Consider the following 57,671-nt stretch of genomic DNA (forward strand, 5'->3'; position numbering starts at 1 on the left):
TAATTGCAACATTTCTTTCGCCTCAGCCTCATTAGATGGCTTTCCAAGAATACGCGACTCATATGTAACAATTGTGTCTGCACCTAACACAATATAATCACTGTTATTTTCTGCTACCGCAGATGCTTTTTGCAGGGCAAGGGACATAACAATATCAGAAGGCGATGAATACGCACCAATCGTTTCTTCTACTTCACTTACAACAATTTCAAATGGTACACCCGCTAACTCAAGCAATTCCTTCCTGCGAGGTGATCCTGAAGCTAAAATAAGTTTTTTCATATTTTCTCCTTCCTTTCTCACATGAAGCAGAATCATTTATATCAATCGTATCAAAGGAATAGTTTGTCCACAAATAAAAGAAATATTATTTTCTCTAAACAAAATAATACTTCCTTACCAAAACACGATTATATTCCTGTCATAGAGAAAGCACTTTACTCTAAATTCAAAAGAAAAGAAAGAAGCCTCTACACTTCTTCCTTCGTCATTTCATTATCCTATTATTTCACCTTTTGTGAAACAATTTTTTCGTATGAAAGTATACCATCAATGATAACTTGATTTAATTTCGCTAATGATTCCTTATCATCTTTTCCGTCCTTCACTGTTTGCACAGCTACCGACGTATACATATACAATTTCTTCGCTTCTTCCTGCTTCATACTTTTCCCTTCTTTTTCAATCGCTTTCCACTCTTTTTCGATTGCACTTATATCTTTTGCATTACTTTTTTCACTAGCTTGTACGCTAGAAGCATATTTTGCTAAATGAGTATATAATGGCTGTACTTTTGTTAAAAACGCCCCAACTTCTTTATCATCTTTAAGTAACGCTTTATCTGTTATATCCCAGTCCTTTTTCAATACGGAGACATTATCTTTTTTATACTGCGTCATTAATTGGTTTATGCCTTGTTCATCGCTAGCAATACCAACAACTAATGCATACTTATCACCGCTCGGTTTTAAGGCTGCTACACCTCCATTACCTTTCCACTCTTCAAGAGCGGCCTGTCCCTTTTCTTCAGAAGAATAGATTCCTCCTTGAACAAAAAATAATTTCATTGGATCTAATGACGTTCCTGTCTGTGCTTTTGTTTTTTCCTCTTTTGGTGCTGGTGTTTGTTCTGCCGTTCCACCCACCTTTGATTCTTCCTTTCGCATCTGCTTCGAAGCTGTTACTTCGCTTCCTCCTGTCGCACCTTGTCCTTTCAGTAACTGTAGCATCCCCATCCCAAACGCCGTACCAATAATAATTGCAGTTGCAACGATTGCAATTAACGTATTGCTCCACTTCTTTCGATTTTTTTCCGTAGACGCTACTTTCGATTTTTGAAACGGAACAACGTTTTTTGGCCTTTCACTTTCTACTACCATCCAGTCAAATTCATCTTTCTTCTTCTCCTCATACTTCGCTTCTGTTCCATTCACTTTCACTGAGATCGTTCGTGATTGCTTGTCCATACACTCACACCTCACCTCTTATCGTTGTCCGCATCATATCATATTCCTTTCACAAAAAAACGAGATATTTGTCAGAGGAATTCGCCAAATAACCCTATATATTTATCTTATATGTATGCATTTGACTTCATTTGTAGAACAAAAAAACTAGATAGCAAAGACTATCTAGTTTTTTTCGCGAATATATTTTCGAACTTCCGAAATGAAATAAAGAGAACCTGTTATGATAAAAACATCATTTTCTCCAAGCATTTCAACCTTCGTATCAATTGCCTCTTTCCAATTTTCAAAAACTAATTTTGACTCTTTCTTTGCATACGACGCAAGCTCGCCTGCTGAAATAGCACGATCAAAGGCGAATGTTGTAAAAATAATTTCATCGGCGATGCTTTCTAATTGACCTACCATATTGTGCAATTGTTTATCACCAAGGGCAGTAAATAAAACTATTACATTTTTATCTTTGTAATGTGATTCTACCGTTTTCACAAGACTTTCAATACCTTCTGGGTTATGAGCACCATCTATAATAATATCCGGATTACTTTGCAGTTTTTCAAAGCGCCCCACCCAATACGCTTCCTGTAATCCCGTTCTTATTTCTTCTTCCTCAATTAAAAATGATAAGTATGTTTTTACATACATGACTGCCATAAGTGCAAGTGCTGCGTTTCCTACTTGATGGCTGCCTTTCATTGAAATTCGCACATCTTCAAAAGAGGCGAAAGGGCAAGTGAAATCGAAATGTTCTCCATCTTCGCTAGACTGTTTATGTAACGATGTAAAATGGTTGCCCATCTCGTATACATTTGCATGATTTTCCTTTGCAACTTTTTGAATGACTTGCAACGCTTCCTCATCTTGCACACCAGTAATAACCGGAACACCAGACTTAATAATTCCCGCCTTTTCATATGCAATTTCTCCTAATGTATTACCTAAAATATGCATATGATCGTGACCGATATTCGTAATAATCGTGAGAACTGGATGAATCACATTCGTAGAATCAAAGCGCCCTCCAAGCCCTGTTTCAAATAAAACAACATCACAGAAATTAACTTTACCGAAGTAACAAATTGCCATAACAGTAATAATTTCAAACTCAGTCGCTTCCCCTAAATCCGTTTCATCTAGTTTTTCAACGACTGGCTTTACCATCTTTACAAGTTCAGTAATCTCTTCATCTGCAATTGGTGTTCCATTCACACTAATACGCTCGTTAAATGTTTCAATATAAGGGGAGGTAAATGTTCCTACCTTATATTTTGCATTTTCTAACATGTAGCGCATATATGTTAACGTTGAACCTTTTCCATTTGTACCAGCAAGATGAACACATTTTATGTGACGTTCTGGATTTCCGAGTTCTTCTAGCATCCATCTCATTCTTTCTAATCCCGGTTTAATACCAAATTTCAATCGGCTATGAATCCACCCTATCGCTTCTTCGTATGTATGTATCACGTATGCTTTCCCCTTTCAAAAGACAACCTTTACCTTTCTATTATACGCAAAGAAAAGAGACTCACCAATATAGTGAGTCTCTAAAAAACATTTTTATTTCTCAAGATCTGCTAGACGTTGGCGAACTGCTTCGCGTTTTTCTAGGTAATCTTGCTCTTTCGCACGCTCTCCTTCAATAACTGCTGCAGGAGCTTTCGCTACGAAACCTTGGTTTGAAAGTTTCTTCTGTACACGTTCTACTTCTTTGTCGAACTTCTCAAGCTCTTTCTCAAGACGTGCTCTCTCTTCATCAAGATTGATAAGATCAGCTAACGGTAAGAATAACTCTGCACCTGTTACGATTGCAGTCATCGCTTTTTCTGGCGCTTGTAAATCCGTTTGAATTGTTAATTCGCTTGGGTTACAGAAACGCTCAATGTAAGAACTATTTTTCGTAAGTTGAGCAAGTACAGCCTCGTCTTTTGCTTTAATTTGCATTTGAACTTTTTTGCTCATTGGCGTATTAACTTCTGCACGGATATTACGAACAGAACGAATGATATCAACTAGAAGGTGCATTTCTGCTGCAGCTTCTGCATCTTGTAAATCTTCGCGTACTGTTGGCCACGCTGCTACTGTAATAGATTCGCCTTCGTGCGGTAAATGTTGCCAAATCTTCTCTGTTACGAATGGCATGAATGGGTGTAACAGACGCATTGTTTGATCTAATACGTAAGCTAAAATAGAACGAGTTGTTTTCTTAGCTGCTTCATCTTCACCGTATAGAGGAAGTTTCGCCATTTCAATGTACCAGTCACAGAAATCGTCCCAAATAAAGTTGTATAATGAACGACCAGCTTCACCGAATTCGTATTTATCCATGTTTCGCGTTACGCTTTCGATTGTTTCATTTAAGCGAGTTAAAATCCACTTATCTGCAACTGATTTTTCACCAGTTAAATCGATTTCTTCATACTTCATGTCATCCATATTCATTAATACGAAACGTGATGCATTCCAAATTTTATTAATGAAGTTCCAAGTAGATTCTACTTTTTCCATGCTGAAACGTAAGTCTTGACCTGGTGCACTTCCCGTTGATAAGAAGAAACGCATTGCATCTGCACCGTACTTCTCGATAACTTCCATTGGGTCAATACCGTTACCAAGAGATTTACTCATTTTACGTCCTTGCTCATCACGAACTAAACCGTGAATTAATACATCTTTAAATGGACGCTCGCCTGTAAACTCTAAACCTTGGAAAATCATACGAGATACCCAGAAGAAGATGATGTCATAACCCGTTACTAGTGCATCAGTTGAATAGTAACGTTTGAAGTCCGCTGCATCTTCATTTGGCCAACCAAGTGTTGAAAATGGCCATAACGCTGAACTGAACCATGTATCAAGTACGTCGTTATCTTGATTCCAATTTTCAATATCTGCTGGCGCTTCTGTACCTACGTATACTTCACCAGTTTCTTTATGATACCAAGCTGGAATGCGGTGTCCCCACCATAATTGACGAGAAATACACCAGTCGTGAATGTTTTCCATCCAACGTAAATATGTGTTTTCGAAACGATCTGGTACGAACGTTACTTTCTCTTCTTCTTTTTGCTGAAGCGCTACTGCCTTCTCAGCAAGTGGAGCCATTTTTACGAACCATTGTGTTGATAAGTAAGGCTCAACAACTGCACCACTACGCTCACTATGACCTACTGAATGCATATGAGGCTCGATTTCTACTAATACGCCCGCTTCTTGTAAATCTTTTACTAACGCTTTACGGCACTCGAAACGATCCATACCGTTATACTTACCAGCTTTTTCGTTCATCGTTCCATCTTCGTTCATTACTAAGATACGTGGTAAGTCATGACGGTTACCTACTTCAAAGTCATTCGGGTCATGAGCTGGCGTAATTTTTACAACACCTGTTCCGAAATCTTTTTCTACATACTCATCAGCAATAATCGGAATCTCACGGCCTACGATTGGAAGTGTAACTGTTTTTCCGATTAAATGCTTGTAACGATCGTCTTCTGGATGAACCGCTACCGCTGTATCACCAAGCATCGTTTCTGGACGAGTTGTTGCAAGACGAATGTGACCAGATCCATCTGTTAACGGATAGTTCATATGGTAGAATGCACCTTGAACTTCTTTATGAATTACTTCAATATCAGAAAGAGCTGTGCGTGTTGCCGGGTCCCAGTTGATAATATATTCACCGCGGTAAATTAAGCCTTTTTCGTATAATTGAACGAATACTTTATTAACCGCATCAGATAAACCTTCGTCTAATGTGAAACGTTCGCGAGAATAGTCTAGTCCTAAACCAACTTTCCCCCATTGTTGACGAATGTGAGAAGCGTATTCTTCTTTCCATTCCCAAGCCTTTTCAAGGAATTTCTCACGGCCAAGATCGTAACGTGAAATACCTTCTTCACGAAGTTTCCCTTCTACTTTCGCTTGTGTTGCGATACCCGCATGGTCCATTCCTGGAAGCCACAATACATCGTAACCTTGCATACGCTTCGTACGAGTTAAAATATCTTGAAGAGTTGTATCCCAAGCATGACCTAAGTGTAACTTACCAGTTACGTTCGGAGGTGGAATTACAATTGTATACGGTTGTTTCTTCTCGTCTCCTGTTGCTTCAAAATATTTGCCTTCTAACCACCACTGATAAAGGCCTTCTTCAACGGACATATGATCATATTTAGTTGGTAAATTCTTTTCCGTGTTTGACATTATTTTCCCTCCTTAAAATAAAAAATGCCCCTCATCCAAAAAAGGACGAGGGACATCGCGGTACCACCTTTATTTACAAACAAATTCAGGAATTTGCTTATACTCTTAATTTGATAACGGACAAATCCGTCTTTTCCTAATGAGAACTATTCCGTTCAGAAAAGATGCTCCAGGGCTACCTTCTAACATAACTATCTAGAGAATCTCCCAGCTAATGATTCTCCTCTCTGAAGACGTTTCTTGTTATACTCTTCCCCTTCAAGGCATTTATATGATTGTTAATTATTATATACAATAGTGTAAAAAACGAAACCTTATTCGTCAAGATAAATTTAATACTACAGCTTTTTGAGTAAAAAAAAGAAGATAAGTAACATCCTCTACTTACCTTCTTTATCCGTTCCCTTGCTGGGCAGCTTGTAATTGCGAAAGAAAATATTCTATATTACTAACGAGCCAATGCGCTTGTTGCAAACTCTTTACTCCGAGAAGTTCATTTTCCTCATTACGCCGCTCTCTTCTTTTCTTATAAGACTGGATTTGCCGAATAAATTGCGATGGATACGTCATATACGCAAACATGAGTAGTTGCTCTTCTTTCGTAAAAGGGAAATTTTTTTGATACATTTGATACCATTCAAACCGATCACTTCGCGCAATTGGATATGTGTTTAAAGACCGAGAATAAAAGCCTACAATATCTTGCACAGGTGTTGCAAACTTCGATTTTTCTAAACTAATAAAATAGCCATTCCGTTCATAATCAAATAAAAAATGATTAAGCGATACGTTACCATGTACAAAAGTAATGCGCGTTGTTTCTTTTTCTTTCATTGCATCGTTCCACTCATTTAATTGCTTCGTCGCAAACTCACGCGCCCTCATTACATGATGATAGTACGTACAATACTGCAATTCAAACGGAGACATATACCACTTCGCTTCCGATTCTACAAGAAACTCTTCTAACATCTCTCCATCATTTTCCCAACGATTGGATATATTTGTATAATGTTTTTCTAAATCCTCTTCTGTATACGTTTCTTCTTTTACCGTTTTTTGGTGCAACGTTCCGAGAGTCTGAAACATTTTATGGTATTGATCATTATCCTCGCCGTTCCCTTCCGCACGCTCTAACCAAGGCATTAAATAATAATTATACGTACCATCACTTAAAATATAATTTCCGTCCGTCGCATGATATATAGGTACATAATTTGAAAAACCTTTCTCCTTCAAATATTGAATATGATGCAAAAAGTTATTCCGCTCTAACTTCTTGCCTTCTATTTTCTTGAGCGCATATGGACCTTGATTCGTATAAATTTTCGTCACACTTCCGTGCTCTTCCATATGCTGCGTATCCAATCTATATTGCCTTACAATGGGTTCATAACGATTTCGTAATTCCATATCCATACGAATAACCCTTTCTATTCAAAACATAGCCTTTAGAAAAATAAGTGAGTGAAAACACTCACTTATTTCGCTTTTGCTCTTGAAACAGGAATATAAATAATTTGTCCTGTAGTTAAATATATATCTTCTGTTTGATTGACACGGTATAAGTTTTGTACAGATGTTTCATAACGTTCTGCAACAGATTCGATCGTATCTCCTTCTTGCACAAAATACATTCTTAACTTTGTAAATTCTTCTTCCGGTTCTTTCGTAAATAATTTCGTTAAATAAAGCGCATTTTCATCCCGCTGTGAATACGTTTCCTCTTCTTGTACTTCTTGTTTTTTCGCTTGTTCTTTCTTAAAATCTTTTCTTCCGAACAATTCAAATTGCGGCGTTGTTTCTTTCTCCTCTTCACGCTCTACAAATTCATGTTCTTCTATTTCCTCTTCTTCTACTTCCTGCTCTTTTCTTTCTTCTAGTTGGAACGGTTCAAATGCGTAATCTTCCCACTCATCTGATTCCTTATAGGCTGGCTCTTCGACTTGTGGCGTTGGTCTAGTTTCATGCTCTTGCGCAGAATCATCCTCTAACTCAGCATACGCCGTTTCTTCCTCTTCATCCTCAATTCTTTCTTCATCACATAAACCTGTAATAGATATATCCGCTAATAATTGTAAGCAACCATTTTCCTTTAGTTCATAATCAAATTCCTCGATAGATACATATAGTTCTTCAATTACTTTCACACGGTTTCTTGGGATTGATATTTCAAGCGGGAAGGAATGAACAAGTTCATTAACCCCATCTTCTCTCGTTTCTACATAATCAATGGACTTCGCTGGCGATAGATCTCTTAATGAATAAGCTGAATCATCTTGCCTTGCAACATACTCTCCCGTTAAATCTAATTGCCCTCTCACAATTACCTCATGATCAAGCTCTTCTATCTCAACGTCTGGATCTAACGAAATTGACAAAAGTTCTTCGACTTCCTGTCCTTTTTGGAACCAAACAGATTCTTTTAATGAAAAACGTAATGAATGATCTGTTGCCACTTCTTTTCCCCCTCCCAAACTATATGTCATTACAGATTTATGTACGGAAAGCTGACTTTATGAATAAAAAAAATCGCTCCCCTTACGGAGAGCGATTTTTTTATTCAATTAAGCTTTTAATTTTGACATTGCAATTTCAGCCGCTGCAATCGTCGCTTCAATATCTGCATCACTATGTGCTGTCGATAAGAATAAACCTTCAAATTGGGATGGCGGTAAAAATACACCTTGTTCTACCATTTCACGATAGTAAGCCGCAAAGAACTCTAAGTTTGAAGATTTTGCTGCATCGTAATTAATAACTGGTTCATCTGTAAAGAAGATACCAATCATAGAACCCGCACGATTGATATGATGCGGAATGCCATGTTTTTCAGCCGCTTTACGTAAGCCAGCTTCTAACATTTCAGCTTTACGCTCAAATTCTACATACGATTCTGGCGTTAACTGTACTAACGTTTCATAACCTGCTGCCATTGCTAGTGGGTTACCTGATAAAGTACCTGCTTGATAAATCGGTCCACTCGGTGCAACTTGGCGCATAATTTCTGCTTTACCACCGTATGCTCCTACCGGTAATCCACCACCGATTACTTTACCTAAACAAGTTAAATCAGGTGTTACACCGTAATAACCTTGTCCACAATTATAAGCAACACGGAATCCTGTCATTACTTCATCAAAAATAAGCAATGCGCCATTTTGCTCTGTTACTTCACGAAGACCTTCTAAAAATCCTGGTTGCGGAGGAACAACCCCCATATTCCCTGCTACTGGTTCTACAATGACACAAGCAATATCATCACCGAATTGTTCGAAAGCGTATTTCACACTTTCTAAATCGTTATACGCTACTGTAATCGTATTTTTCGCTACACCTTCTGGTACACCAGGGCTATCTGGTAAACCTAGCGTTGCTACACCAGAACCCGCTTTAATTAATAACGAGTCACCATGACCGTGATAACAACCGATAAATTTCAAAATTTTGTTACGCCCTGTATAACCACGAGCTAAACGTAGCGCACTCATTGTCGCTTCTGTTCCAGAGTTAACCATACGCACAATCTCAATTGATGGAACACGCTCAATAACAAGTTTCGCTAATTTATTTTCAATTTCCGTTGGAGCACCGAAGCTCGTACCTTTTTCAGCAACAGCTTTTAAAGCCTCAACAACACGATCATTTGCATGACCATGAATTAATGGACCCCATGATAATACGTAATCGATGTATTCATTTCCATCGATATCATATACTTTAGAGCCTTTTCCACGCTCCATAAACAACGGGTTCATACCGACAGACTTAAAAGCACGAACTGGGCTATTTACGCCACCAGGCATTAAATCTTGAGCCTCTTCAAACGCTGCAATCGACTTATCAAACTTTTTCATTATTTAGCGCCTCCTTCTTGTAACCATCTTGCTGCATCTTTCGCATGATACGTAATAATTAAATCTGCTCCTGCGCGTTTCATACTAATTAATTTTTCAAGTACAACTTCTTTTTCATTAATCCAGCCATTTTGCGCTGCCGCTTTAATCATTGAATATTCACCGCTTACGTTATAAGCAACGACTGGTAAATTAAAGTTATTTTTCACATCACGAACGATATCTAAGTAAGAAAGAGCTGGCTTTACAATTAAGAAATCTGCCCCTTCCATTACATCTGATTCTGCTTCACGGAATGCTTCCATGCGGTTCGCTGGGTCCATTTGATATGTTTTACGATCACCAAATTGTGGTGCACCATGCGCCGCATCACGGAATGGTCCGTAAAATGCTGATGAATATTTAACAGCGTACGACATAACTGGTACATGTCCAAAACCATTTTCATCTAATGCGTGGCGAATTGCTGTTACGAATCCGTCCATCATGTTTGATGGCGCAATAATGTCCGCCCCTGCTTTCGCTTGACTTACAGCTGTTTTTGCAAGAACTGCAAGAGACTCGTCATTTAAAATAATACCATCTTCAATTACACCGCAATGACCATGGCTTGTGAATTGACATAAACATGTATCCGCAACTACTACTAGATCAGGGAATTCACCTTTAATTTGCTGAATCGCACGTTGCACAATTCCATGATCACAATATGCTGATGATCCAACTTCATCTTTTTCAGCAGGTAAACCAAATACAATAACAGAACGAATACCTAAATCAACAACTTCTTGCATTTCAGCTTGCAATAAATCTAAAGATATTTGATATACGCCTGGCATAGAAGGCACTTCATTACGAACATTCTCTCCTTCTAATACAAAAATAGGGTAAATAAAATCTTCCGTATGTAAAAACGTTTCACGCACAAGCGCACGCATGCCTCCACTTTGTCTTAAGCGACGATGACGATTAAATTGTAAAGAGTTCATAGATTTCTATCCCCATTCTTTTATTTTATAGATTCACAAACACATTGTAGTAATGCTTCTACAGTGTACTCTTTCGGCATAATAATATGCGGAAAATAAAGGCTCGCCTCTTTTTCCGTAATAGGCCCTATACAAGCAATTGTACATTTTTTTGTCCATTCTCTCCAGTTTGTATCCTCAAGTAAACGAACAAAACTCGTAACAGTGGAAGGGCTCGTAAATGTAATAATGTCTACTTTCCCTACTTCTAACGCTTCTATAAGCTCTTGCTTTTTCTCTACATTTTCTTTCGTACCATATACGATAAGCTCATCTAGAGAAACACCCATTTCACGAAGCGCAACTGGAATTACGTCTCTTGCTAAATTCCCTTTCGGAAATAAAATACGTTCGTTTCCACTTAATCTTTTTACAAACTCTTCTGCAAATACTTCTGCAACAAATGAAGTTGGAACAAAATCCACTCGATAGCCTCGCTTTTCTAACTCTAACTTTGTTTTCACACCTACTGCAGCAATTTTAGTCGTTACAGGTAGCTTCTGTCTCAAACGATCTAGAAAAAAAGCTACCCCATTTTTACTCGTAAAAATAACCCAGTCATACGAATGTAACTGCCCTGCTATATGTTGAATTTGCCTATGAGACATACCTTCCATACGCAAAAGCGGAATTTCCAATGGAATTCCGCTCTTTTCTTTCACCGCTACACTCATTTGTTTTGCTTGATGCTGGGCACGTGTAATCAATACCGTTTTGCCAGCGAGAGCGTTCATGCTTATTGTTGCTCCTTATTTGCAGCAAGAATGAGTTCTTTTGCGCCTTGGTTAATTAAACGGTCCGCAGCCTCTAATCCTACTTTCTCTGGATCAGTTCCTACTACTTTCTCTTTCAATAAAACAGAACCGTCCATAGACCCGACAAGAGCTGTTAATTCGATTGCATCGTTTTCCGTAAGAGTTGCATATCCAGCGATCGGAACTTGGCATCCCCCTTCAAGTTTATGAAGAAATACGCGTTCTGCTGCCACTGTTTTTTCTGTTACTCCATCATTCATATGAGCTAACAACTGCAGTAAATCTTTATCATCCTCACGACACTCAATCGCTAATGCACCTTGTCCTACAGCAGGTACACATAACGTCTCATCTAAATGTTCTGTAATAACTTCATTATCCCAGCCCATTCTTTGTAATCCCGCTGTCGCTAAAATAATTGCATCGTAATCTTCTTCTTTTAATTTGCGTAAACGTGTATCGATATTTCCGCGAATCCACTTCACTTGTAAGTCTGGTCTCGCAGCGAGTAGCTGTGCACTACGTCTTAAACTACTCGTACCTAAAATAGCGCCTTCTGCTAACTCTTTAAACGACGCTCCGTTTTTTGAGATAAAAGCATCACGAGGGTCAACACGCTTTGGTGTACAACCAATCATTAATCCTTCTGGAAGTACGGCCGGCATATCTTTCATACTATGTACAGCCATATCAATTTCTTTCGTAAGTAGCGCATGTTCAATCTCTTTCACAAACAAGCCTTTGCCACCTACTTTTGAAAGAGTAACATCTAAAATTACATCGCCTTTTGTGACGATTTCTTTCACTTCAAATTCATATGGTAAACCTAGCGCTTTTAACTGATCAATAAACCAGTTTGTTTGCGTTAATGCTAATTTACTCTTTCGTGACCCTACAATAATTTTGCGCATAATTTTCTCTCCTCATTATAAATACCAAAAGTGGAAGTTGGATAAACTGCTTAATAGAAAAATATTAATTAGCATTACGAGAAATGCTCCGATGTTCCACTGCACGATTTTCTTCCCTAGCAATACATCTGCCGCTCGTAAATAAAGACCCGCACAATATACAAATAGAACGACAAAAGACCCGATTACTTTCGTATCATACCAATGGAAATTGTCCAATTTTGTATATCCCCATATGCATCCTAATAAAATAGCTAGTAAGAAAAATGGAACAGAAAATAAATTTAATCCGTAAGACATCGATTCTAGCTTCGGTAAATTCCCTAACCTTCTTAATCTCGCATTCCATTTTTTCTTTTTTAATAGGCGATATTGCAATAAATACATAATAGAAAAAATGAACGATACAGTAAAAGTTGCATAAGAAATAATAGCCATACCGACATGTACATATACAAGCTCCGAAACTAATTGCTCTGCAAGTACCGGCGACATCTTTCCAAGCGGCGTAAAAATAGAAAAAGCGCTTACGCCAAATGCAACAACATTTGTAAAAAAGACTAAAAAATCGATTCTCATAAATCGATTAATGACTAACGACATCGTAATCAATAGCCAAACATAAAAATAAATGCCTGATAATAAGGTTAAAAGGGGGTTCGTTTCTGAATCTGTAGCTCTAAGCAACATAAAAATAGAATGCAGAACCCATACAATCGAAAGTAACCAAAAAGCAAATCGGTTCGCCTTTCGGTTACTTTGGAAATAATCTATAAAATATAAACTAATGCTACAAGCATATAAAATAATTGCAATATGATAAATAATACTGTTATTTAAAAAACTCATCCGATCATCCTTCCAAATTATAAAGATGGAACGGATGGTGTCCACGCTCTTTTATGTTCTACTTCTTCCGCACGACTCTCTACGTCTTCCATTTCTAAATCGAAAATCTTTGCAAATAACGCTAATTTTTCGTCTGCTCCCTCTTCAGCAGCTATTTCTTTCGCTACTAAAATTGGGTCTTTTAATAATTGATTAATAATACTTTTCGTATGCTTACTAATTACTTTTCTCTCACGATCACTAAGAGTTGGTATTTTTCGTTCCAAACTTTCCATCGTTTCACTTTGAATAGCAAGTGCCTTATCACGAAGAGCTGATATTAACGGAACGACACCAAGTGTACTTAACCACGTTTTAAATACAACAATTTCCTCTTCAATCATAAATTGAATTTTCTCTGCTTCTTTTAAACGTTCAGCACGGTTCGCTTCCACTACTCCTTGCAAATCATCAATGTCATACAAGAAAGAACCTTCTAGCTCATCAATTGCTGGATCAATATCACGCGGCACTGCAATATCAACCATAAATAATGGACGACCAGAGCGCATTTTCTCTACCTTTGTCATCATCTCTTTCGTAATGACATAATCCGATGCACCAGTTGAACTAATTAAAATATCAGCTTCTAATAATGCACATTGTAATTCACTTAAAGGTTTTGCGTGTCCCATATATTTCTCAGCCATTATTTCTGCTTTTGAAAGCGTTCTATTCATGACTGTTACTTTACGAGCACCGCTTCCATATAAGTTTTGTAGTGCAAGTTCACCCATTTTACCAGCACCGAGAATAAGTACGTGACAATCTGTTAACTCGCCGAATATTTTCTTCCCAAGCTCAACAGCAGCATAACTAACAGACATCGCACTTTCGCCAATTGTCGTTTCTGAGTGAGCACGTTTCGCTAACGTAACCACTTGCTTAAACAATTCATTAAAAATTGTGCCTGTCGCTTTTACTTGCTGCGCTTCTAAAAAGCTATCTTTTATTTGACCTAAAATTTGCGTCTCTCCAACTACCATAGAATCTAAACCGCACGTTACGCGGAATAAATGATCTATTGCACCGTCTTGTTCAAAAATAGTTAAATACGGTGCGACTTCTTCTATTTCAAGCTGAAACCAATCAGCTAAAAACTTCTTAATATAATACCGTCCCGTGTGTAATTGATCGACAACAGCGTAAATCTCAGTACGATTACAAGTTGATACAATGACATTCTCTAACACGCTCTTTTGATTTTGTAATGTAGTCATTGCTTGCTCTAGCTCTGCTGCCTGAAATGTGAGTTTCTCACGAAATTCTACAGGGGCTGTTCGATAATTTACACTAACAACAAGAATATGCACGCAGCATGTCCCCCTTCACCCGTTTTATCACTTTATCTACTATCATAATACAACTTTCCTCTTATGAATCTGACAATCGTGTGAACAACTAATTATTTTTTTATTTATTCTCCGTATGTAATAAAGGAGATTCAGTAAAACTAATAAAAACTTCCTACTTTATAATGATTATAAATTAATAACTCTATTTGTACGTTACCAAAAAAAGCCCTCATAATCAAGTGATGGAAACTATTCCATATGAATTATAACATCATCTTTCCTATCTTCTTTCATCATGAAGGAAAATATGTATGATTGTTCCAAATTGTAGCACAAACTTTCTCAATACAATGTATTTGACATTGTATTTCTTTTTCGTTATATTGATTTTACAAAATTAAATTGTGCACAACTTAATTAGAAAGGAGTCATTCATGACAGAAGATTCTTTGCATCTAGATAATCAACTTTGTTTTTCTATTTATGCTTGTTCTAGAGAGGTTACACGCTTTTACCGACCGTATTTAGAAGAAATGGGCATTACGTATCCACAGTACATTACTTTACTCGTACTATGGGAGCAAGATGGACTAACAGTAAAAGAAATTGGAGAACGTCTATTTTTAGATTCCGGTACGTTAACACCTATGTTAAAACGAATGGAATCATTAAACCTTGTAAAACGCGTTCGTTCCAAAGAAGATGAGCGAAAAGTGTGTATTGAATTAACAGAACAAGGAAAAGATTTACAAGATAAGGCTTGTTCATTGCCGACAACGATGGCAACAAATTTAGGAATTACAGAACAAGAATATCGTTCTTTATTAATTCAATTAAATAAACTAATTGAAACAATGAAAACAATTAATGATAGAAAAGGGGAATAAACATGGATAAATTATATACTGCTTCAGTAACTGCTACAGGTGGAAGAAATGGAAAAGTAGTATCAGATGATGGCATATTAAATCTTGATGTGAAAATGCCGAAAGCACTAGGTGGTGCAGGCGGAGAGGCAACAAATCCAGAACAACTATTTGCTGCTGGTTACGCTGCTTGTTTTGATAGTGCATTACAACTTGTCATTCGTACGAAACGTGTGAAAGTAGAAAGTACAGAAGTAACTGCTCACGTTTCTATCGGAAAAGATACAGATGGTGGTTTCGGCCTATCTGCTGTACTTGATGTACATGTCGCTGGCGTTTCACATAGCGAAGCACAAGAACTTGTAGAAGCCGCTCACGGCGTATGTCCTTATTCGAAAGCAACACGAGGAAATATTGAGGTTACATTAAACGTACGCTAAAAGTGTATAAAGAAAAAAACGCGCGACATTCGTCACGCGTTTTTTGTTTTTGTAAATTTATGGATTGCTTTCCATGCTTCTTCTTTCCCAAGTCCTGTTTCAGAAGAGAATAGAACGACTTCATCGCCACTTTCAATATCAAGCGTTTCTTTTACAACTTTTAAATGCTTTTGCCATTTCCCTTTCGGAATTTTATCGGCTTTCGTTGCAATAATAATGGTTGGAATGTCATAATGCTTTAAGAAATCATACATCATTACATCATCATTTGTTGGTTTGTGACGTAAATCAACTACTAATACAGCTGCATCTAATTGCTCACGTGTTGTAAAATACGTTTCAATCATTTTACCCCAAGCCGCGCGCTCTGTTTTAGATACTTTCGCATATCCGTAACCTGGAACGTCCACAAAGTGCATCATCTCATTAATTAAGAAGAAGTTTAATGTTTGTGTTTTTCCTGGTTTAGAAGAAATACGTACTAACTTTTTACGATTTAAAATTTTATTAATAAAGGAAGACTTCCCGACATTTGAACGACCTGCTAATGCAATTTCTGGTAAGTCACCGTCTGGATATTGTTCTGGTTTAACAGCACTAATTACAATGTCTGCTTTTGTTACTTTCATTGTTTCACTCCTACTAATGCGTGCTCCAATACTTCATCTAAATGAGATGCAAGCACAAACGTAAGGTTTTCTTTTACGCTCTCTGGAATATCATCTAAATCTTTCTCATTTTCCGCTGGTAAAATAATCTTTGTTAAACCTGCGCGGTGAGCACTTAATGTTTTTTCTTTTAAACCACCAATCGGTAATACACGACCACGAAGTGTAATTTCACCTGTCATCCCTACTTCTTTACTTACAGGAATACCTGTTAGCGCAGAAATAAGTGCCGTTGCCATCGTAATACCTGCTGACGGTCCATCTTTTGGAACTGCTCCTTCTGGAACATGAATATGAATATCATTTTTCTCATGGAAATTAGGATCAATCTGAAGCTCTTCTGCACGAGAACGAATATAGCTAAACGCTGCTTGTGCGGATTCTTTCATAACATCCCCAAGTTTCCCCGTTAAAATTAATTTCCCTTTACCTGGCGCTACAGACACTTCAATCGCCAGTGTATCGCCACCTGCTGCTGTATATGCTAAACCTGTCGCCATACCAACTTGGTCTGTTTTTTCGGCTTGCCCATAACGGAATATGTGCTTACCAAGTAAATCAACAACATTTTTCTCTGTTACTACAATACGCTTGCGTTCTGCTGTAACGATAATCTTCGCTGCTTTACGACAAACTTTTGCAATTTGGCGCTCTAGTGTACGAACACCAGCCTCACGTGTATAATAGCGAATCATTTCAAGAAGCGCTTCATCACGTACTTGTAAATTACCTTTTCGTAAGCCATGCTCTTTTAATTGTTTCGGCAATAAATGTTCACGAGCAATATGAACTTTTTCAAGTTCTGTATACCCAGCAATCGAAATAATTTCCATACGGTCAAGTAATGGGCCTGGAATACTTGAAAGTGTATTCGCAGTTGCTACAAACATAACTTTCGATAGATCATATGGTTCTTCAATATAATGATCACTGAAGTTATGATTTTGTTCTGGGTCTAACACTTCAAGTAATGCTGCTGAAGGATCTCCACGGAAATCGTTAGACATTTTATCAATCTCATCTAATAAGAAGACTGGATTAACTGATTTCGCCTTTTTCATACCTTGAATAATACGTCCTGGCATTGCTCCAACATATGTACGGCGGTGACCACGAATTTCAGATTCATCACGCACACCACCAAGGGATACACGGACAAAATTACGATTTAATGATGTTGCAATAGAACGCGCTAACGAAGTTTTTCCGACCCCAGGTGGTCCTACTAAACAAAGGATAGGCCCTTTTAATGAATTCGTTAACTTCTGTACCGCTAAATATTCAAGTACGCGCTCTTTCACTTTCTCAAGACCGTAATGATCTTTGTTTAAAATCTCTTCAGAATGAGCAAGATCAATCATATCTTCTGTTGCCTCTGTCCACGGAAGTGCTAATAACCAATCCATATAATTGCGAATAACACCGCTCTCCGCAGAACTTGCTGGTAACTTTTCATAACGATCTAATTCTTTCAGCGCAGCCTTCATTGTTTCTTCAGGCATTCCTGACTGTTCAATTTTCTCACGAAGTTCTTCAACTTCCCCGCCCTTACCTTCTTTATCGCCAAGTTCAGTTTGAATCGCCTTCATTTGCTCACGTAAAAAATATTCTTTTTGCGTGCGCTCCATTGAACGTTTCACTTTTTGTCCAATTTTCTTTTCTAAACTAAGTAATTCTTGTTCATCTTGAATAATTGAAATAAGTGTATGTAATCGTTCTTTCACAGATATGATTTCTAAAATCTCTTGTTTCTGCTTCGTTTTAATTGGCAAGTGAGAAGCAATTAAATCCGCTAATCTTCCTGGCTCTTCTACATCAGCTACCGTTGCAAATGTTTCATTTGAAACTTTTTTCGAAACTTTAATATATTGTTCGAAATGCTCCAGTAATGTGCGCATAAGAGCTTTCTCTTCTAAATCAGCTTCCACTTCTTCCGTTATCGTTTTAATAGAAACTTGCACTACATTTTCTTCTTCGATAAACTCTACTACTTCTGCTCTATGTAAACCTTCTACAAGGACACGAAGCGTACCGTTCGGCAATTTTAACATTTGCTTCACTTTCGCCACTGTACCTACACTATATATGTCATCTTCTTTCGGATCATCGATATTCATTTCTTTTTGCATTGCTAAAAAGATGATATTTTCATCCATTGCCGCCTGCTCTAGTGCTTGTATCGATTTATCACGTCCTACATCAAGATGCAGAACCATCGTTGGATATACGAGAACGCCTCTTAATGGTAGGAGGGGCACGATTCTTTCATTCGTATTCATACTAGACATAGCACCTCCATAATAAATTAAACTCCTGTTCAACTATTTTATATTACAATACATCTAGATGCAATTGCAGAGATTCTCCGCAACTGTAAATCCCTCGTTTTTTCTCCCTTATAAAAGAAAAAAGACTCCGCTTAAGCATACAAACTTAAACGAAGTCTGGCAAATACTATTATCGTTCATTCTCACATTGATTGTGCATCTGTTTCGTCTATCGTAGTATGTACATCAAGCTCTCGATGTATATTTTCCTGTATAAACGTTAGCTCAAATACTTCCTTCAACTTCCGAACAGGAATAATTTCAATTCCTTTTATTGTATACAAAAATGGTTGCATGTTTTCAGCAGGAATGATAACTTTCTTAGCTCCTGCCTTTTTCGCAGCTTTTATTTTTGCGTACACACCACCGATAGGTTTCACTTCCCCGTGTATACTTATCTCACCAGTCATCGCTACTTCATTATTCACATACGTATGATGCACTGCTGAATACACACCTGTTGCCATAGCAATTCCCGCCGAAGGCCCATCAATCGGGATACCACCTGGAAAATTAATATGTATATCGTACCCTTCTGGCAATACATCTAGAGATCGAAGCACTGTTAATACATTATCTACAGAACCTTTCGCCATACTTTTACGACGAATGGATTTCGTTTGACTACCAATACTTTCCTCTTCAACAATTCCGGTAACATTTACCGATCCTTTATCTTTCGCCTTGATTGCTGTTACTTCAATTTCTAATAACGCACCTGTATTTGGTCCGTATACAGCAAGTCCATTTACAAGACCGATTCTCGGAATAGGGTAAATGCGTTTTTCATACTTCGGTGTGAGCTGACTAGAGTGAACAACCCACTCTATATCTTCATCTTTAATGAAAGGACGTTCTTCATTTATTGCCATTCCAGCAGAAATTTGTACAAGATTAATCGCTTCTCGCCCATTTCTCGCATACATTCCAATCATTTCAATACCATTTTCACCGATTTGCATTTCCACTTTTTCAGCCGCATTCTTCGCTACTTTTTGAATTTCTTCTGTATCTAACTCACGGAAGAACACTTCTAAACAGCGCGACCGAATAGCAGGAGGTATCTCATCTGGCGAACGTGTCGTCGCCCCAACTAAGCGAAAATCGGCTGGTAAACCTTTTTGAAAAATATCATGTATATACGTTGGAATCATCGTATTTTCTTCACTATAGTATGCACTTTCCAAAAACACTTTTCGATCTTCTAGCACCTTTAACATTTTGTTCATTTGAATCGGATGTAGTTCACCTATCTCATCAATAAACAAAATACCACCGTGAGCATCTGTTACCGCACCTTTTTTCGGTTGCGGAATACCTGCTTGCCCCATCGCACCAGCACCTTGATAAATTGGATCATGCACCGAACCAATTAAAGGGTCTGCAATACCACGTTCATCAAACCGAGCTGTCGTCGCATCCAGTTCAATAAATGTTGCATTTGTGCGAAATGGAGATTTTGGATTTCGTTTTGCTTCTTCTAATACGAGACGCGCTGCCGCTGTCTTTCCGACACCTGGCGGACCATATATAATCACATGTTGCGGGTTTGGACCACAAAGAGCCGCTTTTAACGACTTAATCCCGTCCTCTTGCCCTACAATATCTAAAAAGGATGTAGGACGCACCTTTTCCGCAAGCGGCTCTGTTAAAGAAATCTCGCGCATTTTACGAAGCTGTTCTAATTCTTTTTTCGATTCTCGATCAATTGAAACTTTTTGTGTTCGCTGATTTCGAAGTAAATGCCAAAAATACAATCCGACAATTACACCAAAAACAAGTTGAACAAGTAAAAATATATTTGTCCAGCTCATCATTTATTTCCTCCCGCAATGTTTTATCTCTTAGTATTTCCGCGGAGGAACATAGCTAAACATAAAGAAAAACAGCAATTATAAAAATTGCTGTTTCTCCTTCGCATTATGCAGATGTTTTTGTATCAAGTACAGTACCGTCTTGTAACACCAATTTTGGTGCTGCATTATCAGCTACTGTTTCTTTTGTAAGAATACACTTCTCGATATCTTTGCGAGATGGTAGCTCGAACATTACCTCAAGCATTAAGCCTTCAATAATAGAACGAAGTCCACGAGCACCTGTTTTACGTTCAATTGCTTTTTTCGCAATCTCAATTAGTGCGCCTTCTTCAAACTCTAACTCAACATCGTCAAGCTCCAATAGTTTTTGGAATTGCTTAACAAGTGCATTTTTCGGTTTCGTTAAAATATCAACAAGAGCATCTTCATCAAGCGGCTCTAGGTTCGCAATAACTGGAAGACGACCGATAAACTCTGGAATTAAACCAAATCTTAAAAGGTCCTCTGGTAATACGTGAGATAAAACATGCTTCTCATTTACATCAGCATTTTTCTTCTCAGAACCAAATCCAATTACTTTTTCACCAAGACGACGTTTAATAATTGGCTCGATGCCATCAAACGCTCCACCACAGATGAATAAGATATTCGTTGTATCAATTTGAATAAACTCTTGATGCGGATGCTTACGGCCACCTTGAGGTGGAACGCTTGCTACAGTACCTTCTAAAATTTTCAGAAGTGCCTGCTGCACACCTTCACCAGATACATCGCGTGTAATTGATGGATTTTCGGACTTACGTGCCACTTTATCAATCTCATCAATATAAATGATTCCTTTTTCCGCTTTCTCTACATCATAATCAGCTGCTTGGATTAATTTAAGTAAGATGTTTTCTACATCTTCCCCAACGTACCCAGCTTCAGTTAAAGATGTTGCGTCCGCGATTGCAAATGGAACATTTAAAATACGCGCTAACGTTTGTGCCAGTAATGTTTTACCACTACCTGTTGGCCCGATAAGTGCGATATTACTCTTCGCTAATTCTACATCATCAATTTTGCTGTTAGAATTAATGCGTTTGTAATGGTTATATACCGCTACCGCTAGTGCTTTTTTCGCGTTATCTTGTCCGATGACATACTCATCTAAAATTTCACGAATTTCTACCGGTTTCGGTACATCTTTGAATTCTACTTCTTCATCTTTCGCAAGCTCCTCTTGTACAATTTCAGTACAAAGTTCGATACACTCGTCACAAATGTAAACACCTGGACCTGCAACTAACTTTCGGACTTGCGTTTGTGTTTTACCACAGAAAGAACATTTTAATTGCCCTTTTTCATCATTAAATTTAAACATATTTTCACACCCCTTACAAAGTGCTAACCTCTTGCCTTCGTATGTACACGATAAATGTATCGTATGTAAATACATATTATGTCACTACGTGGCGAGAAATACAAATAATATGACTAGTTATGTACAAATAAAAAGTTTTTAAAACTTTTGAAATATGTATATTCGACTTATTAAGGAAGTTTTCCTTCTTCATCGAAAAGTTTTATAAATATATTTCTATATTTATAAAACAAGGCACGATTAAAATCGCGCCTTGTTATTTTATTATGCAGCGTTTTCTACTAAGAAGTCTACAGCTTTACGAACTTTAAGATCTTCAGCTAAAGCGTCTACGCTTCCAAGAGCTTGCTTGATAGCGTCTACTGGCATACCGTACATTTCAGCCATTTTTTCAACTTCTGCAGTTACTTCTTCTTCAGTAACTTCGATGTTTTCAGCTTCAATGATAGCTTCAAGAACAAGGTTGATTCTTACGCGTTTTTGAGCGTCTTCTTTCATTTGCTCTTTTAACTTGTCAGCATCAGTACCTGTGAATTGGTAGTAAAGCTCAAGGTTCATACCTTGTTGGCTTAAACGTTGCTCGAATTCACGAACCATACGATCTAACTCAGTGTCGATCATAGCTTCTGGAATGTCGATTTCAGCGTTAGCAGCAGCTAATTCTACTACTTCGTCACGTACTTTGTGCTCAGCTTCATGCTTTTTGCCTTCTTCTAAGTTTGTGCGAAGTTTTGCTTTTAATTCATCAAGAGTTGCAACCGCTTCGTCAGCTTCTTTAGCGAACTCGTCGTTTAACTCAGGAAGTTCTTTTGTTTTGATTTCGTGAACTGTTACTTTGAATGTTGCTGGTTTGCCAGCTAATTCAGCAGCATGGTACTCTTCTGGGAATGATACTTCAACGTCTTTAGACTCACCAGATTTAAGACCAATTAATTGCTCTTCGAAACCTGGGATGAATGTACCAGAACCGATTGCTAGAGAGTAGTTTTCGCCTTTTCCGCCTTCAAATGCTTCGCCATCAACGAAACCTTCGAAGTCGATTACAGCTGTATCACCGTTTTCAACAGTTCCTTCTTCTTTAACAACTAGCTCAGCTTGACGCTCTTGTAAAGATTTTAATTCGTTCTCTACATCTTCGTCAGTTACAGTTGTTTCAACTTTTTCTACTGCTAAACCTTTGTACTCACCTAATTTAACTTCAGGTTTCACTGTAACTTTTGCAGTGAAGATAAGGTTAGCATTTTTTTCGAACTTCTCAATGTCGATTTCAGGATGAGCAACTGGGAAGATACCAGCTTCATCGATTGCTTCACCGTATGCTTTTGGTAAGATGATATCTAAAGCATCTTGGTATAAAGATTCAACACCAAAGCGTTGTTCGAATAACGGACGAGGCATTTTTCCTTTACGGAAACCTGGTACGTTGATTGTTTTTACTACTTTTTTGAACGCAGCGTCGATAGAGTTGTTTACTTCTTTAGCATCAACTTCGATTGTTAAAACGCCTACGTTACCTTCTAATTTTTCCCATTTTGCAGCCATTTATTCTTTCCCTCCAACTATAATAATGTATGCACATACCTCTATAGATTAAGATCTTCATTATCTCTTTTTTGAAATAACAAAAGTACAAATAATCCTCTAGCAAAAGCTTTCAGATATAATGTTCCAATCTACTAATTGCCTAAAAGACAACTACGGTATATTTTGTTCGAGAATAATATGAAACATATTAAGTAAGAGAATTACACTTCTCTTCTCTTACAAACAGGCAGATTTCTGCCTTTTGCAACCCTTACATTATAACATAGAATATGCTCGTTTCAAGAACCGAACGATTCTTTTTCATAATTATACGGGCAAATATCCTTCTCTTTCAACACGTAATAACCATTGATAGGCAATATGAAACTCTTCTAATTCAATATTATACGCTGTCATAAGCTCTTCTTCATCAATAGTCAACCCGAAACGCTTTCTACCAATTCTCTCTAAAACAGCAGCCCAAATCTCCACTTTATCCATTAATAGAGCGAATGGGAAAATGCTAATTTGTAATTCTTTCCAATATGTAACCATCGCATCAAATATATCAGGATAATTTTGCTCTAATCGACTTGATAATCTATGTATAATGTTATCGGATTGCTCCTCATTATGACCTGTAAATGCCGGAATTACCTTGATCGTATTCCCAAACTTTTCTACCTCTATCTCTTCTTCTATTTGATTTTCTATCATTTTATATAAAATAGAAGTTTTCAAATAAGGGTGCTGTTTTTCGTCTATTAAAAATTTCTTTAAAATAGGTAATGCAAGATCCAAGTCTTTTAACGAAAGTTGCTGAATCGCTCTTAGCTTTTGCCCAAAGTTTTCTCCAAATATTTCATTAGTAAATTCATCTAACTCAAAATTCGAATCAACTCGTGATGTATCTACTTCATTTAACATACCTTCTGCAAATAAAGCGAGCTGTGCTAATTTTTCCTTTTGCTCAGGCATTACATCTTTCGTTTGCAAAACTTTTTCAACAGTTTCAATAACGCCTTCATAATCATTTGTTTGAACTAAAATTGTCACATACGTTTCAAGAATATCACCAAATAAGACCGCTCCTGTTTCCAGTAACTGTTCACATTTCTCTTTCGCTTCTTCCATATGTTTTAATTCTAACAAGCAAATAACCGAAGCTAGTTCCGTTTGTTCCGTTTCTGCATTATACTGACGTAATATTTCAAAGCAGCGCAATGCATCTTCGAATTTCCGCTCTTTCAGCGCTAAAAAACCTTCATCAATATAGCGCTCTGATAGTTGCGGAAACAATACGACCGTATTTTCTTTTTTATCCATACGTCCGCCTCTTTTTCTAGATTTTAATTATCTTTAAAGTAAATATATCAAATGAGTAATGAGAACACAACATCCCGAAACCCTTTGTTTGAAATATAGAAATATTTAATTTTTACATTTCAATACAAGTGAATTCCTACTCAAAATTAAAAATATGCAAATAAAAACCCTCAGCAATTCAAGCAGAGGATTCATCATTAATGGAAAGCTTTTATAATAGTGGGGTATATAACAAGGGTAATAATTTGGAGAACAATAATTGCCATAACAATCATGCTAAAGTAGAAGATTGGTTTACTTCGCTTCATTAAAAACATAATGATGAGCATTGTACAAGCAAACAAACTTAAGAAGAACAAACTCGTTGTCGAACTAAGTATACCACTTGGGACAAAGAACAATAACACAACACTACAAGTACCTATAATTCCAAATAACCATTCCATTCATTCACTCATTCCCTTTCCCTCTCATGGTAGTTTCCTCTACGCGATTAAATGTTTTACAACATCAACTACATACGTTAATTTCTCATACGCTACAAATCCAAAAGCAACTGTTAAACCCGTTACGATTAATCCCTTCATTATTTCTTCCTCCTCGTTTTATCGTTGTTACCTTCATTATAGAGGATTAACAATTTGTTACCATCGAACTACCTTACAGTTACCTTACAGAATTGTAAGATTTCAAAGAGAGATTGAAAAACACCCCATATCGCTTGAGGTGCTTTCACGGAATTTCTCTATAATCACTTGCAAAATTAACTTTTTTCTCTTGTTTATTTTTCGAAGAATCCACTCTTAAACTAATAGATTTACTAAATAATTTCGGATTGAAATAATAACAACAATCCGTTTGAGGACAATATACACAATACACATCTATTTCTTCTTTATTCACTTCTTTTGTAGCGACTCCGCTTGCTGTAGAATAACTAGATCGGAATCTTACTTCCAGTATCCCTCTTGCATTCAACTCTCTATATTTCACTTGCACCCTTTTAAATACCCTGCCCTTATATACTACAAGATCAAAGGGCGAATGCTCTGTTTGTGGTATTAAAATCATATATCCTTTTTCATACAAATCAACTTGTGCCTTTAAAACAGCTAAATCTCCTTTTGTTTTTGTATGATGGTACACTTTTTCTCAGCACCTTTTTACATATTTTCAAAATAATATTCGTTCCTTTTCTTAACTTACCTCCCAACATTTTCTCATTAAAAGAAAACTCTTTGTTAAAACCATGTTAATATATTTTTGTATAATTAAGAATTTAATTTACAAGGGGGATTATATATGTTCAAAAAAGTAGCTGCTGATGTTTTAGGGTTAAGTGATGTAGGTTCTGTCATTACACCGAAAGATTATGACAAGGTCGATGCTGATGATTACGTAATGCATGAAGATGGAGAGAAAATTTATTTTCTAATTAAATCGAAATCAGATGAATATTGCTTCACAAACAAAGGATTACTTCACCTAGATGGTACAAGTGCGACAAGCAAAAAACGTACACTACGCCGCTTTAGCTATAGTAAATATCAAATTAAAAACGTAGCGCTTGAAACTGCGGGAACGATTGATTTAGATGTAGAAATTAAATTTCAAATGGGAGATGAACATTATTCAATTGATGTTCATAAAAAACATATCGAGGAATTAAAAGATTTATATAAAGCTTTACTTAAAATCGAAGAAATTTCATACGACAACGATATTACATTGCAGTATGCACATAAAAATTTAGATATGGCATCTAACGCTTTTAGCCGTATTTCAAATGCACAAGTAAATTTAGCAGAGCAATTTAAAGAAATGAACGAAATCGCCTTTAACTGGCTCGTTGATACGAAGAAACAATATAATGTGAAAGATTATGGTTTTGTATTTGAGAAGTTTATTAATAACTAAACAGAAAACCTTGTTATCAAAAGATAACAAGGTTTTTTCAGCGTCCCAGGAGAATTTCGAGCTCCCACTCCGCCCATTTCCGTACTATTTTATATATTTTGATCGCAGTCTTAATATATCTTCCTCTTCTCGAATACCTGCCGATCCTTTCCTCACATTTTTTACGATAGTCCAATCCGGGTTGGTTTCATCACCGATGTTCTGTACTGTAAAGTTGCCATCACCATATTTTCGGTGACCTTCTGCCAATTTCTCCGTTAAATCGTTCTCATTTGATCTCGCCATCTTTGCGCCATCTCCCTTTTTTATACAACCTTCTTAAACTGTCTAACCAATCACAGGTCTAGTCAATTGGAGATTCTCGTTTTCCGCTTCTATTCATTGTAACACACTAACGGGGATAAGTTTCGATAACGGTTGCTCAATCGTACGAGTGCTGTAAAAAGTTATAACATTCTAAGTGAAAATTAGGACAATACGATGTGCGACGTGTTATAGAAGGTATTGATCCCGATACTGGCGAAAAACTTTCATGGTGGGAACGCACTGGTGCTGGTGTCATGGTTTTTGCGGGACTTACGCCTGTTGGCAAGGGAATAAAAGTAGTCAAAGGTGCAAAAAAAGTTTCCAATGCAATAGGTGCAGCAGCCACACTAGAAAAACAACGGAAAACTTTAAAAGCTAATAGCTTAGCAGGTAAAGAATACGAAATAAAAATGTTCGAGGTTATAAAACACCAAAAACCTAAATCTGAATTGAATGAACAAATAACCGTACAAACAAAATCGGGCGTACGCACTCGTATAGATATAGGAGGCAAGGACGCAAATGGTAAGATTGACTTAGTAGAGTTAAAACCTTCACCTACTGCACCTCTTACTAAAAATCAGAAAAAAGCCTTCCCTGAAATTGCAGAATCAGGTGCAATAGTTAAAAGTAGGAACAAACCACCATTTGAAATTACTAACAGGGAGAAGGAATGCAATTAGTTACATAATTGAAAATAAAATCGTTACACAAATGTTGAGAAATATTGAAATTCAATTTCCATCAAATTCTATTCTTGCTATCATTATTTATAAGAATATTCAAAAAGGGAGGGGATTTTATGGACGTTCTAATAAAGGGTAATGCACAAATTTCAAAACTACTTAACGAATGGTACAAAGAAATACGTTCACGTAATATAGATAATGCCCATTGTTTAAAAGAAGAAATTAATTCTATTATTCACAATAACGAAGCAGACTCAAACTTGTTACTCTACTATCACCTGTTAGATTTCGGCTATAAATATTTAGTGGATAATTTAAGTATTTCAAAAAATAGCTTTGATAAAATTGAATCCTTTGATATTCCCACAGATAACTTTTTATCTTACTACTACCATTTTTATAAGGCTATTCATTCTAACGCAGTCGGTAATTATAACCTTGCTAAAGAACAGTATGATAAAGCAGAACTTTTACTTAAACACATTCCTGATGAACTTGAAAAAGCGGAATTTCATTACAACTTAGCAACATATCATTATCATATTTATCAAGCACTTTTAGCCATTAAGCATGGTACAAAAGCTAGGGACATATTTTCTAAACATGAAAGCTATGAATTAAAAACAGCTTATTGTGATAATTTATTAGGATTAGCTTGTACGCATTTAAAAGAATTTGAACTAGCTGAAGAATACTTTGTTACTGCAATGAACACATTCCAAAAGCAAAAAAATGAGAAAGCAATCTTACTAGTTCGTCATAATTTAGGCTTAATGTATGCGAGTCAAAATCTTTCTAGTTCGGCAATCCGATACCTTTCAGAAGTAGTTGAAAAGAAACCTCATCATTATAAAGCTATTTTTGTTAAGGCAAAGGAACATGTTAAGCTAGGTGAAAAAGAAATTGCATGTCAACTCATTGAAAAAGGTTTAACTATCTGCAATGAGTTAGGGAATCAAGAATATCAATACCGTTTTGCAATTCTGAGAGAACTAAATAAAAAAGCTGCTGCTGACAAATTAGAAAAAGCAGTACTGGCAGGAATGGACTACTTTAGAAACGAAAGATTATGGGAATATGTTCAAGAATACACGGAAGCACTAGCGGTCCAATTTCATAGCGAAGGAAACTTTGAACAAGGAAGTAAATATTTCTACTTAAGTTATGAAGCTAAGAAAGAAATTTTTAATAAGGAGGCGTTAAAGTGAAAAAAGTATTATTAGGAATGCTATTGATTACACTTGTAACGATAGGCACGCATACTTCAGTTAACACTCAAACAGCTATTAATATTATACAAGGTTTAGCTGATGGTGATACAGGTTGATTTATTAAAGACGCAGGACGCTTACCTACTCTTAGGGGGGCGTTCTTTTTTATCTAACTTTAACGAAAGGGTTGAACTACAAAACTGTTTGATGGATTATCGTTAGAGACAATAAGCAAACTTCCACCTGCTTTCACTACAATTATAGCCACCTTACTTATACCAGCTGTATTATATAGTGTTAATCAACTTGTAATAGCGGCAACAACTAAGGAAATTGACAAATTGTATTTAAATAAAGTCACACAAGTAAAATTAAACTTTTGGAATATAATTTTATCTACACTGTTAGGTGCTATTTTATATCTATTTGCTACTGTGTTTTTTACTTTGGAGTATATGATAACCTTAATAAAACTTGGAGTAACAGCGAAAAAGTTTGGTACATCGGAGGAACTTTAATTATTAGTGTTATTCTATTAGTTGTACTATATTTTCTGTTTTTGTTTTCTCTGCATAAAAACAAGAAGTTTAATATTATTCTTAAGGTTTTAGTTTCCCTTCAAATCATAAGTAGTGTAATAACGCACAATTATCTCGAGCACTTTGTCGATTGTTAGATTGAACATATAACGATTTTCTGCAATCTCTTTCTTCCGCGGATCACTTTTTAATCTATCGCTAAAAACATTCGTTAAATCTTCGCTAATCGTTAAAGAATCACGTCTTTTTGACATAAAAAAATAAGCCCCCTAACTCGTTAGCGACCGCACATTGTACGATTCAACTTACGAATTAGAGAGCTTATATATTGCGGATTTTGACGTCACCGCAAAGGTTTTGTTAGCGTCCCAGGAGAGATTCGAACTCCCGACCGACGGCTTAGCTTACCACCATAGCTTTCGCTACCAGCAATTACTGTTTGTAGTCTGGACTATATCTTCACCATTTCAGGTGCGACACGTGTAGTCTCTACGGAACCTCACGATGATTTTCATCATACTTCAGAGTCTTTACCATTAAGTTTCACTTAATCATTCAAAACTCCTTAATCTTTTTCAAGATCGTAAGTTTCCTCGGTATTACCATCAGCCGAACTGTTAAGGCTTCACCGATATAGTGTCGTCCACTTTATAGGTTCTTGTTTCCCTATAAAGGCTCCTATTTTTCTTGAAGGCCGTTGCTCTATCCTGCTGAGCTACTGGGACATGGAGCGGGTGAAGAGAATCGAACTCTCGACCAGAGCTTGGAAGGCTCTTGTTTTACCACTAAACTACACCCGCATATGTTATTTTATTTTCATTCGTTAGCGCCGTTGCCCTATCGACAATATTTATTATATGTATAACCATACATAAAGTCAACACCTTTTTTAAAAGAGGATAATTTTTCTTATCCTCTTTTAAAAACTGCTTGTTCAACTAGCTGTCCGTCTAGTGTTTCAAAACGAACTTCCATTTGATTTTCATCCATTTCTAATAAAGCAAATGTTTTTTCTACACGCTGACGCGGTAATAAAATACTGCCTGGATTAATAAATAAAACGCCGTCGATTAATTCCGCACCTAATACGTGAGAGTGTCCGAAGCATGCAACTTGCGCCCCTACCTCTTCAGCATGGTACGCTAATGTTTGTAACGTCATTTTCACGTTATGACGATGTCCGTGCACAACTATAAAACGAACACCATCTACATCAGTTACAATTTCATCTTGAAAGTTAGCATAATCACAATTCCCTTTTACAACATGGAAACTTTGCAACTCTTCATGAGCAGGCGTTAGCTCTGAATCACCGCAATGAATCATGATATCTACTTTCCCTTCATACTTCTCTTTTAACTGCTGTAATTCCTTCACAGAGCTATGACTATCGCTTACGATTAAAGCTTTCATCAATCTCTCTCCCTTATTCTCCTAAAAACCATTCAGGGATTTTTTCTTCTAGCTTACGTAGAGCACGTCCGCGGTGACTAATAGCATTTTTCTCATCTGAACTTAGTTCGGCCATCGCTTTTTTATATTCTTCCACATAAAAAATCGGATCATATCCGAAGCCGTTTTCCCCGCGGCGTTGTTCTAAAATAAACCCTTCGCACGTCCCATTTACAATGACAGGCTTTTTATCCCCTTCAGGGAAAGCCACTGCTAATGCACAGTAGAAACGAGCTTTACGCTTTTCAAACGCTACGTCATTTAATTCTTGTAAAACTTTATCAATATTTGCTTGATCATCTTTCGGCTCTCCAGCAAAACGCGCTGAATACACACCTGGTTTCCCGTTTAAAGCATCTACAATAAGACCTGAATCATCCGCAATTACAATTGCATTCAATTGTCTACTCAAACTGTCCGCTTTTAAGATTGCATTTTCTTCAAATGTTTCACCAGTTTCTTCGACTTCTTCAATATGAGGAAAATCGTGTAATGATTTCACTTCTAAATCAAATCGCTCAAATAACTCAGCAAATTCACGTACTTTCCCCATATTTTTTGTCGCTACAACAACTTGTTTCATTTTTTCCACCTCTACTCTATATGAGATACGATGTCACCTAACGCTTCTTTTTGCATATCAATCAGTTGGAAAATGCCTTGTTCTGCAGCATCAAGTAATTCATTTAACTGCGCTCTACTAAACGTCGCTTCTTCTCCAGTTCCTTGCACTTCAACGAACTGACCTTTTCCAGTCATAATTACGTTCATATCAACGTCTGCTTTAGAATCTTCTGCATAGTTTAAATCTAAAACAACACCTTGTTCTTCAACAATTCCTACTGACGTTGCTGCTAAATAATCTTTTACTGGAATTTTAGATACTTTTTCTGCTTGTAATAATTTCTCAAACGCTAATACCATTGCTACATATGCACCTGTAATAGAAGCTGTTCTCGTTCCACCATCCGCTTGAATAACATCACAATCAATCCAAACCGTTCTCTCACCAAGCGCTTCTAAGTCCACTACCGCACGTAATGCTCGTCCAATTAAGCGCTGGATTTCCATTGTACGTCCTGTTACTTTCCCTTTACTTGACTCCCTAATTGTACGTTGTTCTGTCGCACGTGGAATCATCGCATATTCAGCTGTTACCCAGCCCTTACCTTCTCCACGCATAAAAGGCGGGACACGCCCTTCAATTGTCGCTGAGCAAATTACTTTTGTATCCCCAACCTCAATTAACACTGATCCTTCTGGATGTTTTAAATAATTCGTATGAATATGTATATGGCGTAATTCTGTTTTTTCTCTACCATCTACTCGCATAAAAATAACCTCCTCATAACTACTTGTTAGTATAGCCAAATTTAAATGTATGATATGTATACAATAAAAGAAGGGGAACCCAAAAAGCAATTCCCCTTTCTTACTTAAGTATATCAAATTATTGGCGATTAAAAACTACCTGTATTCACGTTTTCTGGACGATCTACAGGTTTTATTAACTTTCCGCCCTTTTCATCTATAAGATTCGCTTTACCATTTACTTCAATAGAAACGCTTTTCACGCCTTTCTTTTCTGTTAAAGATAAAACTAACGACTTCAATACGTAATTTGAAATCATATTTTTATCTGGGTTTATAAATATATTTTCATTAAAGTTTAATGTAAGATTTCCATCTTGTAATTTCGGATTCGTAATGAGCTTAACTCCTGGATTGAAATCGTTCAGAAGAGATTGATGAATCGGCCCTTTTACAAGTTCATCTACAATTGCTGCATAATCATTTTCTTTTCCTTCTACAACGCGGCGTGTTACTGGTACGTAGTATTGCTGTTTATTATTATTTTGTGCCATAAAATAAAGTGTTACTGGTTTTGTATTTGTTACATCCGCTACTTGCTCATCATCGAAGTTAATACCGTTCGCACGGCTCACCCCTTCACCAAGCGGTGTACCACCAACAGGCATCTTCGCTAATTTTTCACCATTTATTTGGAACTGCACTTGTTTTATTTCTTTAAATTGCGTCAACGTCCATGCAATAGATTCAACGATTTGACGTTCTTCCTCTTTTGCATAGTTTTTCATTTCTTTAGAAAAATCAATGACTGCCGTCCCATCTTTTTTCAAGTTTAGGGTCATCGATGTATTCGCCGGAATGACTGCACGGAACCCATTCGGTAACAAATTCGTTACCGGTCCATCTTTCACAAGGTACTCTAACGTTTGCTGAATAACCTCATTTGCTTTCGGAGTAGGTATAGCTAACGTTTGCGGTACAACATAGCCATTTTTATCAACAAGGTATAGTTCTCTATTCACCGTTTGTCCTTGCTTATCTTTCTTAGATACTTCTTTCTTTTCACCTTCTGTATACGTAACTTGTTTTGGCGGATCAATTTGCTCCGTTGCTTTCTCTTGATTTATAAAGCCACACCCTGTTAGTAAAACAGCGCTCACAGTAGCACCAACAACCCATTTAAAAGTGGATTTAGGCATGCCATTCCCCCCTAAAATCTAAGTTTGTACTATTATGTATACGAGCTGTTTCATGTTTTAGAACAAGCTGTGCTCCCTATAAACAAAAAAACTCCTGATTTCTCAGGAGTTCACTTATATGCATTCTATTATTATTCTTTTTCTAAATAAATATGTTTCACATTTTCAATCGGTTGACCGAACCATTTTGATGCAATTTCTTTAAATAGACCTATTTTCCCTGTTGTTAAGAAGAGATGATCACTTTGTTCCTCTCCCTCATTCAACATTTTACTATGGTATAAAATAGTACTTACTTCACGCGCCGTTTCATCACCAGAACTAATGAGTTGCACTTTATCTCCCATTACTTGTTTAATAACAGGACCTAAAATTGGATAATGTGTACAGCCTAAAATAAGCGTATCAATATCAGTGTTTTTCAGCGGTTGCAACGTTTCTCTTACAACTTCATACGCCATTTCACTTTCGAAATTACCGCTCTCTACAAGCTCAACAAAAGGTGGACACGCTAAACTTTCTACCATAACACGATTATTAATAGACTTTAACGCTTCTTCGTATGCACCACTTTTCACCGTTCCAATCGTTCCAATAATCCCAACATGATACGTGTTTGTCATTTTTAAAGCTGTACGTGATCCTGGGTGAATAACTCCTACCACTGGAATTGGTAATTGTTTCTGCATCTCTTCTAATACAACTGCAGTTGCTGTATTGCATGCAATAACTAACATTTTGATATTTAAATCTAGTAAATGCTCCGTCATTTCCCACGTAAATTGGCGCACTTCTTCTCGAGAACGTGGACCATAAGGGCAACGTGCTGTATCCCCTAAATATATAATGCGCTCTTTCGGCAACTGACGAATTAATTCCTTCGCTACTGTTAAGCCGCCAACTCCTGAATCGATAACACCGATTGCTCTATTCAACTTCATCACCCGTTTTCTCATTCATCATCTTATTTTATCATTATATTTTACACACTTTAAGTTCGCGCACTTAAACTGCTTCTGTATGAAAATTTTCATTTGTACCTGTATAGACTAGGACCTTTTTTATTTTGCTCCTTTTTTTCATAATTTGCAAGACAGAAAAATAACCGACCTTCTATAGGAAAGTCGGTTTCTTCTATATAAAGTACATATTTAATGCTCCATCTTTTTTCGGAAAGAAGACATTCCTATTAATAAGAAGAAATGAGCAGAAATTAACATGACGATTAAAATAAAGTTAAAACGATAACTATTTGTGGATTCCATAATTTTGCTCGCTACAGCTGGTCCAAATGCCATGCCGAAAAAGTTAATTAAATTATATAAACCAAGACCGACTCCAACTTTAGCTACATGTAATGTTTTCGGTATAAATGTGTTCAATGATACTTGAATGGCAGAATAACTCATAAACGTTAAAATAATCGCCAATACAATAACGACTATACTTCCATTCGGAATAAACCCTAAAATTAAAAAGCCAACAATCATAATGACAGACGCTACATAAATCATATTCACATTTCCAAACGAAGGGATAATCTTTCCAGTAATAAAACTAGACACAATACCGAAAAGTGATGCAACAAATAATACAATTCCGATAATAAACGGCGACAATCCGTGTACTCTTCCTAACAGTAATGGCAATAATAATAAATTAGCACATAACGCCACATTAATTATAAATCCGACTGTTATTAAACGAAGAAATGCTTTGTTCGAAAACAACTCAATATCGATAAATGGGTGCTCCGCTTTCTTCATACGAACCGTGAATAAAAATAAGGAAATTATCGATAACACAAATAGCCAACTATTCATATTAACACCTACCAAAACAGTCGTAATAAATACAAATAGTAACGCCGCTCCAATGTAATCAAAATAAAACACTTCATCCGTATGATGCGCTTCTCCTGGCATAAATTTTATAAGCAAGAAAATCCCCAATACTGAGATAATCATAAATAAAAATAAATATGGCCACCCTAGTGTATTTGTAATAGCCCCACCAACTAAAGGACCAATACCAACCGCTAACGCAATAGAAGAACTAATCATCGCTAAAGCACCAGGCTTCTTAGCAGGAGCAACTAATTTTGCTACCGCAATCATACTAAGCGCAATAAACGCCGCGCCCCCACTCGCCTGCACTAATCTTGCAAAAATGACAATCGCATATGATTGATTTACAAATCCAATAATAGAACCCGCTACAAATATGATGATTGAAATAATTAATAGTTTTTTCACACTATAACGATCAGCCAGTTTCCCATATATCATCGAACCAATACCGACAACTAAGGAGTAACCTACTACAACCCAACTTACTTTCGATTGACTAATGGATAAATCATGAGCCATATCCTCTAACGCAACATTAAATAAAACCGCATTCACCGGTCCTAATAAAACGATAAAACATAATGTGAAAACAAACCATTTTGAATGGTTACTTATATCTTTCCCCATGTGTAACACCTCTCCTGATTGTAGTAACTGTAAATGAAAATAAAGTTGTTTAGCGCTTCTATCGCTGCTAAACAACTTCATCAAATGTACACATTTATCGCGCGACAAATTGAATTCGAAACGAAACATGTACGTTGTTCGATATTCATGGAACTATCATAGTTTCAGCATTCCAGTTTGTCAACGAAAAATATACAAAGTGAACTAATTTAGTGTTTTTAGTTTACTTTGTTTAAAAATTGTTATACACTAATTTCGAATCCGATATAAGGAGGGCTGACATGGTTATTCAAATTTGCAATTTCTAACTTAATAAAATAATAAACTTTTATATAGAAGAAACATTACAGGAGGATTATGATGAAGAAAAAAATGTTAGTTGTATTAACGAGCGTTGAAAAATATCCAAATTTAAATCGAGCTACTGGCCTTTGGCTTGGTGAAGCTGTTCATTTCGTTAAAAAAGTTGAAGAAGCTGGTTACGAAGTAGATTATGTTAGCCCACAAGGTGGTTATACACCGATTGATCCGCACAGTTTAGCAATGGCGGAGAGCATCGATTGGGAATGGTATCAAAAGAAAGAATTTATGAATCGCCTCGGTTCTACAATGAAACCGAGTGAGGTGAATCCAGAAGACTATGCTGTTATTTATTACGCAGGTGGTCACGGTGTGATTTGGGACTTCCCTGAAAATAAAGAACTCCAAATGATTAGCCGTAGCATTTATGAAAATGGCGGAATTGTTTCCTCTGTTTGTCACGGAGCTGCTGGTTTATTTCATATTACATTAAGTAATGGGGAACGTTTAATTAGCGGTAAAAAAGTAACAGGATTCTCAAATGAAGAGGAAAAACTAGCTGAATTAGATCAATTCGTTCCATTTTTAACAGAAGATGAACTTATTAAAAATGGAGGACTTTACGAAAAAGCTACACAGCCTTGGGAAGCTTTCGCTGTAGAAGATAGTCGTGTTATCACTGGTCAAAACCCAGCTTCAGGTGGTCCAGTAGCTGAATTAGTATTACAACACTTAAAAAAGAACATGTAATAAAAAAAGCAGATTTTCCATTCATATAGGAAAATCTGCTTTTTTACGAAATCATTTGCAAAATAGCAATAACTTCTTTTTCAATTTCCGAATCATCAATTGCTTCTATATACTCTGGTTTAAAAAGTTGATACTTCTTTAGTTGATAAAAATCAAGTATCGCTTTCTTTAACGTAATATCGTACTGAATACAAAAAGAATGATCTATAATACGTCTTAACATCACATCATCTTGCACCATAAATAATTGTGCGTTCATTTTATTAAAGTAGCCTTGCTCCATACCAGCTTCAAAAAACATTTGCAAATTATGATTACGATTTTGTTGTGCAGCGACTAACTGATCAGATAAGTGCGGATATGCCTCTTTCAAATCTTGTAAAAAGACATCTGAAATATACGTCACACATTTTAAAGAGTGAATAAACGTCTTTTGGAAACGTTCTGCAAAAGACATACTTTCATCTTGATTATACGCATCTCCTTCAAGAAGGTAGTTCATAAAATCTTCTACCACAGCTTCAATAATTTCATCTTTTGAAGAAAAACGTTTATATAAAGTAGCTTTACTAATATCCATATACTTCGCAATTTCATCTATTTTCAATTGACTAAAACTCGTTTTTCTAATAACAGGCTTTATTTTATTAATATAAGTGTTTGCACACGCAACTTTTCTCATTAAAAGAGCCTCCCCTTTTGTCCATACAAAATAGTATAGCAAATTCGCGATTAATTATAAATGAAGTCACTATACTCAATACATCTTTTTAGTTTAAGGGGTCATTTATACTATAGAAAAATGCCCGCTACCTTTATGAGTAACGAGCACTTTTTCTATAATTTATTTACAGCTCTCCTTATAGCTTTCCCTATTTCCATACTAGACTGCGGGTTTTGCCCTGTAATTAAACGCCCATCTACTACGACGTGCGGCGTGAAATTTGGAGCAACATAAAACAAAGCCCCTTCTTCTTTCAATTTATTTTCTAACAAAAACGGCACTCGCTTTTCTAAATGTACAGCTTTTTCCTCATCATTTGTATAACCTGTTATATGCTTACCCGCACTAAAAAACGAGCCGTCCTTATTTTTCACACCGACTAAAGAACTTACTCCGTGACAAACAGCGGCTACAATCCGGTTATTGTTGTACATATTCTCAATTAAATTTGCAACATATGGATTACCTGGAAAATCTACAATTGCCCCGTGCCCACCACCAAATAAAACCGCATCATAATCCGAAAAATGAACCGTTGAGATCGACTTCGTATTTTGCAATAAAGAAGCGACATGCTTAAATTCACGAGGTATCCCGTTCGGAATAGACACTCTATCAATAGGTACTTTACCGCCCTTTATCGACACAATATCAACATCGAACTTAGCCTTTTTAAATACATGATACGGAGATGCGAGCTCTTCCAGCCACAAACCAGTCGGGTGTCCATTCATATCATGAGCGCTTGTTGAAACTAACAATATCCTTTTCAACATACCCCCCTCCTTACTACCTATTTATGTATGGAGTGTTCTTATCATTCATATAGCAAGCGAAAAAACGATAACAATAAGCTGACCTTTTGTAAAAAGTGAGCTTATTGTTATCGTTTGAATTCTTTCATACGAAGATGTTCACAACTGTATAGCTTTTATCTCCAACGCCACGCAATTGTTGTATCCTCCATATGAATAGCAGGTATATCAATCCCTAAATGCCGCTGAGCATCCTCATCAAAAATAGACCAATTTTCTTCATATAAAAATTCAGGGTCTATGCTTTCAAAATCAAATGCACTATCTTCGTCTACCATCTCACGAAAATATTTTTGGAACGGTTTACTATTATCGTATAGACGAATTGTTCCATACATCCATGGCATATCTCCAAAAACATCTTTAATTTCACCTATCTCCATATCTTTAAAATACAACTTCATATTTGCACCTTCTTATCCATGAATGACAAGGACACCTCATCATATTTTAAAATAGTTATTTTTAACATATCTTCCCCCTCACAGTCTGAGATACCTTTTTTAAGTTCAAAATATAAACAGAAAAATAGCCGACTCTCTTATAAAAGTCGGCTTTCTTTTTATAACTCGAGCTCTCCCATGCGAAGAAGCTCAACAACTGCTTGTGAACGTCCTTTAACCCCTAGCTTTTGCATTGCGTTTGAGATGTGGTTACGAACTGTCTTTTCACTGATAAAAAGTTCACCTGCAATTTCTTTCGTTGTTTTATCTTGAACCAGTAATTCAAATACTTCTCTCTCTCTCTTTGTGAGTAAAGGTTTAGATTGATACGCTTTTTCCTTCAACTGGTATAACCCTCCTTGCTTAAGCCAGAGCTGTGTATGTGTAAGTTGGGTGTTTATTTAGTCAAGATATTGTATGAACGAAATGTGCGGGTGGTGAATGAAAATGGGCTTTATTTCACATGTTATTTTAGACTTTTATACAGTGCGTTCACTCTTTATATCCACTTACTTTTCGGTACGCCATATTTGTTCTAGTAATATGCTGACAACTGTACCTACGAACAAACCATTTCCAAATATATATTGTATGACAGACGGCAAGGACTGGAGCGCTCCAGACGGTAAAAACATAACGCCGCTACCAAATAATACTGCAACGCCTAAAATTGTTACATTCCTTTCATTAAGCTCCACTTGTTTTATATTATTGAATCCAATTCCAATTAGCTGTACGAATGAAGCCATTAAAACCGCAGATGCGGCGGCCGATGGTAAAGATGCTAAGTAACGGATAATACTTGGAAACAGCGACATTACGACTAATAACATACATGCTAGTAAGAACGATTGTATATATTTTTGTTTCGTTAAACGTGTCAAACACCCCCACTGAGTTGAAACGTTTCAGTGGGGGCTTGAGTTAGAACGCTAGGTCTTTTCATCTATGACTAGACAGTTTGACGCTCTAGCATTCATGCCGCCTTACGGTAACACCCCAAGTAAGTTTTTGGTTGGTACTGGCATCAAACGATTGTTTTCCCACTTGCACCACCCTTTCGAAAAAGAGCAATTCTTCCTTATGGAAGAAGCCACCACTCAGATGAATCTGGCGTGTGCTACAAGCCCCGACAAGTCGAGTACACATGGATGGTTGACGCACCCACTAAGCTATGCACGAAGCAACAGCCTTACGTTTTTGCACTTCTAATAGAATTGGCGTTTTTACTTTAAGATTTTCATCCAATTGTACCACTCTTGATTTTTCCAACGTATTCAGTGCACCATTAATATCAGCATGGATACATGTTCCTGCTTTACTTTGGTACAGACCACGAGTCATTCGTTTGCCACTAAAGCGATACTGGGTCCTATCATCCTTAGACCAAACTGGAACCGGATCTTTATCCAGAAAACTAGCTTTTGAAGTATAGCTTTCTTCTTGTTTCAAAAATCGGATGCCTTCTTTTTTGCATTTATTCTCAATTGCCGCGATCAGTTTATGAAATGGGATTTGAACAAATTGTTGATTATTCTTTTTCCCCATACCAGATTTTTGTTTCCAACCAGCGTTATACCCTACGACAACCGTATCAATGTTAAATGCTTTCATCTTTTTGAACAACAGGCCTACAGTTTGTGAAATATAACCATTTATTTGTCGTTCTCGTTTATGCCAAAGTGCAGCCATTTTGTTCGTTACGACGCGTTTTGAAATTCCATTTTCTATATTTTTTTGCTGTAAATTACGTATCTTTTTGTTGAAGTACTGGTTAATAGATTTTAATTTCTTCCCATCCATTAAAAATGCATCACCTGTATTCGTTACACAACTTACTAATCTATCTACACCTAAATCGCAACTCAAAGCATTACTCGTGGTCGTAGATTGTTTCTTCATTTGAGATACGTGCATTTCATATGTGTAATGCACCTCAAAGAACCGACCTTTTTGCTTCGGTACAATCTCAATGTAGGAGATTTTTTTATTTCTTAAGTTCTTTGGCATACGTATTTTAATGGAACCGAATTTTTTTCTGAATGCAACACTCATTGGAATCACCCAATACCCGTTCTCATCCACTTTTGGAACTTGATAGATTTCAATAATTCGTTTGTCAGTCGAACGAGAATAATTCGGAAACTTAGGACGACCTGTGAAGGTTTCAGGTTTTTTCTTCCATTGTTCCAATGCCTTAAAAAAGCTTTTTACTTCTGTAAATAAGGCTCTACGAATAGCCTGCACAGAGTTTGATTGAATGCCCCAGTAGTTCATATCGGCTTGCATAACAGTGTCCACTTCTTTTACAGTAGCTATCTTGTTATGATTCAAGTAACTTTGTTTAATCATATACAATCCAACATTTCGCAACGCTTTTGAACTATGTGACATACGTTGCAGTAAACGAAATTCTTTAGCCGTGAGACAAGCTCGTCCGATATTTTGTTTCTGCGTGAATCGTTGCATAGTTTCTCTTTTCTTTTGTTTGCGTAATACTTTCACTACTTTCTTTCTAGCCATTTTTTCACCACCTTTCTTAGAGAGTTCATTAAAATTACTTTTGACAAATTAATATTTAGAAAGAAATGGAACAAGAACATATTCTTCATCGTAATTCCTTTTGGATCAAGTAGCGGAATGATAATCATTATCTAATTTCGTTGTCTTGCAATCTATCCCCCCCTTATCTACACTATATCGTAAGACAAAAAAAACAAACATTCGCCTCAAAAATTATTATGAGCGAAACAAAAGAGTTCAGCCTACCTTCTTGCCGAAAAGGATAAAAATATCAACCATTGCAAAGTTCCCATAATATGATTTTGATTATGTTGATTGTCCAAATTTTTCATCCTTCCTAGTAACCTATAAGAAATATATTTCAAACATAAAAAAGAAGAGTTCTATACTCACAATTAGAACCCTCCTCAAAACATTTAAACGATTCTTTTACACAAGATTATTTAATTTAACCTCACTTAAACTTCCAACAACAATATTCCCTTTATGCACGACTAAACGCTTCTCTGTTTGACGCGCTACCGCTTCAGCAGTACATGTTGCATTCGTCAAAACAAAACTCGCTTCATCTCCTACATTCGGCCATGCTCGCTTCCCATCATCGTTTAACGTTTCTTTTCCTCCCGTAATAAAGCGAAGTGCTTTTCCTAAAGACCTTTCATCACTCCATCCGAAACGTTCCGCTAATCGATTTGCCTTTTGCAGCATATCACCCGTTCCAAACGGTGACCAATGATCAGTAATACTATCATTTCCTAACGAAACTTTCATACCTTTTTTATCTAATAAAGGAATTGGGATTACTTGTTTCCCAATTGGCACCGTTGAAGTGATATCGATATGTAAAGCAGCTAGTCTTTCTGCCACTTCTTCAGCTTCTTTATCCGTAACATCACCAAGTCCAAGTGCATGACTAATCGTTACGCGACCTTGCCATCCCACTTCTTCTGTTAAACTTGCTAATCTCTTCATCGTAAACGTCCCAAGATTATTCGCATCATGCAGATGAATATCAACATCCGCATTAAATTCAACCGCGATATCCATAATTGTATGTAATGATTTTTCAATATCATTATCCACTGTAGCTGGATCCACTCCACCAACTAGATGCGCACCCATACGCATCGCATCTTTCACAAGTTGCACAGAATTACTGCGCAATAATCCATGTTGCGGAAAAGCAACAATTCTACTAGAAACCTGATCTTTATATGTTTCCAACGCCGCTAACGTCGCCTCCAAATTACCAAGCCCAATAATCGGATCAACATTACAATGCGTTCTTATATTCGTCGCACCATTTCGGAGCAATAACGCTAGCATATTTTCCGCCCTATCTTGAGCAGTTGCTAGTTGCTTTGGCAAAATCTTTTCTTCTTCTTTCAAACGTGTAAAGATACTTTCTGCTGGCATACAAGCTTTCCACTGGCCACTATAATAGGTTTTATCAATATGAATATGCATCTCTTCAAAAGCCGGTAAAATTAATAAGCGATTGGCATCAAGAATGAGTACTCCTTCCTCTTGAACAGCCCCAGCTATAATTTTTTTTATTCGACCATCCTCAATAAGTAAACTACATAATTCTGTTTCTGTTCGGGAAATTATCCCCTCTTCATATGTATATCCCGATTCAAGCATTACATTAGTCAACCAATATACTGCCATCTCTATTTCCCCACCCTTTATTAAAAGTTACCTCTTACCATAATTTTAATATCAACTGAAAATTAAGACAATTAATATGTCTGTTCCTAAAAAAAATGTCATACAACCTCATAGTCTTCTCATAAATTTCCATATAGAATAGAAGTATATAGTTTACTATAAAAAGGAGTTGATCGTAATATGTCAAAAAAATTATATAAATCCGAGACTGATAAAATGTTATTTGGTGTATGTGGTGGTTTAGGAGAATATTTTGATATTAGCTCTACTCTTATTCGCATACTTTGGGTTATTGCTATTTTATGTTTTGGGACTGGTTTTTTAGTTTATTTCATTTGTTTATTACTTATGCCGCGTTCGTACTAGTGACATTATGCATATACTTAATGGAAATATAAAAAATCACCTATAGCATTCTATAGGTGATTTTTTCACGAAGAATATTTCATCGTTAAATGTAATACTGCCACTTCATCTTCTTCATTCTTATAACTATGTTTCTTATTCGCTTCAAATTGAATCGAGTCAAACTCATTTAATTCGTATACATCACTTTCTACTTGAATCGATACTTTCCCTTTCATTACCGTTACAAGCTCAATAGCACCTTCATGATGAGCTTCTGGTTCATATATACTATTCGATCGTAAACAAGCACGGTGCATTTCCATCTCCGTTTCTTTCGTATAACGGAACATCGTTTCTAGATGCCATGCTTGTCCTACATCTACTGCAAATCCTTCTCCGCAGCGCGCAACCGCTACAGGTTCTCCAACAACCATCAATCTCGATAAGGGAATCGATAACCCTTTCGTTATTTTCCAAATGACAGCTAACGTCGGATTCGTTTCGCCTCTTTCAATCTTTCCTAATGTTAATTTACTAACCCCTGTTTTTTGAGCTAATTCTTCTAAACTTAATTTTTGTTCATTTCGAATTTGTCTTAATAGCTGACCTACTTGCTGAATGACTTCTTTCGTTTGCATATCTTCATGTTCTTTCATCTATAAAACCACCTTAAAATATAAAATAGTTTACTTTCATCTATATAAAGTATATTATACTATACATAATTATTAAATTCCGAAAGGAGTGCCATACTTCATGCGCGCAATTTTATTAGGCCTTTTATCATCAGCCTTTTTTTCCGCAACTTTTATTATTAATCGAGCGATGAATGTATCTGGAACGAGCTGGGCTTGGACAGCTTCCTTCCGTTTTTTATTTGCTCTCCCTATTTTATTCCTTATCGTTTTATTTCGCAAAAACTTAAGGGGGTTATGGGAAGAATTAAAGAACCATCCATTGGCTTGGATCGGGTGGGGGTCTGTTGCTGGTATTGGTTTCTATTCTTTATTAAGTTTTGCAGCTGTCTTTTCTCCAGCTTGGCTCGTTGCTGGAACTTGGCAAGTTACGATATTAGCAGGTTTACTACTATCACCACTATTTTTCGTTAAAATAGAAACAAAATCAGGTACGAAACTTGTACGCGGCAAAATTCCACTTCGTAGTTTATATGTCGCATTATTTATTTTACTTGGTGTAATTTGTATGCAAGCAACTGCTGCAGGTCACATTACAATAACTCAGTTCATTTCAGGTTTTTTACCTGTCGTGTTAGCTGCTTTCTTATATCCGTTCGGTAATCGAAAAATGATGGAACTTGTCGGCGGGCGTCTTGATACATTCCAACGTGTATTAGGCATGGCAATAGGCAGTCTTCCTATAACCATTTTACTTGGTATATACGGATTTTCTACTACGGGTATTCCAACATCAAGCCAAATGCTGCAAGGATTTTTGTTAGCATTATGTTCTGGCGTTATAGCGACAATGACATTTTTCTTTGCTACTGACTTAGCCAAAGATAATCTCGCTCTGCTTGGAGCTGTTGAAGCAACACAAGCTGGAACGATGGTCTTTACCGTGCTTGGCGAAATTGTTTTCTTGAATGGTTCATTTCCCGGCGGGCTTTCCCTACTTGGAATGATTATTATTATGTTAGGAATGGTTGCAAATAGCATTTTAAACCGTTCTGTTCCAGTCGTTAAACAGAAAAAAACAGCATAAAAAAGAGTATGGTTCTATGAACAAAGAACCATACTCTTTTTTTATTGTCCCCCTATTTCGCCTTATCAGAATAGTATTTCATTGGCTGTTTATACTAAAACCTATGTTATAATACGTTTCATGCGCAATAATAGGAGGTAAATTATGTTAAAAAAAGCAATCGCTGAATTTATTGGTACATTTGTACTAGTATTATTCGGAACTGGAGTAGCTGTCATTGGCGGCGGAATTGAAGGAATTGGGACATTAGGAATCGCTATGGCTTTCGGTCTATCTATTGTGGCTATGGCATATAGCATCGGAACAATTTCTGGATGTCACATTAACCCAGCAGTATCAGTAGCTATGTTCATCAATAAAAGAATGAACGCTATGGAACTTTGTTATTATGTATTAGCTCAAATTTTAGGTGGTTTATTAGGAACTGCAACATTGGTAACAATTTTACAATCCGCTAAAACACCTTTAGATAATTTAGGACAAAATGGTTTTGGAACTCTTGGTTTATCTGGAGCATTTCTAGTTGAATTTATTTTAACTTTCGTATTCATTTTAGTAATCGTCGCTGTAACAGGTAAAAAAGGAAGTTCTTCTCTAGCAGGATTAGTAATTGGTTTCACATTAGTTTTAGTTCACTTATTAGGTATTCCGTTAACTGGAACTTCTGTTAACCCAGCTCGTAGTATCGCCCCAGCTTTATTCGCTGGCGGAGAAGCCCTTTCTCAACTATGGGTATTCATCATCGCACCAATTCTTGGTGGTATCGTAGCAGCTATCGTAGGTAAATTCATTTTAAATACTGAAAAATAGAATTTTCAATATTTCTGAATAAAAAAAGGCGAGCCCTCATTATGAGGATGCTCGCTTTTTTACTCTTTCATTTTAGACTTTAAATTTGTAACTAGTTGATCTACCGTTACATTTGCAAGTACGTTTTCCATCGCTTCTTGTGCTTGCATTAAAATAATTTCTAATACTGATTGAATATTAGCTCCTACTGGACATTCAATGTTGGGATTTTCATGGAAGGAAAATAGCTGTCCTTCTTCTACAACTTCCACTGCTTTATATACATCAAGTAATGTAATTTCTTCTAAATCACGAGCAAGTGTCGTACCACCTTTACCAGCTTGTACATCAACAAGTCCTGCTCTCTTCAACATTCCTGTAATGCGACGAATCACAACTGGATTTGTATTCACACTACCGGCAATCCATTCAGAGGTACAGCGAGAGTTTCGATCTATCGCAAGTAATGTCAGCATATGAACACCTACCGTAAAACGACTACTAATTCCCATCTGCACACCCTCCTTTTTATTCATTCTATTAAAAGACGACTCTTATTATTATATACTATTTTTAATTTATACATAAAGAAAAAGCATGATTTCATTAGGAAATCATGCTTTTCTCTCATTATTGACGCTTTATAAATTTCGCTAAGTCTTTAAATTTCACTTTGTCTGAGTAATTCATTACACCATTTACATAAATGCGGCTTGTTAGCATATTGACGATAACAATAGTCACCAATAAAATGACTAACGTCACAATAATTTCTACAGTGCCCGCTTCACCAGATACAAGTCTTGAAAAAGTAACCATAGGTGTAAAGAATGGAATATATGAACTAACTATAGCTAATGTACTATTTGGATCAAATAATGATTTAAGACTAATAAAAAATGCCGCCATACCTAACATTGTAATTGGGAACGAAAGAGATTGCACATCCTCAATTTTTGATACAACAGCACCAACCGCTGCATATAGCATTGCGTATAGTAAGTAACCCGTAACAAAATACACAAAAAACATACTAATTACTACAGCATCCAATTTAGAAAAATCTAGTGTAAGTCCTATTAAGGATGCATTATCTAAATCCACCCACCCTAATAAATTTGGTACAAGAAAACCGAAAGAAGCAATAACAAGTAATAGTAAAGCACTAGAAACAATTGCTAAAATTTTGGCATGTAGCATTGTTAATGGTTTTACTTTTGGAAGCATTAACTCCATAACACGAGATGATTTTTCAGATGCCACAGTTGTTCCAATTGCAGCACCAAAGATAACAATAAACATATATAAAGCAAACGAGAAAACATAACCAATTCCAAAGGAAGATGCATGATCCTTTACTGCCTCTTGCTTTAACGGAATTTCCATCTGTAACTGTTTGGCTACTTCTGCAGATACATTATTTTTTTCGATCATTACCGCTGTATACTGTTCTTTTAAATAACTCGCCATAAGTGTAGCAGTTGATTGACTTGGAAAACCACTATACATATACGTCACTTCTGGAATACCATTCTTTTCTGTAATACGGAATAAACCGTCTAAATCCCCATCTTCTACTTGCTTACGTAACTTATTAAACTTATCCTTATTTTCTACCGTTACTTTAGCAGACGGGAGTAACTTTGTTACATCACTTTCTTGCACTTTATACGTATCACTTTCTGTTACTACAGCAAATTTATCTTTTCCTTTATCGTTATCAGCTGTGAAATGATTAAAGGCAAAAAGGCCAAACACAACTAAAAACAAAATCGCACTCGTAATTAATGATTTTTTAGATAAAAATGCTTCTCTAAAATAAAATGAAAATACGTGAGAAAATTTACGCATTGTTATTTCGCCCTCTCTACAAAGATTTCGTTTAACGTCGGCTCTAACATTTTAAATTGTCGTAAGGTAATACCTTGTTCTTGTAATTGTTGTAAAATGTTTAGAGCTTCTGCATCATCTTGTACTCGCACATAAAGAAGGCCTTGTTGTTTTTCATACGATACATGTAAAGATTCTAATCCCTTCTCATTCTCTTCTGTATCTTCAATCGTTAAATTACGGAAACCATATTGTTTTTTAATATCACTTAATTGGCCTTTTACGACTGCTTCACCTTTTTTCAAAATACATACATGTTGGCAAAAAGCCTCTACTTGTTCCATACGATGACTAGATAAAATAATTGTCTTTCCGCTCTGTACTTGTTCTTCAATAATGCTAGCTAACATTCCAGCATTCACTGGATCCAGTCCGCTAAATGGCTCATCTAAAATGAGAAGTTCTGGATTATGAAGAAGAGCAGCAATTAATTGAATTTTTTGCTGGTTCCCTTTTGAAAGCTCTCCTGCTGTTTTAAATTTATATTCTGGTATCGCTAATCGATCTAACCAATGATCAATAGCAAGATCTACTTCTTTTTTCGTCATTCCTTCTAATCTACCAAAATATCGCAACTGGTCTATTACTCTACTTTTTGTATATAAACCTCTTTCTTCTGGTAAGTATCCTATCGTTACCCCACTAGTCCCAAATGGTTTTCCATCCCATGTAATAGAGCCTTCATTAGGCGTTAATAGTCCGAGAAGCATTTTGATTGTCGTTGTTTTTCCTGCACCGTTTCGTCCAAGCAATCCTAACACTTCACCTTTTGGTAATGAAATTTGCAAGCTGTTAACAGCTTTTGATTCCCCAAATTGTTTCGTTAAGTTTTGAATTTGTAAACTCAAAGTATAAAGCCTCCCCTTTAGTATCATTCATACTCTCTTTCAAAGACTATGTTTATTCAGGATAAAATATAGCACTACACTCCATCCTCTTATTATGTAGCATTTCTCTAATCCATCATTTGTTTCATTTAGTTAAAATTGTAAATAAAATCACGTGATTTGTCAATTATAATTGTCATTTCGACAATTAAACTTGTCAAAATAATTCCCATCATTTTTTCTCATCTTTCTAATATAGGACATACTACTATATATACAAAAGACAATATGCAAATGTTCATACAAAAAATATTATTTTTCGATATATAATATTAACTGATTTTCTAACATCAAGGAGGGTACATATGAAGATGAAGAGGGGCATTACCACTTTATTATCTGTAGCGGTTCTATCTACATCGCTTGTAGCATGTTCAGGAACACAAGAGAAAACAGTGGCGAAAGAAGAGAAAGTAAAATTAACAGACCAGCAATTAATGGCTGATTTATGGTATCAAACAGCCGGTGAAACGAAAGCACTGTACTACCAAGGATACAATATCGGTCAATTGAAACTTGATGCAGCTCTTGCAAAAGGAACCGAGAAAAAACCCGCTATCGTACTTGATTTAGATGAAACTGTTTTAGATAACAGTCCTCATCAAGCAATGAGCGTAAAAACAGGAAAAGGCTATCCGTATAAATGGGATGATTGGATTAATAAGGCTGAAGCTGAGGCCCTTCCAGGTGCAATTGATTTCTTAAAATATACAGAGTCTAAAGGTGTAGATATTTACTACATCTCAAATCGTAAAACAAACCAACTAGATGCAACAATTAAAAACCTTGAGCGTGTAGGCGCTCCTCAAGCAACGAAAGAACATATATTACTACAAGATCCGAAAGAAAAAGGAAAAGAAAAACGCCGTGAACTCGTTTCTCAAACACATGATATCGTTTTATTCTTCGGTGATAACTTATCTGACTTCACTGGTTTTGATGGAAAGTCTGTAAAAGATCGCAATCAAGCAGTAGCAGATTCAAAAGCACAATTTGGTGAGAAATTTATTATTTTCCCTAATCCGATGTATGGTGATTGGGAAGGCGCTTTATATGATTATGATTTCAAAAAATCAGATGTAGAAAAAGATAAAATCCGCCGTGACAACTTAAAATCATTTGATGCAAAATAAAGAGGATGGCATTCGCCATCCTCTTTATTTTGCTTTCTCTGTTAAAGGCAAGATAAACACTTCTACACGCCTATTTTTCGCCTTTCCTTCTTGTGTATCATTTGGAGCAATTGAACGGTATTCTCCGTAACCAATTGCACTAAATTTTTCTGGTTGTAATTCTTTATTTTGGAGTAATACTTGCATAAAATTAACTGCCCGCTGCGTACTTAGTTCCCAATTTGATGCAAATTGGGAATTTGCAATAGGGACATTATCTGTATGACCAGATACTGTAATTTCACGAGGTGACGCTGAAACAAGTAAACTAGACATCTCTTTTGCAATCCCTAGTGATTCTAACTTCACATCTGCTTTTCCGGAATCAAACAGTACATTCTCTAATATTGTCACCATTAATCCCTTTTCAGTTAATTTAGTTTGAAAAGAAGAGGATAATTGTTTCTCATTAATATATTGATCAATCTTTTTTTGTAATGCTTTCAATTCATCCATTTCTTTTTTTTCTTTTTCTCTAGCTTCTTCTTGTTTTTTTGCTTGTTCTGCCTCAAGGCTACTTGCTGATAATTCCTTTTCATCATTTGGCTTCTGATCACTTAAAAACTCTTTATTTCCTGTTCCACCTGCTAATTCGCTTCGAAACGCTACTGCCATCTGTTTAAACTTCGCTGCATCTATACTACTCATTGCGAATAAAACGATAAACAGTGCAAATAACAACGTTAACATATCAGAATATGGAATTAACCACGTTTCATCGATATGTTCCTCATGTTTTTTCTTTTTGCCTCTTCTATTTTTCTTACTCCGCATTTTTCTCTGCTCCTTTTTCTAGCTTTTTACGCTCAGTCGCAGATAGTGAACCTAAAATGCGGTTCTTCATAATAAACGGATATGTACCTTCTTGTAACATTAATAAACAATCAATAATTAAACGCTTTTTTTCGATTTCAGCTGCAGATTTTTGTTTTAACTTATTAGCAAATGGATGCCATAATACATAACCTGAAAAAATACCAAAAATCGTCGCAATAAACGCACCTGAAATAGCATGTCCTAACTTTTCAATATCAGTTAAATTACCAAGTGCAGCTACAAGACCGATAACAGCACCTAAAACCCCTAATGTTGGTGCATATGTACCAGCTTGAGAAAAAATTGCAGCTCCCTTTGCATGCCTTTCCTCAATTGCTTCTAATTCAGCTTCTAAAATCTGTTCTAAATCTTCTGCAGATACGCCATCAATTACAAATTTCATACCACGTAAAAGAAATTCATCTTGAATTTTGTCTAATTGTTGCTCTAAAGACAAAATACCGTATTTTCTACTTTCTGATGTCCAATGAACAAATAATTCTAGCAACTGTTCATAACTTAAATCCTTTTTATTTGAACCAAAAAGAACTTTAAATAATTTTGGAACTCTTTTTAGTTGATTCATCGGAAAGGCTATACATACTGCAGCAAATGTACCGATAAAAATAATTAATGCTGCAGCAGGATTCAATAAGGCTGTTACGTCAGCGCCCTTGACGACCATCCCTACTACCACTGCTACAAATCCTAAAATAAGTCCAATAATTGTTGCAAAATCCATTCCCATTCACTCCTAGTCTATACAAGAAGTTCTTTATTCTCGATAATCGCTACATCTTCTTATGTATATATATTACATAAAAAATTCATTTCATGAAAGATAAGAAATGAATTAAATGAAAAAATACTACAATTTCACACATTTTCTGACATTTTCTTTGCATTTCTATTACGTTACGACTCTTATATTTCTTTTTCATTAAACTAGACTTATAATAAGAAACGATACACATTTTATTAAGAAAGGACTGTGATTACAAGGCATCATGAAAAAGATAATTATTATTTCTGCCACTACTATTGTAATCGGTATCACTTCTTTCGCTTACTTTAGTTCTAAATCACCACTACAAAATAATGCGAAAGCTGTCGAAAGTCAACAGCATAGTAACCACCAAAAAGAAGAGATTCCTGCTTTTCCAAAAGCTGATCATAATGCAAAGAAGCTAGACAATGATTTTTCCGTTGTAACAAATCCAGAGTCTAATCTTGTATTAGTTAATAAACATCGAAAACTACCAGACGGATACACACCTGAAGACTTAACGAGACCAAACGTACCATTTACTAGTCCAAAAGATAAAGAAAAAACATTGCTGCGCAAAGATGCTGCAGATGCGCTGGAAAGTATGTTTGAAGCGGCAAAGAAAGAAGGACTTGAACTTACAGCTGTATCTGGTTATCGTTCATACAAACGCCAAAAATCATTACATGATACATACGTTAGACGCCAAGGAAAAGCTGAGGCGGATTCAGTAAGTGCCATTCCCGGTACGAGTGAACATCAAACTGGTTTAGCAATGGATATTAGTTCAAAATCTGCTAAATTCCAATTAGAGCCTATTTTTGGAGAGACAAACGAAGGTAAATGGGTTGCAAAACATGCTCATGAATTTGGCTTTGTCATTCGTTATTTAGAAGATAAAACAGAAACAACAGAATACTCATATGAACCGTGGCATTTGCGCTACGTTGGAAATCCATACGCTACATACATATATAAACATCATTTAACATTAGAAGAGGCGCTGGAAGACAAAAAATAAGAGAGCAATTTGCTCTCTTATTTTTCTTTCACTCTATTATTGTAGTAATTTTTTCTTCCACTCTTCAGGCCACGGTTCGCCTCTTCCCGTTTTTTTCGATGCTTGAACCATCATTCCACGACCAACTAAGCAAACTTCTTCTTCTGCATTCTTCACCATATAATGTAAATCTAATGAAGAATTCCCAACTGATCCCGCCTTTACATACACCTTCAACTGTTCATCAAAATATATTTGTTTAATAAAATTACATTGTAAATCCGCAACAACAATCATCGTTTCTGAAGATTCATGCGTCCATTCTTGCATAAATCCAAGTTCTTTAAACAATGCGATACGCGCTTCTTCAAAATAGGTGAAGGCAACGACATTATTTACATGTCCAAACATATCTACTTCACCAAAACGAACCTTTACAGGATTGTAAAACGAAAAACCACTTTCCCATTGCTCAAAGTCTTCAATATAAGAAATCCTCTTCATTGTTCCCTCTCCTTTTCACTTTGAAATAAACAGAATAAACAGAAAAATATAGTTATAAATATTGCCCCTTCGAAATGAAGAGGCAATATTTTTTAATAGTTATTGTCGCTACCAAAGAAATCTTTGAACGATTGAATTGTTGTATCACGGTTTAACGCCGCAATTGAAGTTGTTAATGGAATCCCCTTTGGACATGATTGCACACAGTTTTGAGAGTTACCACAGTTTGCAAGTCCTCCATCACCCATAATTGCACGTAAGCGATCTGCTTTATGCATTTCACCCGTTGGATGTGAGTTAAATAAACGAGCTTGTGATAACGGTGCTGGTCCAATAAAGTCCGATTTACTATTTACGTTTGGACATGATTCTAAGCAAACACCACATGTCATACATTTTGAAAGCTCATAAGCCCATTGACGTTTCTTCTCTGGCATTCTTGGTCCTGGTCCTAAGTCATACGTACCATCAATTGGAATCCAAGCTTTAACACGTTTTAGAGCATTAAACATGCGACTACGGTCAACTTGTAAGTCACGAACAACCGGGAATGTCTTCATCGGTTTTAAGCGAATTGGTTGTTCTAATTGATCGATAAGCGCTGTACATGATTGACGTGGTTTTCCGTTAATCACCATCGAACATGCACCACATACTTCCTCTAAACAGTTCATATCCCATGCAATCGGAGTTGTTTTGTTTCCTTTTGAATCAATAGGATTACGACGAATTTCCATAAGCGCCGAAATAATATTCATATTCGGACGATACGGAATTTCAAACTCTTGGTCAAACGCTTGCGCATCTGGTCCGTCTTGTCTCGTAATGATGAGGCGGATTGTTTTCTCAGACATGTTGTTTATCCCCCTTCTCTTCACTCTTAGCAGCTACATCGTGTTTTGAAGAATAATCACGTTTACGTGGTTTAATTAATGAAATATCCACGTCTTCGTAATGGAATGCCGGTGCATTTCCTTCTCCTTCAAATTTCGCCATCGTAGTTTTTAAGAAGTTTGCATCATCACGATTTGGGAATTCAGGTTTGTAATGCGCCCCACGACTCTCATTACGGTTATATGCGCCAATTGTAATAACACGTGCTAATTCAAACATATTTGCAAGTTGGCGTGTAAATGAAGCACCTTGGTTGCTCCATCTCGCTGTATCGTTAATGTTAATACGTTTGTAGCGAGCCATTAACTCTTCAATTTTTGCATCTGTTTCTAATAATTTTTTATTTTCACGAACTACTGTAACGTTATCTGTCATCCATTCTCCAAGCTCTTTATGAAGAACATACGCATTTTCGTTACCATCGAGCGTTAAAATATTGTTAAATTTCTCTGTTTCGATTAATTCATTTTGTTCATACACAGTAGATGAAACAGCATCTGATGATTTAGAAAGACCTTTCATATATTCAATTGCATTTGGTCCTGCTACCATACCACCGTAAATTGCTGATAATAGTGAATTCGCGCCAAGACGGTTACCACCGTGCATAGAATAATCACACTCACCTGCTGCAAATAAACCTGGAATGCTTGTCATCTGCTTATAATCAACCCATAGCCCGCCCATTGAATAGTGAACAGCTGGGAAGATTTTCATTGGTAGTTTACGAGGATCGTCACCTGTAAATTTCTCATAGATTTCAATAATTCCACCAAGTTTAATATCTAGTTCTTTCGGATCTTTATGAGAAAGATCTAAGTACACCATGTTTTCACCGTTAATACCTAGTTTTTGCTCTACGCAAACATCAAAGATTTCACGCGTTGCGATATCACGAGGTACAAGGTTTCCGTAAGCCGGATATTTTTCTTCTAAGAAGTACCATGGTTTACCATCTTTATATGTCCAAACACGTCCACCTTCACCACGTGCAGATTCACTCATCAGACGTAATTTATCGTCTCCAGGAATTGCCGTTGGGTGAATTTGAATGAACTCACCGTTTGCATAATATGCGCCTTGTTGATATACAGCAGAAGCTGCTGTACCTGTATTAATAATAGAGTTAGTTGATTTTCCGAAAATGATACCAGGGCCCCCTGTTGCCATAATCACGGCATCAGCTCGGAAACTTCTAATCTCCATAGTTTGTAAGTCTTGTGCAACGATTCCTCGGCACACACCTTCATCATCAATAACAGCTCGTAAGAAATCCCAACCTTCATATTTCGTTACAAGTCCTGCTACTTCGTGACGACGTACTTGCTCATCTAATGCGTATAGTAATTGCTGTCCAGTTGTTGCACCAGCAAATGCTGTACGGTGATGTTGAGTTCCACCAAAACGACGGAAATCAAGAAGTCCTTCTTCCGTACGGTTGAACATAACACCCATACGGTCCATTAAATGAATGATACCAGGTGCTGCTTCACACATTGCTTTAACTGGTGGTTGGTTCGCTAAGAAGTCCCCACCATAAATTGTATCGTCAAAGTGGATCCATGGAGAATCCCCTTCACCTTTCGTATTTACGGCACCGTTAATTCCACCTTGGGCACATACAGAATGCGAACGTTTTACTGGTACTAAAGAGAACAGTTCAACATTTACTCCTGCTTCCGCCGCTTTAATCGTTGCCATTAAGCCAGCCAAGCCACCGCCGACTACTATAAGTTTCCCTTTCATGCTCTCCCACTCCTTACTGGTTTGCTAGCTGTGGATCGATGAACGCTAATAATGCACTCACACCTACATAAGATAGACCTAAGAAAATAGCTAATGTTACATAAGTAGAGATTCTTTGTGAACGTGGAGATACTGTAATTCCCCAGCTGATGCAGAATGTCCATAGTCCATTTGCAAAGTGGAAAATTGTTGAAACAACACCAACTAAGTAGAATGCAAACATAGCTGGATTGTTTAAAATATCTGCCATCATGTCATAGTTTACCTCTTTACCTAACGCTGCTTGAATACGAGTTTCCCAGACGTGCCAAGAAATGAAAATCAGTGTAACGATACCTGAAATTCTTTGGAAGACGAACATCCAGTTACGGAAATAACCGTAAGAAACCGCATTGTTCTTAGCTGTAAATGCAATATATAAGCCATATATAGCATGGTACAGTATTGGTAAAAAGATAATGAAAATTTCTAGCGCATACCGGAATGGAAGGAGCTCCATAAAGCCTGCAGCTTTGTTAAAAGCCTCTGCTCCTCGTGTTGCAAAGTTGTTTACAATTAAATGTTGCGTCAAAAAGACACCAACCGGGATGACCCCCATTAATGAGTGCCACTTACGAAACGTATACTCGCGGCCTTTCATGTCCCCATTACCCCCCTTGAATGATTGACTGCTGTTTTCAGATTAGTTTATGGCAATAATGTTTTTTCACTATTGGCATAAGAAAAACTGAAAAAATTATTCGAAATATTTCAGCATAATTTGATACCAAGTTCATTTTACTCCTATTTTTGTCGAAGCGTCAAGAAAACGTATACATAATTTGCATATAATTTGCCAATTCTTTTTTTCTTCTTATATATTCAGATTTTCCCAAAGAAAAATCTGTTTTTATAAATGAGAAATGTTATATAATAATCCCTATAGAAAGAGGGGAATATTGTGAGTAAAAATACAATCGATACAACATCTTTAGAAGATGTTTCATTGAACGCCTTCGCTTACGAATTGCTACGTGAAGAATTACTACCTGATTTAATCGGTAACGATCTAGATGGTATTTTATACTGGTCCGGTAGAAACCTTGCAAGAAAATATCCACTAGACACAATTGAAGAAGTCATTCAGTTCTTTGAAAAAGCTGGCTGGGGCACTTTAAGCATTATTGAACATAAGCGTCGTGAAATGCAGTTCCAACTTAAAGGCACACTCATCGCTGAACGTCAAAAACAAAAAAGACATTCTTCTTATCAATTAGAAGCTGGATTCATCGCTGAACAAATTCAAAAGCAACGAAACGTCGTTGCAGAGTCCTACGAAGAAAAGAAAAAACGTTCAGACTCTATTACATTTCTTGTAAAATGGGATATAAAAGATCTCATTGAAGTGTAGCATTACCCACAGTCAACTAGACATATCAGTTTAGTTGACTTTTTGCATTTTCATTCATTTGAATTTATTTTAAATCTTCAGAAATTATACCAAAAAATAGAAGACGTTGTAAACTACAACGCCTTCTTATCCGCTAAATAACTATAAATCGTCTCTGCGACATTTTTCGGCATACCTGCTTCGACAAATTCCTCTATAGAAGCTTCTTTCATCTTCTTTAATGAACCAAAATGTTTTAACAATACCTTTTTCCGTTTATCACCGATTCCGGGGATATCATCCAGTGCTGATTGAATGACAGATTTCCCGTGTAATTGACGATGAAATGTAATCGCAAATCGATGCACTTCATCTTGAACACGCTGCAATAAATAAAATTCTTGGCTATTTCTCTCAAGCATCACAGGTTCAGGTGGATCTCCAATAATTAAATGAGATGTTTTATGTTTGTCATCTTTTACAAGACCTGCCATCGGAATATATAAACCGAGCTCATTTTCTAAAACATCACTTGCAGCCGCCAGATGGCCTTTTCCGCCATCAATAATGATTAAATCGGGTAAAGGTAAACCCTCTTTCAGCGCCCTTGTATAACGGCGTCTCACAACTTCTCTCATAGACTCATAATCATCTGGTCCTTGAACTGTTTTAATTTTATATTTCCTGTATTCTTTCTTAGCTGG

57 protein-coding genes, 1 tRNA gene, 2 pseudogenes and 1 other annotated feature (2 of these 61 cut by a window edge) are annotated in these 57,671 nt (G+C 36.5%); of the genes and pseudogenes, 13 read left to right on the plus strand and 47 right to left on the minus strand.

The window, feature by feature from the left end:
* From BGI23_RS21525 to hemA, 12 genes are all read right to left on the minus strand, one after another.
* Window positions 1-282: the start of a Maf family protein gene (locus tag BGI23_RS21525; RefSeq protein WP_070806884.1), read on the minus strand. The gene continues 294 nt to the left of window position 1, outside the view; only the first 282 of its 576 coding nucleotides appear in the window; its start codon is at window positions 280-282; its stop codon lies beyond the left edge, outside the window.
* A gap of 221 nt (window positions 283-503) precedes the next feature.
* Window positions 504-1,466, minus strand: a complete 963-nt coding sequence (locus BGI23_RS21530; RefSeq protein ID WP_070806885.1) for a stage II sporulation protein B — start codon at window positions 1,464-1,466, stop codon at window positions 504-506.
* A gap of 165 nt (window positions 1,467-1,631) precedes the next feature.
* A complete protein-coding gene (locus BGI23_RS21535) occupies window positions 1,632-2,933 on the minus strand; it encodes a bifunctional folylpolyglutamate synthase/dihydrofolate synthase (RefSeq protein ID WP_070806886.1) in 1,302 nt (433 codons plus the stop codon).
* 93 nt (window positions 2,934-3,026) lie between these two features.
* A complete protein-coding gene (locus BGI23_RS21540) occupies window positions 3,027-5,672 on the minus strand; it encodes a valine--tRNA ligase (protein ID WP_000072228.1) in 2,646 nt (881 codons plus the stop codon).
* Between the two features lie 38 nt (window positions 5,673-5,710).
* Window positions 5,711-5,943, minus strand: a binding site (T-box leader).
* Between the two features lie 122 nt (window positions 5,944-6,065).
* Window positions 6,066-7,091 (minus strand): spore coat protein YsxE, encoded by a 1,026-nt coding sequence (gene ysxE, locus BGI23_RS21545; protein ID WP_070806887.1) that lies wholly within the window; start codon window positions 7,089-7,091, stop codon window positions 6,066-6,068.
* Between the two features lie 62 nt (window positions 7,092-7,153).
* Complete coding sequence (gene spoVID / locus BGI23_RS21550) at window positions 7,154-8,131, minus strand: stage VI sporulation protein D (RefSeq protein ID WP_000179737.1); 978 nt, start codon at window positions 8,129-8,131, stop codon at window positions 7,154-7,156.
* 108 nt (window positions 8,132-8,239) lie between these two features.
* Entirely contained in the window at window positions 8,240-9,529 is a 1,290-nt protein-coding gene (hemL, locus tag BGI23_RS21555; protein ID WP_000712926.1) for a glutamate-1-semialdehyde 2,1-aminomutase, read from the minus strand.
* Window positions 9,529-10,518, minus strand: coding sequence for a porphobilinogen synthase (gene hemB, locus BGI23_RS21560; protein ID WP_001087058.1), 990 nt, complete (start codon window positions 10,516-10,518; stop codon window positions 9,529-9,531). Before hemB ends, hemL begins: the two co-directional genes overlap by 1 nt.
* Before the next feature lie 20 nt (window positions 10,519-10,538).
* On the minus strand, window positions 10,539-11,291 hold the full coding sequence (gene hemD / locus BGI23_RS21565) for a uroporphyrinogen-III synthase (RefSeq protein WP_000992332.1): 753 nt from the start codon (window positions 11,289-11,291) through the stop codon (window positions 10,539-10,541).
* Window positions 11,292-11,293: 2 nt separating this feature from the next.
* On the minus strand, window positions 11,294-12,223 hold the full coding sequence (gene hemC / locus BGI23_RS21570; protein WP_001226410.1) for a hydroxymethylbilane synthase: 930 nt from the start codon (window positions 12,221-12,223) through the stop codon (window positions 11,294-11,296).
* A 15-nt stretch (window positions 12,224-12,238) separates the two neighbouring features.
* Window positions 12,239-13,072 carry a cytochrome C assembly family protein gene (locus BGI23_RS21575; RefSeq protein WP_000008995.1) on the minus strand — a complete coding sequence of 278 codons (834 nt, stop codon included), beginning with the start codon at window positions 13,070-13,072 and terminating at the stop codon, window positions 12,239-12,241.
* 17 nt (window positions 13,073-13,089) lie between these two features.
* Complete coding sequence (hemA, locus tag BGI23_RS21580; protein ID WP_070806888.1) at window positions 13,090-14,424, minus strand: glutamyl-tRNA reductase; 1,335 nt, start codon at window positions 14,422-14,424, stop codon at window positions 13,090-13,092.
* Window positions 14,425-14,840: 416 nt separating this feature from the next.
* Between hemA and BGI23_RS21585 the strand changes: the two genes are divergently transcribed.
* Both BGI23_RS21585 and BGI23_RS21590 read left to right on the plus strand, forming a co-directional pair.
* On the plus strand, window positions 14,841-15,293 hold the full coding sequence (locus BGI23_RS21585; RefSeq protein ID WP_000133920.1) for a MarR family winged helix-turn-helix transcriptional regulator: 453 nt from the start codon (window positions 14,841-14,843) through the stop codon (window positions 15,291-15,293).
* A 2-nt stretch (window positions 15,294-15,295) separates the two neighbouring features.
* Complete coding sequence (locus BGI23_RS21590) at window positions 15,296-15,712, plus strand: organic hydroperoxide resistance protein (RefSeq protein ID WP_000359781.1); 417 nt, start codon at window positions 15,296-15,298, stop codon at window positions 15,710-15,712.
* 32 nt (window positions 15,713-15,744) lie between these two features.
* Here BGI23_RS21590 and ysxC read toward each other — a convergent pair whose 3' ends face one another.
* The 8 genes from ysxC to BGI23_RS21630 all read right to left on the minus strand — a co-directional run bounded on the left by ysxC (window position 15,745) and on the right by BGI23_RS21630 (window position 25,883).
* Entirely contained in the window at window positions 15,745-16,341 is a 597-nt protein-coding gene (gene ysxC, locus BGI23_RS21595) for a ribosome biogenesis GTP-binding protein YsxC (RefSeq protein ID WP_000869113.1), read from the minus strand.
* A complete protein-coding gene (gene lon / locus BGI23_RS21600; RefSeq protein WP_070806889.1) occupies window positions 16,338-18,668 on the minus strand; it encodes an endopeptidase La in 2,331 nt (776 codons plus the stop codon). The genes ysxC and lon overlap by 4 nt, the downstream gene beginning before the upstream one ends.
* 182 nt (window positions 18,669-18,850) lie before the next feature.
* Window positions 18,851-20,521 (minus strand): ATP-dependent protease LonB, encoded by a 1,671-nt coding sequence (gene lonB, locus BGI23_RS21605; protein WP_014481760.1) that lies wholly within the window; start codon window positions 20,519-20,521, stop codon window positions 18,851-18,853.
* 106 nt (window positions 20,522-20,627) lie between these two features.
* On the minus strand, window positions 20,628-21,887 hold the full coding sequence (gene clpX, locus BGI23_RS21610) for an ATP-dependent protease ATP-binding subunit ClpX (RefSeq protein ID WP_000472282.1): 1,260 nt from the start codon (window positions 21,885-21,887) through the stop codon (window positions 20,628-20,630).
* 264 nt (window positions 21,888-22,151) lie between these two features.
* On the minus strand, window positions 22,152-23,429 hold the full coding sequence (tig, locus tag BGI23_RS21615; protein WP_000729258.1) for a trigger factor: 1,278 nt from the start codon (window positions 23,427-23,429) through the stop codon (window positions 22,152-22,154).
* Window positions 23,430-23,738: 309 nt separating this feature from the next.
* Window positions 23,739-24,737: a hypothetical protein gene (locus BGI23_RS21620; protein ID WP_000358269.1), complete on the minus strand. Its 999-nt coding sequence runs from the start codon at window positions 24,735-24,737 to the stop codon at window positions 23,739-23,741.
* A gap of 197 nt (window positions 24,738-24,934) precedes the next feature.
* Window positions 24,935-25,183, minus strand: coding sequence for a hypothetical protein (locus BGI23_RS21625; RefSeq protein ID WP_001983650.1), 249 nt, complete (start codon window positions 25,181-25,183; stop codon window positions 24,935-24,937).
* 286 nt (window positions 25,184-25,469) lie between these two features.
* Entirely contained in the window at window positions 25,470-25,883 is a 414-nt protein-coding gene (locus tag BGI23_RS21630) for a group I intron-associated PD-(D/E)XK endonuclease (RefSeq protein ID WP_070806890.1), read from the minus strand.
* A 156-nt stretch (window positions 25,884-26,039) separates the two neighbouring features.
* On the opposite strand from BGI23_RS21630, the gene BGI23_RS21635 reads away from it, so the two are divergent.
* A complete protein-coding gene (locus BGI23_RS21635; RefSeq protein ID WP_070806891.1) occupies window positions 26,040-26,654 on the plus strand; it encodes a PH domain-containing protein in 615 nt (204 codons plus the stop codon).
* Between the two features lie 84 nt (window positions 26,655-26,738).
* Here the strand turns inward: BGI23_RS21635 and BGI23_RS21640 are convergent, their stop codons facing one another.
* Window positions 26,739-26,939 carry a hypothetical protein gene (locus BGI23_RS21640; protein ID WP_000124456.1) on the minus strand — a complete coding sequence of 67 codons (201 nt, stop codon included), beginning with the start codon at window positions 26,937-26,939 and terminating at the stop codon, window positions 26,739-26,741.
* A gap of 185 nt (window positions 26,940-27,124) precedes the next feature.
* Here BGI23_RS21640 and BGI23_RS27840 point away from each other — a divergent pair.
* The 3 genes and pseudogenes from BGI23_RS27840 to BGI23_RS28775 form a co-directional block, all read left to right on the plus strand.
* Window positions 27,125-27,643 (plus strand): annotated as a pseudogene (locus BGI23_RS27840) (pre-toxin TG domain-containing protein); the annotation flags it as partial.
* A gap of 119 nt (window positions 27,644-27,762) precedes the next feature.
* Entirely contained in the window at window positions 27,763-28,857 is a 1,095-nt protein-coding gene (locus BGI23_RS21650; protein ID WP_070806892.1) for a response regulator aspartate phosphatase, read from the plus strand.
* A complete protein-coding gene (locus BGI23_RS28775) occupies window positions 28,854-28,976 on the plus strand; it encodes a hypothetical protein (protein ID WP_000756802.1) in 123 nt (40 codons plus the stop codon). The genes BGI23_RS21650 and BGI23_RS28775 overlap by 4 nt, the downstream gene beginning before the upstream one ends.
* 491 nt (window positions 28,977-29,467) lie before the next feature.
* Here the strand turns inward: BGI23_RS28775 and BGI23_RS21660 are convergent, their stop codons facing one another.
* The 8 genes from BGI23_RS21660 to BGI23_RS21700 all read right to left on the minus strand — a co-directional run bounded on the left by BGI23_RS21660 (window position 29,468) and on the right by BGI23_RS21700 (window position 35,838).
* Window positions 29,468-29,653: a hypothetical protein gene (locus BGI23_RS21660; protein WP_000044632.1), complete on the minus strand. Its 186-nt coding sequence runs from the start codon at window positions 29,651-29,653 to the stop codon at window positions 29,468-29,470.
* 472 nt (window positions 29,654-30,125) lie between these two features.
* Window positions 30,126-30,199 (minus strand) — tRNA-Gly (locus tag BGI23_RS21665).
* Between the two features lie 109 nt (window positions 30,200-30,308).
* Complete coding sequence (locus BGI23_RS21675) at window positions 30,309-30,812, minus strand: metallophosphoesterase (protein ID WP_070806893.1); 504 nt, start codon at window positions 30,810-30,812, stop codon at window positions 30,309-30,311.
* Between the two features lie 13 nt (window positions 30,813-30,825).
* Window positions 30,826-31,434, minus strand: coding sequence for an XTP/dITP diphosphatase (locus BGI23_RS21680; protein WP_000815935.1), 609 nt, complete (start codon window positions 31,432-31,434; stop codon window positions 30,826-30,828).
* An 11-nt stretch (window positions 31,435-31,445) separates the two neighbouring features.
* Window positions 31,446-32,183 carry a ribonuclease PH gene (gene rph / locus BGI23_RS21685; protein WP_070806894.1) on the minus strand — a complete coding sequence of 246 codons (738 nt, stop codon included), beginning with the start codon at window positions 32,181-32,183 and terminating at the stop codon, window positions 31,446-31,448.
* A gap of 128 nt (window positions 32,184-32,311) precedes the next feature.
* Window positions 32,312-33,361 carry a spore germination protein GerM gene (gerM, locus tag BGI23_RS21690; protein ID WP_070806895.1) on the minus strand — a complete coding sequence of 350 codons (1,050 nt, stop codon included), beginning with the start codon at window positions 33,359-33,361 and terminating at the stop codon, window positions 32,312-32,314.
* Window positions 33,362-33,492: 131 nt separating this feature from the next.
* A complete protein-coding gene (gene racE / locus BGI23_RS21695) occupies window positions 33,493-34,302 on the minus strand; it encodes a glutamate racemase (RefSeq protein ID WP_000773996.1) in 810 nt (269 codons plus the stop codon).
* Window positions 34,303-34,512: 210 nt separating this feature from the next.
* A complete protein-coding gene (locus BGI23_RS21700) occupies window positions 34,513-35,838 on the minus strand; it encodes an MFS transporter (protein WP_000513875.1) in 1,326 nt (441 codons plus the stop codon).
* A 360-nt stretch (window positions 35,839-36,198) separates the two neighbouring features.
* Between BGI23_RS21700 and BGI23_RS21705 the strand changes: the two genes are divergently transcribed.
* Window positions 36,199-36,888 (plus strand): type 1 glutamine amidotransferase domain-containing protein, encoded by a 690-nt coding sequence (locus tag BGI23_RS21705; RefSeq protein ID WP_048551044.1) that lies wholly within the window; start codon window positions 36,199-36,201, stop codon window positions 36,886-36,888.
* 43 nt (window positions 36,889-36,931) lie between these two features.
* On the opposite strand, the gene BGI23_RS21710 is transcribed toward BGI23_RS21705, so the two are convergent.
* The 7 genes and pseudogenes from BGI23_RS21710 to BGI23_RS21740 form a co-directional block, all read right to left on the minus strand.
* Window positions 36,932-37,570, minus strand: a complete 639-nt coding sequence (locus BGI23_RS21710; protein WP_001233032.1) for a TetR/AcrR family transcriptional regulator — start codon at window positions 37,568-37,570, stop codon at window positions 36,932-36,934.
* Between the two features lie 155 nt (window positions 37,571-37,725).
* Window positions 37,726-38,388, minus strand: a complete 663-nt coding sequence (locus BGI23_RS21715; RefSeq protein WP_070806896.1) for a type 1 glutamine amidotransferase domain-containing protein — start codon at window positions 38,386-38,388, stop codon at window positions 37,726-37,728.
* A gap of 155 nt (window positions 38,389-38,543) precedes the next feature.
* Complete coding sequence (locus BGI23_RS21720; RefSeq protein WP_044790607.1) at window positions 38,544-38,831, minus strand: hypothetical protein; 288 nt, start codon at window positions 38,829-38,831, stop codon at window positions 38,544-38,546.
* 158 nt (window positions 38,832-38,989) lie between these two features.
* A complete protein-coding gene (gene gerE / locus BGI23_RS21725) occupies window positions 38,990-39,214 on the minus strand; it encodes a spore germination transcription factor GerE (protein WP_000659484.1) in 225 nt (74 codons plus the stop codon).
* Between the two features lie 165 nt (window positions 39,215-39,379).
* Window positions 39,380-39,748 (minus strand): annotated as a pseudogene (locus tag BGI23_RS21730) (purine/pyrimidine permease); the annotation flags it as partial.
* A gap of 289 nt (window positions 39,749-40,037) precedes the next feature.
* On the minus strand, window positions 40,038-41,393 hold the full coding sequence (locus BGI23_RS21735) for an RNA-guided endonuclease TnpB family protein (RefSeq protein WP_070806898.1): 1,356 nt from the start codon (window positions 41,391-41,393) through the stop codon (window positions 40,038-40,040).
* A gap of 429 nt (window positions 41,394-41,822) precedes the next feature.
* Window positions 41,823-43,064 (minus strand): amidohydrolase family protein, encoded by a 1,242-nt coding sequence (locus tag BGI23_RS21740; RefSeq protein WP_070806899.1) that lies wholly within the window; start codon window positions 43,062-43,064, stop codon window positions 41,823-41,825.
* A gap of 180 nt (window positions 43,065-43,244) precedes the next feature.
* Between BGI23_RS21740 and BGI23_RS21745 the strand changes: the two genes are divergently transcribed.
* Window positions 43,245-43,430 carry a PspC domain-containing protein gene (locus BGI23_RS21745; protein ID WP_000038792.1) on the plus strand — a complete coding sequence of 62 codons (186 nt, stop codon included), beginning with the start codon at window positions 43,245-43,247 and terminating at the stop codon, window positions 43,428-43,430.
* A gap of 65 nt (window positions 43,431-43,495) precedes the next feature.
* Here the strand turns inward: BGI23_RS21745 and BGI23_RS21750 are convergent, their stop codons facing one another.
* Window positions 43,496-44,068, minus strand: a complete 573-nt coding sequence (locus BGI23_RS21750) for a helix-turn-helix domain-containing protein (protein ID WP_070806900.1) — start codon at window positions 44,066-44,068, stop codon at window positions 43,496-43,498.
* Window positions 44,069-44,168: 100 nt separating this feature from the next.
* On the opposite strand from BGI23_RS21750, the gene BGI23_RS21755 reads away from it, so the two are divergent.
* Both BGI23_RS21755 and BGI23_RS21760 read left to right on the plus strand, forming a co-directional pair.
* On the plus strand, window positions 44,169-45,134 hold the full coding sequence (locus BGI23_RS21755; RefSeq protein WP_070806901.1) for a DMT family transporter: 966 nt from the start codon (window positions 44,169-44,171) through the stop codon (window positions 45,132-45,134).
* 144 nt (window positions 45,135-45,278) lie between these two features.
* Window positions 45,279-45,944, plus strand: coding sequence for an MIP/aquaporin family protein (locus tag BGI23_RS21760; RefSeq protein ID WP_070806902.1), 666 nt, complete (start codon window positions 45,279-45,281; stop codon window positions 45,942-45,944).
* 59 nt (window positions 45,945-46,003) lie between these two features.
* On the opposite strand, the gene BGI23_RS21765 is transcribed toward BGI23_RS21760, so the two are convergent.
* The 3 genes from BGI23_RS21765 to BGI23_RS21775 form a co-directional block, all read right to left on the minus strand.
* Window positions 46,004-46,435, minus strand: coding sequence for an Rrf2 family transcriptional regulator (locus BGI23_RS21765; protein ID WP_000512998.1), 432 nt, complete (start codon window positions 46,433-46,435; stop codon window positions 46,004-46,006).
* 118 nt (window positions 46,436-46,553) lie between these two features.
* On the minus strand, window positions 46,554-47,774 hold the full coding sequence (locus tag BGI23_RS21770; RefSeq protein WP_070806903.1) for an ABC transporter permease: 1,221 nt from the start codon (window positions 47,772-47,774) through the stop codon (window positions 46,554-46,556).
* Window positions 47,775-47,776: 2 nt separating this feature from the next.
* Window positions 47,777-48,661 carry an ABC transporter ATP-binding protein gene (locus BGI23_RS21775; RefSeq protein WP_070806904.1) on the minus strand — a complete coding sequence of 295 codons (885 nt, stop codon included), beginning with the start codon at window positions 48,659-48,661 and terminating at the stop codon, window positions 47,777-47,779.
* 344 nt (window positions 48,662-49,005) lie between these two features.
* Here BGI23_RS21775 and BGI23_RS21780 point away from each other — a divergent pair, with 344 nt between their 5' ends.
* Complete coding sequence (locus BGI23_RS21780; RefSeq protein ID WP_070806905.1) at window positions 49,006-49,833, plus strand: 5'-nucleotidase, lipoprotein e(P4) family; 828 nt, start codon at window positions 49,006-49,008, stop codon at window positions 49,831-49,833.
* A gap of 24 nt (window positions 49,834-49,857) precedes the next feature.
* On the opposite strand, the gene motB is transcribed toward BGI23_RS21780, so the two are convergent.
* Together motB and motA are read right to left on the minus strand one after the other, a co-directional pair.
* On the minus strand, window positions 49,858-50,646 hold the full coding sequence (gene motB, locus BGI23_RS21785) for a flagellar motor protein MotB (protein WP_070806906.1): 789 nt from the start codon (window positions 50,644-50,646) through the stop codon (window positions 49,858-49,860).
* Window positions 50,636-51,430 (minus strand): flagellar motor stator protein MotA, encoded by a 795-nt coding sequence (gene motA / locus BGI23_RS21790; RefSeq protein WP_000344858.1) that lies wholly within the window; start codon window positions 51,428-51,430, stop codon window positions 50,636-50,638. The genes motB and motA overlap by 11 nt, the downstream gene beginning before the upstream one ends.
* Before the next feature lie 265 nt (window positions 51,431-51,695).
* Here motA and BGI23_RS21795 point away from each other — a divergent pair, with 265 nt between their 5' ends.
* A complete protein-coding gene (locus BGI23_RS21795; protein WP_000720208.1) occupies window positions 51,696-52,475 on the plus strand; it encodes a M15 family metallopeptidase in 780 nt (259 codons plus the stop codon).
* Window positions 52,476-52,511: 36 nt separating this feature from the next.
* Here the strand turns inward: BGI23_RS21795 and BGI23_RS21800 are convergent, their stop codons facing one another.
* The 4 genes from BGI23_RS21800 to sdhC all read right to left on the minus strand — a co-directional run bounded on the left by BGI23_RS21800 (window position 52,512) and on the right by sdhC (window position 56,238).
* Window positions 52,512-52,958, minus strand: coding sequence for an acyl-CoA thioesterase (locus BGI23_RS21800; protein ID WP_070806907.1), 447 nt, complete (start codon window positions 52,956-52,958; stop codon window positions 52,512-52,514).
* 92 nt (window positions 52,959-53,050) lie between these two features.
* Complete coding sequence (sdhB, locus tag BGI23_RS21805) at window positions 53,051-53,812, minus strand: succinate dehydrogenase iron-sulfur subunit (RefSeq protein WP_070806908.1); 762 nt, start codon at window positions 53,810-53,812, stop codon at window positions 53,051-53,053.
* Window positions 53,805-55,598 carry a succinate dehydrogenase flavoprotein subunit gene (gene sdhA / locus BGI23_RS21810; protein WP_000676735.1) on the minus strand — a complete coding sequence of 598 codons (1,794 nt, stop codon included), beginning with the start codon at window positions 55,596-55,598 and terminating at the stop codon, window positions 53,805-53,807. Before sdhA ends, sdhB begins: the two co-directional genes overlap by 8 nt.
* Before the next feature lie 13 nt (window positions 55,599-55,611).
* Window positions 55,612-56,238 (minus strand): succinate dehydrogenase cytochrome B558, encoded by a 627-nt coding sequence (sdhC, locus tag BGI23_RS21815; RefSeq protein WP_000678352.1) that lies wholly within the window; start codon window positions 56,236-56,238, stop codon window positions 55,612-55,614.
* Window positions 56,239-56,538: 300 nt separating this feature from the next.
* Here sdhC and BGI23_RS21820 point away from each other — a divergent pair, with 300 nt between their 5' ends.
* Window positions 56,539-56,988, plus strand: a complete 450-nt coding sequence (locus tag BGI23_RS21820; RefSeq protein ID WP_000042220.1) for a YslB family protein — start codon at window positions 56,539-56,541, stop codon at window positions 56,986-56,988.
* Between the two features lie 113 nt (window positions 56,989-57,101).
* Here BGI23_RS21820 and uvrC read toward each other — a convergent pair whose 3' ends face one another.
* Window positions 57,102-57,671 carry the 3' end of an excinuclease ABC subunit C gene (gene uvrC / locus BGI23_RS21825; RefSeq protein ID WP_000544274.1) on the minus strand. It continues 1,215 nt past the right edge of the window, so 570 of the gene's 1,785 nt are visible here — the last part of the coding sequence; its start codon lies beyond the right edge, outside the window — the gene reads right to left on this strand; its stop codon occupies window positions 57,102-57,104.

Source organism: Bacillus sp. ABP14 (assembly GCF_001831375.1).
GTDB lineage: Bacteria > Bacillota > Bacilli > Bacillales > Bacillaceae_G > Bacillus_A > Bacillus_A paranthracis.

Coding starts and splice junctions, on each gene's coding strand:
- clpX (WP_000472282.1), bottom strand. CDS start 21,887: ATGTTTAAATTTAATGATGAAAAAGGGCAATTAAAATGTTCTTTCTGT.
- BGI23_RS21715 (WP_070806896.1), bottom strand. CDS start 38,388: ATGTTGAAAAGGATATTGTTAGTTTCAACAAGCGCTCATGATATGAAT.
- rph (WP_070806894.1), bottom strand. CDS start 32,183: ATGCGAGTAGATGGTAGAGAAAAAACAGAATTACGCCATATACATATT.
- BGI23_RS21705 (WP_048551044.1), top strand. CDS start 36,199: ATGAAGAAAAAAATGTTAGTTGTATTAACGAGCGTTGAAAAATATCCA.
- BGI23_RS21760 (WP_070806902.1), top strand. CDS start 45,279: ATGTTAAAAAAAGCAATCGCTGAATTTATTGGTACATTTGTACTAGTA.
- hemL (WP_000712926.1), bottom strand. CDS start 9,529: ATGAAAAAGTTTGATAAGTCGATTGCAGCGTTTGAAGAGGCTCAAGAT.
- BGI23_RS21700 (WP_000513875.1), bottom strand. CDS start 35,838: ATGGGGAAAGATATAAGTAACCATTCAAAATGGTTTGTTTTCACATTA.
- racE (WP_000773996.1), bottom strand. CDS start 34,302: ATGAAGTTGAATAGAGCAATCGGTGTTATCGATTCAGGAGTTGGCGGC.
- lon (WP_070806889.1), bottom strand. CDS start 18,668: ATGTCTAGTATGAATACGAATGAAAGAATCGTGCCCCTCCTACCATTA.
- BGI23_RS21590 (WP_000359781.1), top strand. CDS start 15,296: ATGGATAAATTATATACTGCTTCAGTAACTGCTACAGGTGGAAGAAAT.
- BGI23_RS21750 (WP_070806900.1), bottom strand. CDS start 44,068: ATGAAAGAACATGAAGATATGCAAACGAAAGAAGTCATTCAGCAAGTA.
- BGI23_RS21540 (WP_000072228.1), bottom strand. CDS start 5,672: ATGTCAAACACGGAAAAGAATTTACCAACTAAATATGATCATATGTCC.
- BGI23_RS21770 (WP_070806903.1), bottom strand. CDS start 47,774: ATGCGTAAATTTTCTCACGTATTTTCATTTTATTTTAGAGAAGCATTT.
- BGI23_RS21635 (WP_070806891.1), top strand. CDS start 26,040: ATGTTCAAAAAAGTAGCTGCTGATGTTTTAGGGTTAAGTGATGTAGGT.
- BGI23_RS21650 (WP_070806892.1), top strand. CDS start 27,763: ATGGACGTTCTAATAAAGGGTAATGCACAAATTTCAAAACTACTTAAC.
- tig (WP_000729258.1), bottom strand. CDS start 23,429: ATGGCTGCAAAATGGGAAAAATTAGAAGGTAACGTAGGCGTTTTAACA.
- hemD (WP_000992332.1), bottom strand. CDS start 11,291: ATGAACGCTCTCGCTGGCAAAACGGTATTGATTACACGTGCCCAGCAT.
- BGI23_RS21680 (WP_000815935.1), bottom strand. CDS start 31,434: ATGAAACAAGTTGTTGTAGCGACAAAAAATATGGGGAAAGTACGTGAA.
- BGI23_RS21780 (WP_070806905.1), top strand. CDS start 49,006: ATGAAGATGAAGAGGGGCATTACCACTTTATTATCTGTAGCGGTTCTA.
- BGI23_RS21530 (WP_070806885.1), bottom strand. CDS start 1,466: ATGGACAAGCAATCACGAACGATCTCAGTGAAAGTGAATGGAACAGAA.
- BGI23_RS21620 (WP_000358269.1), bottom strand. CDS start 24,737: ATGGATAAAAAAGAAAATACGGTCGTATTGTTTCCGCAACTATCAGAG.
- BGI23_RS21720 (WP_044790607.1), bottom strand. CDS start 38,831: ATGAAGTTGTATTTTAAAGATATGGAGATAGGTGAAATTAAAGATGTT.
- hemB (WP_001087058.1), bottom strand. CDS start 10,518: ATGAACTCTTTACAATTTAATCGTCATCGTCGCTTAAGACAAAGTGGA.
- sdhC (WP_000678352.1), bottom strand. CDS start 56,238: ATGAAAGGCCGCGAGTATACGTTTCGTAAGTGGCACTCATTAATGGGG.
- BGI23_RS21765 (WP_000512998.1), bottom strand. CDS start 46,435: ATGGGAATTAGTAGTCGTTTTACGGTAGGTGTTCATATGCTGACATTA.
- BGI23_RS21745 (WP_000038792.1), top strand. CDS start 43,245: ATGTCAAAAAAATTATATAAATCCGAGACTGATAAAATGTTATTTGGT.
- BGI23_RS21640 (WP_000124456.1), bottom strand. CDS start 26,939: ATGGCGAGATCAAATGAGAACGATTTAACGGAGAAATTGGCAGAAGGT.
- BGI23_RS21675 (WP_070806893.1), bottom strand. CDS start 30,812: ATGAAAGCTTTAATCGTAAGCGATAGTCATAGCTCTGTGAAGGAATTA.
- BGI23_RS21795 (WP_000720208.1), top strand. CDS start 51,696: ATGAAAAAGATAATTATTATTTCTGCCACTACTATTGTAATCGGTATC.
- hemC (WP_001226410.1), bottom strand. CDS start 12,223: ATGCGCAAAATTATTGTAGGGTCACGAAAGAGTAAATTAGCATTAACG.
- BGI23_RS21755 (WP_070806901.1), top strand. CDS start 44,169: ATGCGCGCAATTTTATTAGGCCTTTTATCATCAGCCTTTTTTTCCGCA.
- motB (WP_070806906.1), bottom strand. CDS start 50,646: ATGCGGAGTAAGAAAAATAGAAGAGGCAAAAAGAAAAAACATGAGGAA.
- ysxC (WP_000869113.1), bottom strand. CDS start 16,341: ATGAAAGTAACAAAAGCAGACATTGTAATTAGTGCTGTTAAACCAGAA.
- BGI23_RS21575 (WP_000008995.1), bottom strand. CDS start 13,072: ATGAGTTTTTTAAATAACAGTATTATTTATCATATTGCAATTATTTTA.
- BGI23_RS21710 (WP_001233032.1), bottom strand. CDS start 37,570: ATGAGAAAAGTTGCGTGTGCAAACACTTATATTAATAAAATAAAGCCT.
- ysxE (WP_070806887.1), bottom strand. CDS start 7,091: ATGGATATGGAATTACGAAATCGTTATGAACCCATTGTAAGGCAATAT.
- BGI23_RS21735 (WP_070806898.1), bottom strand. CDS start 41,393: ATGGCTAGAAAGAAAGTAGTGAAAGTATTACGCAAACAAAAGAAAAGA.
- BGI23_RS21625 (WP_001983650.1), bottom strand. CDS start 25,183: ATGGAATGGTTATTTGGAATTATAGGTACTTGTAGTGTTGTGTTATTG.
- BGI23_RS21660 (WP_000044632.1), bottom strand. CDS start 29,653: ATGTCAAAAAGACGTGATTCTTTAACGATTAGCGAAGATTTAACGAAT.
- motA (WP_000344858.1), bottom strand. CDS start 51,430: ATGGATTTTGCAACAATTATTGGACTTATTTTAGGATTTGTAGCAGTG.
- sdhB (WP_070806908.1), bottom strand. CDS start 53,812: ATGTCTGAGAAAACAATCCGCCTCATCATTACGAGACAAGACGGACCA.
- gerM (WP_070806895.1), bottom strand. CDS start 33,361: ATGCCTAAATCCACTTTTAAATGGGTTGTTGGTGCTACTGTGAGCGCT.
- BGI23_RS21585 (WP_000133920.1), top strand. CDS start 14,841: ATGACAGAAGATTCTTTGCATCTAGATAATCAACTTTGTTTTTCTATT.
- BGI23_RS21740 (WP_070806899.1), bottom strand. CDS start 43,064: ATGGCAGTATATTGGTTGACTAATGTAATGCTTGAATCGGGATATACA.
- sdhA (WP_000676735.1), bottom strand. CDS start 55,598: ATGAAAGGGAAACTTATAGTAGTCGGCGGTGGCTTGGCTGGCTTAATG.
- lonB (WP_014481760.1), bottom strand. CDS start 20,521: ATGAGCTGGACAAATATATTTTTACTTGTTCAACTTGTTTTTGGTGTA.
- BGI23_RS21800 (WP_070806907.1), bottom strand. CDS start 52,958: ATGAAGAGGATTTCTTATATTGAAGACTTTGAGCAATGGGAAAGTGGT.